This is a genomic window from Sphingobacterium gobiense (assembly GCF_002980575.1).
Taxonomy (GTDB): domain Bacteria; phylum Bacteroidota; class Bacteroidia; order Sphingobacteriales; family Sphingobacteriaceae; genus Sphingobacterium; species Sphingobacterium gobiense.
Genome location: NZ_PVBS01000002.1, coordinates 980,413 through 1,038,083, shown reverse-complemented (window position 1 = coordinate 1,038,083; position 57,671 = coordinate 980,413). Strand labels below are relative to the sequence as shown.

Here is a 57,671-nt window from a genome sequence, read left to right as displayed (position 1 = left end):
TGGTCTGTCGGCCTTTTGTTACACGACAATTTCATGTACAACAAAAACATGAATTTTAGTAACAATGGTTTTAGGGACATGCCGGTAGGTAATACGTTTTCGGGAATAAATAGGTGGCACTATGAAGACGGCAAGGGCCTAATCGCGCAGTTTGGCATTAAGTATTTAAGCGATGACCGTACAGGAGGCGAAATCGATTTTAATAAAAATAGCGATAAGTTGACTACTGACCGCTATGGATTGGGATTCGATATTGACCGCATAGAAGGTTTTGCTAAGATTGGTTACGTCTTTCCAAGTAACAAACTCCGCAGCATCGGCTTGCAACTCGCCGGATCACATTTCCGTCAGAACAGTTTTTTCGGTTTAACGACGTATGACAATAAACAAAATAGCGGATATGCGAACCTGCTATACCAAGACGTTATAGGCAACGTACAACATAAATACAGAGCCGGAGTCTCGGTATCATATGATAAATACAATGAAAACATCTTGCAACACGATTTTAATCGGACAGAAACCGTCTCGGGGGCATTTCTAGAATATACTTATGCTCCTACGGAGAAGTTCGATGCCGTTCTAGGTCTCCGCCAAGACTATAATAGCATTTACGGCTGGTTTACAACACCGAGAGCAGTACTTCGCTACGCGCCCACTAATACAACTACGTTACGCTTAAGCTCCGGAAGAGGACAACGTACCGCTAACGTTTTTGCGGAAAACCTGGGCATATTTGCATCCAGCCGCGCAATAGACTACGAGAATCTCGCCACCAATAATGGCACTGCCTACGGACTAAAACCGGAAGTATCTTGGAATACTGGGTTTACTTTTGATCAAGATTTCCAATTATTCGGTAGAGAATCGGGTGTATCCCTCGAGCTTTTCCATAACAATTTCACCAATCAGGTGGTGATAGACTGGGAGAACCCGAGAACAGTATCATTCTACAATTTGGACGGCAAATCCTACTCCAATAGTTTACAAGCTGAATTTAGGTTTATGCCAGCACAACACTTCGAAACAAAGATGGCATATAGGTTATTAGATGTACAAACAGATTATAGAAACGGGCGTCTACAAAAACCATTGACAGCCAAGCATAGAGGATTCGTCAACATGGCTTACAATTTACACAGTGGATGGAGTTTTGACTACACGTTAAACATGGTTGGCAAAAAACGTCTGCCGTCTACTGTCGATAATCCGATTGAATATCAATTGGCAGCTTATTCCGACGCCTACGTTACCATGAATGCGCAAATTAGCAAAAGCTTCGGGGCAGACAAAAACTTTACCGTATATCTCGGTGGAGAAAATTTAACAAACTTTTATCAGAAGAATCCGATTTTAGCGTTTGAAGAGCCATTTGGAAGCCATTTTGACACGAACTTGTTATGGGGTCCGATAACAGGTCGGATGTTTTACACAGGGGTACGATATACTATTAAATAATATATTATAGGGGCAACTTTTTTGCCCCTATAATTTTTTCATCTCTTGATATAGCCGTGCCGTCGGTAATCCCACCACATTGTCATATGAGCCGGTAATTGTTTTTATCCCCGTATATCCAAGCCATTCTTGAATACCATATGAGCCAGCTTTATCAAAAGGGTTATAGTTTTTAATATAATAGTCGATTTCTTCTTCGGATAAGGGATAGAATTCAACGGCGGTTGTCTCTACAAAGCTTTTTACACAGCCCTGGTATTGCAATGCTACGGCGGTAAACACTTCGTGGCGGTCTCCTTGTAATTTACGCAGCATCTGAAATGCTTCTTTTTTTTCACGGGGTTTTCCCAAGATTTCGTCTTTGTATACGACAACCGTATCTGCCGTAATAACCAATGTGTCGTAAAATGTATCACTATCAAAACCTAGCATTTTATGAATAGCAATATGCTCTACTATTTCGTGAGGCGATTGCTGTGCATCAAAATGCTCATCTGTTTCCTTGACAATAACCTGAAAATCAAAACCCATCTTTTGCAGGAGTTCTTTCCGGCGAGGTGATTGCGAACCTAGGACTATAGGTATATCTTTGAACTTCTGGATTAACATCTAAATACTTTTTATATTATCGTTGTCATACCATTTATTTTGCAATTTTAAGATTTTTTCAATTACGTCTCGAACGCAACCTCCGCCGCCAAGCTTTGGAGAGACATAATGTGCTACAGCTTTTATTTCCTCCGCCGCGTCTTGCGGACACATCGCCAATCCTACTAGTTTCAAGCAATCCAGATCCGGCATGTCGTCTCCCATAAAACCTACTTCCGCTAACGCGACATCGTAACGCCGAATAATTTCTTGCATTAATGTCAATTTATCTACTACACCTAAATAAACATCTTCTACGCCAAGGCCGCGAAGACGGTGCATAACACCCTGAGACTTTCCTCCACTTATAACAGCGATACGAAGTCCGTGTTTTATTGCCAGTTGAATAGCATAGCCATCTTTAACGGAGAACCGTCTCAGTTGCTCACCTTGTTCGGTAACAAGTACAGATCCGTCTGTAAGCACGCCATCGACATCTAAAAAAAGAACCTTGATGTGGACAAAACGTTGTAAAATCATAAAGTAACTAATCGATAAAAGTCAAAATTTTATTTAAATACGCCATATCATCAAATATTTGTCACATATTGATTGCAAACACAACTAACCTCGGAATACGCTTGACAAATATCAATTTTCGACGTACTTTTGTATCGTAATCAATAAGCAAGAGCGCTATAAATGATTACAGCATAAAATTGTCTTTTCATAATTTAGGTTTATAATTGGTTAGTAGCAAACCCTGGCGCCCATCGCCAGGGTTTTGTTTTAGAAACAACTTTGATGTTATCCTTTCGTCTACGATTTTCCTTTGTCGTCCGATGTAGGTTTGGAAATAGACGAGCGCATATCTGTATCAGCCTGTATATTCTGCATTTTATAGTAATCCATTATACCCAGATTTCCACTACGAAAAGCTTCCGCCATAGCTAATGGAACCTGCGACTCAGCTTCTATTACTTTTGCTTTCGCTTCCTGTGTTTTGGCACGCATTTCCTGCTCGGTAGCCACCGCCATAGCACGACGTTCCTCCGCCCTTGCGTTTGCCACTTTCAGATCGGCTTCAGCTTGATCTATTTGTAATTTGGCCCCTACGTTATCACCGATATCAATATCTGCGATATCGATAGACAATATCTCGAATGCCGTTCCAGAATCCAAGCCTTTAGAAAGCACTGTTTTTGAAATCCGGTCCGGATTTTCCAAAGTCTCTTTGTGGTTGATTGAAGAGCCAATTGTGGTTACAATACCCTCTCCTACCCGAGCTAATATTGTCTCTTCACCAGCCCCCCCTACGAGTTGGTTGATATTTGCTCGTACCGTTACCCTTGCTTTCGCGATGAGCTGTATACCGTCCTTTGCGACCGCAGCAACGGGCGGTGTATTGATGACCTGTGGATTCACAGATAGTTGTACCGCATCAAAGACATCCCGACCAGCAAGGTCGATGGCGGTAGCCAACTTAAAATCAAGCGGTATATTAGCTTTATCCGCTGAAATAAGCGCCTTAATTACTTTGTTTACATTCCCTCCAGCGAGATAATGTGTCTCAATCTCGTTTGTAGAAATACGCAACCCAGCTTTTGTTGACGTTATCATCGCATTGGTCACCAGCGACGGTGGCACTTTCCGTAGGCGCATTAACACCAGATTCAAAAGACTGATTCGCACATTGGAAAGTTGAGCCGTGAACCAAAGGTTTACCGGCAATAGATACAGGAGGAGGAAAAAGGCTATAACTCCCCCAACCACAATTAAAATTAAACTAATTTCAGAACCCATAGGATATTCATTTTTAAGTAACTTCTTAAAGATATCATTTTATTTTATATTTTTGTTCAAAGAGCATACGTTAAACTATTTTAATTTACATAAAATGAGAAAATTATTTGTTTTTCCAGCGATTGCTATCGCATTGTCGTTCGCGGCATGTGGCGGTTCTGAAAATAAAAACAATTCAGCGACAACAGAAGAAACGGCTACAACCAGCTCGGAAGGTGCCGCAACAGAAACCGTTCCCGGTATCGAAAACGTAGAATTATCGAATAAAATTGTCGTAGAAGGTAACGACCAAATGAAGTTTGATAAAGAGCTGTTACGGGTGAAAGCCGGCGAAGAAGTTGAATTGACGCTAAAAAACGTAGGTGAATTGCCTAAGGAATCGATGGGGCATAATTTCGTGATACTGGCTTCAGGAGTGGACGTAGCGACATTTGGCTCAGAGGCCGTTGCTGCTGCTGACAATGACTATATTCCTAAAACGTCATTAAGCTCTGTCGTTGCACACACGAAATTACTAGGACCGGGTGAAGAGGACAAAATCACGTTTACATTAGAAAAGGGCGTATACACATTTATCTGTAGTTTTCCCGGACACTTCGGGGTAATGCAGGGTAAAATCGTTGCCGAATAATATTTTGAAATTTAATAGCTTTACCATAGCGGGCACTTACTATCGTAAGTGCTTTTTTATTTACGTATTAAATACAATTAAATTTATTTAAATCGTTAACTTTGAGACCGAAACTACAATACTTTTTTTTATGCAATACGACGTAATCGTTATAGGAAGCGGTCCCGGTGGATATGTAAGCGCCATTCGCTGTGCTCAACTTGGACTTAAAACGGCTGTAATCGAAAAATATAGCACTTTTGGTGGTACCTGTCTGAATGTAGGGTGTATTCCATCCAAAGCATTGTTAGATAGCTCAGAGCATTATCACAATGCGGCGCACAATTTTGAAACACACGGCATCGGATTAAGCAACCTAAAATTAGATGTGAAAAAGATGATGGAACGTAAAAATGAGGTCATTTCACAAAATACGGCTGGTATTACGTTTCTTTTTAAGAAAAACAAAATAGACACTTATGAAGGTGTTGGCTCCTTCATCGATAAAAACACCGTTAAGGTAACCAAAAACGACAATAGTTCGGAAGAACTAAAAGCAAAAAATGTAATCATAGCCACAGGTTCAAAACCTACGGCACTTCCTTTTTTGCCAGTCGACAAAAAACGAATTATCACTTCCACGGAAGCTTTAAATCTCGCTGAGGTACCCAAACACCTCATCGTCATCGGTGGTGGTGTAATTGGTTTAGAGCTGGGATCTGTTTACGCACGCCTTGGCGCAAAAGTATCGGTTGTCGAATATGAGAAATCCATTATCGGCACCATGGATGGAGGTCTAGGAAAAGAATTACAGCGTGTATTAAAGAAAAATCTAGGCATGGAATTTTTCTTAGGACATAAAGTTACAGGCGCGTCTGCAAAAGGCAAAAAAGTGACTGTAACTGCTGAAAACCCAAAGGGCGAGACTATTTCCATAGAAGGGGATTATTGTATTGTCGCAGTAGGAAGAACGGCCTATACAGAAGGTTTGGGATTGGAGAATATCGGTATTCAAACCGAAGAACGAGGAAACAAGATCTCGGTTAATGAGCATTTGGAAACTTCGGTAAAAGGTGTTTATGCAATCGGCGATGTCGTAAAAGGGGCAATGCTTGCCCACAAAGCAGAAGATGAAGGCGTCTACGTAGCAGAGCATATCGTAGGTCAGAAACCACATATCGACTATAATCTAATACCCGGTGTAGTATATACGTGGCCAGAAGTGGCTTCCGTGGGAAAAACAGAAGAACAACTGAAAGAAGCCGGTTTAAAATACAAAAGTGGCTCGTTTTCTTTTAAAGCATCCGGACGTGCTAAAGCTTCTGGAGACACTGATGGTTTCATCAAGGTTTTGGCAGATGCTGAAACCGATGAGATATTGGGCGTACACATGATCGGTCCACGCGCGGCTGATATGATTGCAGAGGCTGTTGTAGCAATGGAATACAGAGCATCAGCTGAAGATATCGGCAGAATATGCCATGCCCATCCAACATTCACCGAAGCGATAAAAGAAGCTGCATTAGCCGCAACGGCAAACAGAGCAATTCACGCTTAAATCATAAAAGGCAAGATAAATTATCTTGCCTTTTATTTTTTGGACAATAAAATGCAAAACACAAACCTTTATGAATTTTCACACCCGAAAATGGATAAAACCAGAGGATTTAAATCCTAACGGATCTTTATTTGGTGGCACCCTACTGCGTTGGATTGACGAAGAAGCCGTCATCTACGCGATTGTGCAACTTGGTAACCCAAAGGTCGTCACAAAATACATCTCGGAAATTAATTTTGTAAGCTCCGCTCAGCAAGGAGATATTATAGAAATGGGCATTGAAGCTACCCATTTCGGACGAACATCCATCACGATGCGCTGCGAGGTAAGAAATAAAATTACGCGCAAAACCATTCTATCGATTGATAAATTAGTGTTCGTCAATTTGGACGAAAACGGCATCCCCGTCCCACATCATAAGACCGAAATTACATATGCTTATATGGGTATTGAGAAAACCGGAAAATAAATCCACTATGTATTAGGAGAAGTGATTAACTTCTTTACATCTCGTTCAATCCAAAAGGATACAATCGGTATTAACGATGCAAGAAAGTATTTTATTACGCGGCTAAACGACCACTTATATTCGTTCCAGCACATAATTAGTAGGATAATAAAAAGCACGACAAGAAAACCATGAATAGAGCCCGCCACACGAACGGCCTCCGGAATATTTGCTAGATATTTTAAAGGCATAGCAACAAAAAAGAGAACAACAGTGGAGACAGCTTCCCACAACGCAATCTGTTGAAAAATCCGTAGCATAATGATCGATTAAAAGTTTCTGCAAACTTACGGTCTAAAGTCCAATAGCGCCGCATTTTAATTATCTATTGACCAAAGTTTGACATGGAAGTCAAAAACGTCTCGTGCTACCTCATCGTTAAACACGAAAAACGGTATCTAATACCGATAACTTCATCACCTTAAAAACATTTATACAGATGAAAAAAAATATGTATTTTTGGAACGTTCGCTATGCGCACAAGTCTTTTACTACAAACATTTAAATTATATGCATACTTGGAATATACCATGTACAATGCATACGCTTAAAAATAATACACATTATGAACTACGACATCATAGTAATCGGTAGTGGTCCAGGAGGATATGTCGCTGCTATCCGCGCCTCTCAATTAGGCTTTAAAACAGCAATTGTAGAACGTGAAGCGCTCGGCGGTATCTGTTTAAACTGGGGTTGTATTCCGACCAAAGCTTTATTGAAAAGTGCACAAGTATTCGAGTATTTAAATCATGCCGAAGAATACGGAATCAAAGTTCAAGGCGGCGAAGCAGACTTCTCTGCCATTGTAAAGAGAAGCCGTGGCGTTGCTGACGGCATGAGCAAAGGTATTCAGTTCTTGATGAAGAAGAATAAAATTGATGTCATCATGGGTACTGCTAAGATTAAAAAGGGTGGCAAGGTGGAAGTAAAGGGTGCCGACGGTTCAACAAAGGAGTACAACGCTAAACATACTATATTGGCAACAGGTGCGCGATCCCGCGAGTTACCTAACCTGCCCCAAGATGGTAAGAAAATCATCGGATACCGTCAAGCAATGAATCTTCCTAAACAACCCAAATCACTTGTTGTTGTTGGCTCAGGCGCTATCGGCGTTGAATTTGCTTATTTTTACAACGCTATCGGCACAAAAGTGACCATCGTAGAATTCATGGACAGAATTGTTCCTGTGGAAGATGAAGAGGTTTCCAAGCAATTGGAAAAATCATTAAAAAAAGCAGGCATCGATATCATGACTAAATCCGAAGTACAATCAGTGGATACCAAAGGTGATCTATCGAAAGTTTCCATTAAAACGGCAAAAGGCACGGAAACAATTGAAGCGGAGGTTGTTCTTTCTGCTGTTGGTATCAGTCCAAATATCGAAAATTTAGGACTAGAAGAGACAGGTGTAAAAACGGATAAAGGTCGCATAATAGTAGACGATTTTTACAAGACAAATATTGATGGCGTATATGCTATCGGTGATATCGTAAAAGGTCAAGCCTTAGCACATGTCGCTTCTGCAGAAGGAATAACTTGTGTGGAAAAAATCAAGGGTCTACACGTTGATCCTATTGATTACAATAATATTCCGGGGTGTACGTACTGTTCACCGGAGGTAGCTTCTGTAGGCTATACTGAAAAAGCAGCTAAAGAAGCTGGTTATGAGCTAAAAGTCGGCAAATTCCCATTCTCAGCTTCGGGTAAAGCTTCTGCAGCCGGAGCCAAAGATGGATTTGTTAAATTGATTTTTGACGCTAAATATGGTGAACTTCTTGGAGCTCACATGATCGGTGCCAATGTTACGGAAATGATTGCAGAAGTTGTCGTTGCCAGAAAACTGGAAACCACAGGACACGAAATGATTAAGGCCGTTCATCCACACCCGACCATGAGTGAAGCCATTATGGAAGCTGCTGCAGCGGCTTATGATGAGGTCATTCATTTATAACAGCATAAGAAGCAACTTGGCGTATTCAAGTTGCTTCTTTATTTTAACACCAGTTTTGATTCAAAAACCACCGTTTCTGGCGCTACTTGATCGTCCGATCCAATATGCTTAAATAAAATTTCCGCAGCTTTGCGTGCCTGTTGGTCGGGATATTGTTCTATACTTCCCATGGGTGGATTCTCCATGTATTTCCATAAGGGATAATTGGCGTAGCTGATAAAAAACACGTCTTTCTTTTGCACTAATCCTTTCTGACGAACGTATTTGATCACGTCCAATGTGACAAAATCGTTAAATGAAACGATTGCGGACGGACGCTGGGGTAACGTCAGCAATTTGTCTATCGCCTCAACATTCCCTTGTTCAGTTAAATCTGTGTGAATTACATAGCGCTCGTTATATACTAAACGTTCACTTTCCAACCCATTTTGATAGGCTGCAGCTCGCTCCTGTGACGCCAGTAAATTCGCTGGTCCATTAATTAACGCAATATTCTGATGTCCTATCGAAGCAAATGCTTGAATGGCTTCACGCATACCCGTGGCTAGATCACTGTATACTTTATTGACGCCTTCAATTTTTGGAACGCAATCGAAAAAAACAATTGGAATTTCCGCATCATTTAACATTTCGACAAAACTCAGATCCTCTGTGTTTTTCCCTAAAGACATTAAGATACCGTCTACTCGATGTTTTTTAAATGTCTGCAGTATCTTTAGCTCACGCGCGGCATCGTCATGAGATTGCCCCATAAGCACTGTATAATCGTGTTCCCCTGCTACCTTTTCAATTTCGCTGATAGCAGAGGAAAAAAAAGGTTCCGAAAGACTCGGAAGGATGACACCAATCGTGAACGTACGGCGCTGTTTAAAAAAAATAGCTGTCTGATTAGGTTCATAGTTCAGTTCTTCGGCAACTTTTTTCACGCGCATCGTAGTTACTAACCCAATACTTGGATGGTCGTTTAATGCCCGCGAAACGGTGGACGGCGATATCTTCAATCTACGCGCAATTTCCTTTATCGTTGCCGGTTTTTTCTTCATACTGTGTTCTTTTTTATTGGTAAAGTCATCCATCAAAACTCGAATCCTTTGCGGTAACGACTTGAATTTCTTCTGCCGATACCTGATACTCCCCCATCACATAATCAATAGGATTGATATTTCGAAATTCCAATTCGCGTATAAAAAACACTTTTAGCGAAGGCAGAAATACGGACAGCTCTTGCCAATCGATGTGTTTAAGTTTATTTAGTTGCTCTACCGGGTTTCCATTTGTCAGGATCCCCACATTTTTTTCCTTTTCGAATAAAGATAATAATAATGTTTTAATATCGTCGTTTAAAAAAAGTTTCAATGGTAAATGAGCATTAGCCTTCAGCCTTTCGAAATTTTCATAATACCCTTCATTTAATCCAAAATGTATTATCGTATTCTGCAGTACAGCCCTCTCTCCCACTGTTTCCAAAGCTTCTTTCATAAAGCGTACGATATCCGCTGCTAAAGCCCGTCCTTCCGTATATTCCACAAAATTGGAGAACAAATAATATACCTGTAGTAGGTAATCCCGTTTGGGATACAACACGTCGTCGATTTCAAAAACGTAAACAGACTTATCTAAAGAAAAACCACTGTTATTCATCATCTAAACTAAACACAGAATCGGCTCTTCACCAGAATCAGACAACATGCCCACACCCGAAAAATAGCCATCACATAATTGTTCATCAGTCAACATATCTTTTCCAGCTTTCATCACATGAACCACTCCAGATGGGTTTTCAAGCATGAAACAATCTGCTAGATTTCGAGGTATTAGTACCGTTATTCCGTACTCGTCCAATAATATCCCAGCTTCGTTCAATGGCTGCAATTCCATTTTACCCAAGGGGAGTATCGTCTGATACCCGTTATCCAAACACAGTTTTAACATTTCATGTGCAAATATTGGATTTGCTCCTGTAGGAATACGATGATAGTGCTGCTTTAATAATATATCTGGAAATGGTTCCGAACTGGCGTAAGCTATCTCATAACGAGAAGACAGTAGCCTGCCCATACGCTGCGCAAAAGGTTGTGTACCGTATGTGATTAAAATAGTATCCATCATTTATCAAGAATCTCTCCATCACGCATGTGAACCGTCCTGTCCGAGATATTGGCTAATTCTTCATTATGCGTGACAATGATAAAGGTTTGATCAAGCGAGGCGCGCAGCTCAAAAAACAACTGATGCAAAGAAGCCGCATTCTCCGAATCGAGATTGCCCGACGGCTCATCTGCTAAAATTAAAGAAGGATTGTTGATCAAAGCTCGTGCTACCGAAACCCGTTGTTGTTCTCCTCCCGACATCTCAGATGGCTTATGTTGAGCCCGATGTTGAACCCCTAATCGTTTCAAAAGTTCCATACCTCGTACTTCCGCCTCTTTTTTTCCTACATTGTTGATAAATGCCGGAATACAAACATTTTCGAGCGCAGTAAATTCGGGCAATAGATGATGAAATTGGAAGACAAAACCGATATGCTTATTTCGAAATAAACTCATCTTCTTTTCATTCAGTTCACTTATGTTGGTGCCGTTAATGACAATCCGCCCACTATCTGGCCTGTCCAATGTACCGATAATATGCAACAGTGTACTTTTACCTGCCCCTGATGCTCCTACTATGGAAACAATCTCTCCCGTGTCCACCGATAGGTCTACACCGCGCAAAATCGGCAACTTTCCGAAAGACTTATATATTTGGTTTGCCTCCAATATCATAATGCGAAGGTAAGAAACCCCCATGATTTTCGAAAATTACACCGAATTATATTTAAATCATGGCAGCTTCACCGGCTGCTGTAGACAATCTTTGTTAATGAAAAAAGGAAGAAAAGATTACTTGCCCTTTCCATTTAAAAACCATATTTTTACCACAAATTTTTTAAGATGAACATTCACGAATATCAAGCAAAAGAAATACTTAAAAGTTTTGGCGTAAGAGTTCAAGAAGGAATCCTTGCAGAAACTCCGGAGCAGGCTGTCGAAGCGGCGCAAACATTAAAACAAGATTTTAATTCGGATTGGGTGGTTGTAAAAGCACAAATCCACGCGGGTGGTCGCGGTAAAGGTGGCGGCGTGAAACTGGCTAAAAATCATGACGAGGTATCGCAGCGTGCGACAGACATTATTGGCATGCAGTTGGTTACGCCGCAAACGGGCCCAGAAGGAAAAAAAGTAAGTAAAATTTTGGTTGCACAGGATGTATATTACCCTGGAGAGAGTGAAGTCAAAGAATTTTATGTTTCCGTTTTATTAGACCGAGCAACAGGACGCAATATCATCATGTATTCTACCGAAGGAGGTATGGATATTGAAGAGGTAGCAGAAAAAACGCCTCACTTGATCTTCAAAGAAGAAATAGATCCTAAAGCAGGCCTGCAAGGTTTCCAAGCACGTAAAATTGCTTTCAATCTCGGTCTTTCTGGTGCCGCACACAAGGAAATGGTGAAATTTATCGCTGCTTTGTATAAGGCATATGATGCTATAGACGCATCGTTATTTGAAATCAACCCTGTATTAAAGACATCTGATGACAAAATCCTAGCAGTTGATGCAAAAGTCAATTTTGACGAAAACGCACTATACCGTCATGCGGACTACGCCGCTTTGCGTGACTTAGCAGAAGAAGATCCTACGGAAGTAGAGGCAGGAAAATCCAACTTAAACTATGTAAAGCTGGATGGCAATGTGGGTTGTATGGTAAATGGTGCCGGCTTAGCTATGGCTACTATGGACATCATTAAAATCGCTGGTGGTGAACCTGCGAATTTCTTAGATGTGGGAGGTACAGCAAACGCAGAAACGGTAAAAGCTGGTTTCAATATAATTTTGAAAGACCCGAACGTAAAAGCTATTTTGATTAATATCTTCGGTGGTATCGTTCGTTGCGACCGTGTAGCACAAGGGGTAATCGATGCATACCAAGAAATCGGAAATATTCCAGTGCCGATCATTGTTCGCCTTCAGGGTACAAACGCCGCGGAAGCAAAGAAATTAATTGATGATTCCGGCTTACAGGTTTATTCTGCCATCTTGTTGAAAGAAGCAGCAGAATTAGTAACGAAAGTATTAAAAGGATAATAAGCAGTGTTGTTATGAAAAACCGGTTTCCTTTTGAAAACCGGTTTTTTTGTAAAAGATTTTTTTGTAAAAGATTTTTTTTGCTTCTTTTTTTACCTCAAAAAAAGAAGCAAAAAAAATCGTCGCTGGGAATCTTTGCATAGGGAGCAAGTGCAAAGGCAGATTCCTACAGATGCAAAGTTCCAAGGCGACATGAAGTGTTAATGGGGATCGTGCAATGCGTAGCTAAAAGCGATCAATAGTAGGAAATGTCTATCGCGGTGTAAAAACGGCCTTGTATTTTTTCGCGGCCAGCTTTACGCAGACTATTCCGTTAAAAACAAAATAATGTTTGAGCGTAGCGAGTTTTATTTTGTTTAGGAAGAGGCAAGTAAAGGTAGCGAAAACATACTCAGCCTTGATTTTTTTGCTTCGTTTTTTTATCAAGAAAAAAATGAAGAGAATCTTTTCATCAAGAAAAAATGAAGAGAACCTTTTTATCAAGAAAAAAGGAGAATGAATAAAATGGGTAAAAAAATGGAACATACACGTATAAAAGACTTATTAAAATCAGAAGAATTCGATAAAGAAGTCATCGTAAAAGGTTGGGTGCGGACTTTCCGCAACAACCAATTTATAGCTATCAACGACGGTTCGTCCGTAAACAATATCCAAGCTGTTGTAGATTTTGAGCATACAGAAGAGGCCTTATTGAAAAGAATAACAACAGGGGCGGCAGTACGCGTAAAAGGACAACTTGTGGAATCGCTGGGAAAGGGCCAACGCGTAGAAATCAAAGTTAATGAGCTGACTATCCTGGGGGATTCGGATCCGGAAAAATATCCGTTGCAACCGAAAAAACACAGCTTAGAATTTTTACGGGAAATAGCACATCTACGTTTCCGTACAGGTACATTTAATGCCATTTTTAAGATCCGTAACGCATTGGCATTTGCTGTACATAAATTCTTCAACGAGCGGGATTTTATATACATGCATACGCCCATTGTTACCGGATCTGACGCGGAGGGCGCTGGCGAAATGTTCCAGGTCACGACTTTGGATTTAAACAATCCTCCTCGCACAGAATCGGGCGAAATAGACTTTAAAGAAGATTTCTTCGGTAAACCGACAAACTTGACCGTATCGGGCCAATTGGAAGGAGAGCTTGCGGCGATGGCACTAGGCAACATCTATACGTTTGGCCCAACCTTTCGAGCAGAAAACTCCAATACAACACGACATCTGGCTGAGTTTTGGATGATAGAACCAGAAATGGCTTTCTATGAACTAGACGATAACATGGATCTTGCTGAAGACTTGTTAAAATACGTCATCAAATATGCCTTAGACACCTGTCCGGAAGAAATTGAACTACTGAACAACCGATTATTGGAGGAAGAGAAATCAAAACCTCAGAACGAACGTTCTGAAATGGGACTGATTGAAAAATTAAATTTCGTTATCGAAAACGATTTTGAACGCGTCACTTATACAGAGGCGATTGAAATCCTCAAAAGAAGTAAACCCAATCAGAAAAAGCAGTTCAAATACCTTATCGATGAGTGGGGCGCAGATCTACAGTCAGAACACGAGCGTTATTTGGTAGAAAAGCACTATAAGAAACCGGTTATCCTAACGGATTATCCACGCGAAATCAAATCGTTCTACATGAAGCAGAACGAACCAGATGCACAAGGTCGCCATACGGTACGTGCAATGGATATCCTATTTCCAGGAATCGGTGAAATGGTAGGTGGCTCACAGCGGGAAGAAAATCTGGACAAGCTGCTCACCCGTATGGCCGAAGTTGGCATCCCAGAGAAAGAAATGGATTGGTTCCTAGACACGCGTCGTTTTGGATCTGCACCACATGCTGGTTTTGGCGTAGGTTTTGAACGTCTTGTGCTATTTGTAACTGGAATGACGAATATCCGAGATGTCATTCCATTTCCGAGAACACCCAAAAATGCAGAATTTTAACAAAATACAGGTTAGAGGCGCAACCTTTTGCGTCTCTATGTTGTTATTATGGTATGTTAGTCAGAATATACGAAGAAAACCCCAATCCAAAATTTATCGAACAGGCGGTAGATATCCTTAGAAAAGGCGGGGTCATTATATATCCTACGGATACCGTATACGGTATAGGCTGTGATATCACGAACCAGAAAGCTATCGAACGCGTCTGTAAAATAAGAGGACTTAAACCAGAAAAGTCTAACCTATCTTTTATATGCTATGATTTGACCGACATTTCACAATATACTAAACCCTTTGATACCGCCGTGTTTCGCGTGTTAAAAAAAGCACTACCCGGCCCGTTTACGTTTATTTTTAATGCCAGCGGCCAAGTCCCCAAACTGCTAAGCACCAAAAAGAAAACAGTGGGTATCCGTATCCCTGACAACAATATTGTTAGAGAAATTGTTAAAGAGTTAGGTAATCCGATCGTTACCTCTTCCATTCGTGATGAAGATGATATCATCGAATATTCCACGGACCCGGAGCTCATTCATGAGAAATATGAGGAGCTGGTCGACCTCGTAATTGACGGCGGATATGGCGACAATATAGCATCTACTGTAGTTGACGTAACATCAGGTGAATTTGAGGTTGTGAGAGAAGGAAAAGGTGTTCTCGAAGCGTATCTATAAAATGAAAAACTCTTCCACAACCACGTGCCCTACATATTCATTCACACGCCCGATAATTTGACGGCGCATCAAGGCCAACTCATTTTTAATCACTGCTGATTCTACCTTAACAAAGAGTTTTTTATCGCGAATATAAATCTGCTGCGTGCGATTCGCAATGGCCTTTCCGATAATATCTGGCCATGCATTGACTATCGACGACTCATCGTATTTGGAGCGTAGGCGATACGTTTCAATCCATTTTTCGATAACCTCTTTAATGCCTACGTCGTCTTTTGTTGGAATTTCATCCAGCTTCTTCTTGTACATCTATAGTTCCCCCTTTCACCTCAAAAATACGAATTGGCTGCGCTATTTCATCGAAAATCTCTTTTATTCTTTCTGCGTCCGTATCTGTAATGAAAATCTGTCCAAACTCGTCTTCTGAAACAAGCTGCATTAGTTTTTTCGTGCGGTTGTCGTCCAACTTGTCAAAAATATCATCCAACAACAGTATTGGCTTGCATGTCTTGTTATTTCTAAGGAAACTATATTGCGCTAATTTAAGGGCAATTAAAAATGACTTTTGTTGACCTTGTGAACCGAATTTCTTTAATACCATATTGTCATGAATGGTAAATAAAAGGTCATCTTTATGTATTCCTTGCGAAGTTCGCTCTAATACACGGTCTTTATCCAAACTATCGCGTAGCAGCGTTGCAAAATCTGTCCCCATCAATGGAGACTCGTAAACTAATGAAACCTCCTCTGCTCCTTCTGTTAAGAACGCATAGTACCGTTCAAATTCGGGAAGAAAATCGGCCATAAACTGTATTCGTTTTGCGAATATCCGCTCGCCTACTTCGGCTAGCTGGAGGTTCAGGATATCCAATAATCCAAGATCCAATATCCCTTTTTCCTTCACCTGTTTAAGCAATACATTGCGCTGCAAAAGAACTTTGTTGTATTGAATAAGAATATCTAAATAATGATTATCGGTTTGGGAAATAACATTATCCATGAATTTACGACGTTCCTCACTTCCTTCCGTCACGATAACAGCATCATTAGGGGAAATCATGACCAATGGGAATAAACCGATATGATCTGCAAGACGTTGATAATCCTTTTTATTACGCTTAAATTGCTTTTTCTGATTTCTCTTTAAGCTGCAAGAAATAATATCGGGTACCTGATTGCGCTCGAACTCACCTTGCACCATGAACCAGTCAAAGCCTTTTTTTATATGCTGGGAGTCTATCGGATTGAAATAAGACTTACATAAAGCGAGATAATGGATAGCATCAAGTAAATTGGTTTTTCCTGCTCCATTTGCGCCAGCGAAAGCATTTATCTGTGGCAAAAATTCCAAAGATGATTCCGTATAATTCTTAAAATTGAAAACAGCGAGTTGCTTCAACCACATTTTGTAAAATCAAAAATAAAAGAGTGGGATAGCAAACCGATCATTTAATCTCTTCGAAATCGATAAATTCCCCAGCAGTCTGTGTACCTTTCTTTAATTTAGCTTCATCTTGTGGCACGTAATCTACACGTACCTCTCCCTCATTTTTAGGTGGTGTTTGTTGCTTAAATTGTTCGAAGGGATTTCCTCCGGTAGTATAAGAATATGTCCCGTTCCCCCCTCCTGCAGACTGTTGCTGTTGCGCTTTATTCATTAGACGTTCCATTATTTTACGCAACGCAAAAGGCATCAGCAAGCGGAACAAGTATTTCAATCCATAAAAGACCAGCAAAATTATAGCGAGTATTTTAAGTAATTCCATGCTTTTCTAACGTTTTCCTCAAATTTACTAATTTAATTCCTTTTCCACCGTCAACAGAATGTCAGCATCAAAACCCTTAACAAAATTTAAGTATTTAACCTTCGTTTCGCTTCCACAACCGCGCGAGCTAGTTCTTCGGCTTTGTGTGAACCAATAATATAGGTCAAGCCTTCTTTATCCGTCAACCAAACAGCATCTTTCCCACCAGAATAAAAACGGATTTTCCCTCCTTTATGCAAATTATAAACCGGATTATTAAAAATAAACGTGCTATACGGTTTTAATTCTATTTTCGCTATATTGTATAGATCAATTTTAACTAGCTTAGACGACCACAGACCACTCAGAATCAAAAACTTCCCTTCTACTGTTGTTTTATAATGCACCATGTAAATCATGATGACCGAGATTACAATAACACTTGTCCCCACGATGAAGAACAATTGTCGCGACGGCAGATTTTCTATATTTAAATAATACGCCACAAAACAAAACAAAGCCAAAATCATCCGCACACTAATCCACGTAGCATCCCGTCCTAAATATTGCTTTTCCTGAAAAAGATAATGTCCGTTCATAGCTTTTATTTACAAACTAAAGTAAAGACTTTTTTTGTACTTTTCATTATCTTGTACCGATTATCTGCACGATAATTGACGATCCATAGCACATCACCATTTCCGTTGATTAAGATAGGAATCGTATTCTTCTCGTATCGTCCAATTTTCTTCTGGATAAAGTAGTCACTTACTTTTTTACGTTTGCCCTCCATACCCAGCGGGTAAAAATAATCACCCTCTTCCCACAAACGTAATATCAAAGGAAACTGTAATTTTTCAAAATCCACCTGTAGAACATTTTCTGCTCGGCGTAGTGACGTATCCTCTTCTATCGAAGCTTCGAACTGCCTATCAACAAAAGAAAATACGACAGTGTCCACATGGATTTCAATAAGCGGAGAGTCCTGTTTTCCCTTTTGTACTTTCAGCCAGATATCTTCCCTATCCAATAACAGCTCATATTGCGCGGAGCAAAATATTTTACCTGGTTCTCCATTCCAATGTTTCCGCATATCCGCTAAAACATTCTTGGAAAAACCGTACGGCTTGAACAGTTCAAATAATAAAGGAAGTCGATGAAGATGGGGTTCCAATTTTGATTTGCTAATTCGGACTAAACTACCTACGGGAATAAATAACGCCTTTCGGATAGGTACAATAAATGATTGGAGCAAATCATACGCTTCCTGAAAATGAACGATATTCTCACACATAATATCATCAAATTCAGGACTAATTTCCCGGAATTTGGGGATAATCTCCAAGCGTACTTTGTTTCGTGCATACTTCGTAGAGAAATTAGACAGATCGTCCCGAAACGGAATCTGTAATTGCTGTACACAATCTGTAATCTCTGCCGATGATAAAAAGAGTAAGGGCCTAATTATGGTTTCTCTTTTGGCAAGAATACCCTGTAAACCTTGTAGCCCTGTTCCTCGTGTCAGATTAAGCAACACCGTTTCAATATGATCATCTTGATGTTGGGCAATGGCAATCCATTGGGCTCCTAGCCGTACACGCAATTCCTCAAACCAAGCATAGCGCAGCTCACGTGCCGCCATTTGGGTGGATAGGCCGTATTGTTCTGCGTAATCATTTGTTTGAAAATGCCGTACAAAAAAAGGTACTTTATGTTGTTCAGCAAATTCTTTTACCAACTGTTCATCCAAGTCAGCATCCACTTCCCGCAAATGGAAATTACAATGGGCTATCACACAAGGATAACCTGCCGTTAAAAAAAGGTGGGCCATCAACATGGAATCCCGCCCGCCACTAACCGCTAGCAGCACTTTATCGTCCACACTAATACCCAGTGTCTCTTGCAGATATCCCTTAAAACGATGAACCAAATCCATAGCTCAAAGTTAAGTTTTTCTTTATACTTTTTTTTCCGCAAAAAAAGTATACAAAAAAACTCGTCGCTTCAGATATTTGAGAAAAAGGGATCGTGCTAAGGATGGGTGTCTACAAACCTCAAATATCTGATGCGACCTAAAAAGTTAAAGGAGGGTTCATGCAATTGTATTATCCCATTCTTAAACGCTAATGTCGCATCCGAACTATTCTCGATGCGGGATAAGTGCGGGGCATTGGGACGCATCAAATGTTTTACAACTGCACAAATTCATGCTTAGTACTATCCCAAATGTAAAACATTCGAAGCGACGAGCTTTTTGGTTCTTTTTCGCGGGGAAAAAGAACATGAAAATTCTACTTTAACAAATTTTTGCTATTTAAATACCTATTTTTGCTCCTGTGAAATACTGTTTTGCGCTTATCTTAAACCTCGTGTGGCTCACCTCGTTGTTTGCCCAGGAAGAGTTGCGTTTAATCTCTTCGAGGTACAGTACGATTATCGATCAACAGGGGTTCAGCAGTATTCAGCCTGTTTATGCGCACAAGGGAAATACGTTATCCGCTGATAGTGGCATTATCTACGAGGACGAGGTTGGTCGGCAATTCTTTGAAGCGTTTGGAAATGTAGTTATTACCCAACCGTCCGGGACAATTATCTATTCCGATCGCCTGCACTATGATGCCTCCCCACAAATTGCAACGTTAACGAATAATGTTCGCATGGTCGATGCGAATTCGGTATTGACAACCAATCATCTCATCTATAAAATGCGTGACAAAATAGGCAACTACACCGGAGGTGGAAGAATTATTTCCAAAGGTGATACCATTACCTCCCGAAATGCCTACTACTTCGAAAACACGCAAGATGCCTATTTTCGCAATAAAGTCGTGGTGCGCACGCCCGATGTTAAGATCTATACCGATACGATGCGTTACAATTCCGATCAACGCATGACCTATTTCTTTGGACCGACAAACATCAAAGGAAATAGCGGAGAGAATCTATACACCGAAAAAGGTAATTACAATACAGAAAAAGGTATCGCCAACTTCAACAAAAACAACTTATATACCGAAGGAACACGTTTTTTAAAGGGCGATAGTCTTTACTATGATCGTGCTAGGGGTGTAGGAAAAGCATATCGGAACGTCGTATTTGTCGATACCCTGGATAAATTCTATGCCTACGGTGGCTACGGTCTATATGATCAAGCGGATGAGTCTATTACCATGACAGACAAGCCCTTGATCACGATGGTGGTGGAGAACGATTCTACCAGTTCTGTACCTGCCGATAGTTCGGAAATGGCTTCGGTAGATTCCCTTGAATCCGATCTAATGGAAACGAAGGAGGACACTGTAATCGTGCAAATCGAAGAGGACGATATCGTTGCCGACAAAGAAATTATCACCGCAACAGATTCTACACAAACAACACTGCCCCGGGACACAGCTAAGGTAGATTCGGTGTATATGACGGCCGACACCCTCTATTCCCGCATGATTATGCTACGCGATTACAAGGCGCTAGACTTTAAGCTAGATCGGAGTGGCGGAGAAATAGAGACCGATGAGGATATTGATTACGGAGACGAGGACGACTACGGATCCGAGGATAGTGGCATAGAAACGGATAATCTAACACAACTTTCCGACGCTGTTAAAACAGCAATCGATAGCGTCTCCATAGATAGCATTTCTGCCGAGGGGGCAATAGACAGTATACCTATCGATAGCGCATCGATTAACCGGCTGAAAACGGACAGCGTGGAGACCGTCGTGGCAAAAAAAGTTGAGGAGAAGTTAGCCATAGCGAAGCCGGCGGACATCAAGAAAGCAACACTGGTTGATTCCACCAAAAAAGCGGCTATCAAGGAGACAGCGCGGGCAGATATCGCGCGAAGCATGGCGCAGGATTCGATATTACGACAGCAAGCCACCATGCCCGAAGAAGCAACCGCAGACAGCCTCATCAATCAGGCGATAGCTAGCGCACAGACCCCGGATACAACCTTCAGAGATACCACGAATGAAGCTTATCTAGACACCGCCCGAACACGGATTGTTAAAGCTTACTATAATGTCCGGATGTTCAAATCTGATTTGCAGGCGGTTGCCGATTCGGTATACTATGGCATGGCAGATTCCATGTTCCGTTTTATGGGACGCCCCATGATATGGGCCGAAGGATCACAGATTTCTTCGGATACGATTTACATGCAGATCCAAAACCAGCGAATGGATAATGCATTGTTGATCAACAATGCATTTATGGTCAACGCCGTATTGGATACAGTGAAGTTCAATCAACTTAAAGGCCGTAAGATTACAGCTTTCTTTGCTAATAATTCTATTGACCGGATGTATGTAGACGGAAATGCGGAGAATTTAAGCTTTGCCACGAACGACAAAACCCATCGGATAACGGAGATGTTCCATGACCGCGGCGCCCGTATCAAAATCAAGATGGAGGGTAAAAAAATCATTGACTACATCACGATACGGAAAGTAGATCAAAAGCTTTATCCTTTTAAGCAGGTGACGCAGGAAAACGAAGTCTTACCAGGATTCATCTGGCGACCACAGGACAGGCCAAAATCGAAAGAAGACATGATGAACCGGAAGCGGGAGGTCGAAAAACCAGCAGCTTCTACTGAAAACGCTGCGGATGAAAACTCCTTTGAAAATACCGATGATATGGTAGAAAGTGTGGAAGAAAAGGTAACTCCGGAAGAGGAAGACGAAGTACCGGCTCTTCAAGAGGAGGAAGCTCCGATAACTACAGGAGAAAAAGAAGCTTCTAAAGCCGCAGCAAATGAAAAAAAGGTGGCGGAGAAGGAAGTCGAGCCTGCGGAACCGACGAAGGAAGAAAATGCACCTGACACCGAATAACAATCATGACAATCGTGAGCGCACACATTCGTTCAACACGATATGAGCTACCTCAATATCATGATGAGGAACTTCTTGGCCTCATTGAGCCCCCTCTTTATTCTGACGAAGGACCTCTTTTCCTTGTTGAGGTTCCTCAATACGTTGCTGAGGGACCTCAACATCACATCGAGGGACGTCAATGACAGCAAGAGGGACCTCGACGTTTATATGTCCTCCGTGTCGGAGCTTATGAGGGGCATCAACATGACGTTGAAGGACGACAATAAGGCTTTGCCGTTGCTCAAAGCGTTATTGAGGTATGACACCATCGTGTTGAGGGGGGAATAGGTTACATAGAGGTACCGATATAACATGTAGAGGTACTGATACATCGTGTCGAGGGGGCTCTAGCCGGTGTCGAGGGACAACAAAAGATGTAAGCCGGCCCTCGATGCTTCCTTGAGGGCTGTAGAGCACACATATCGCTACCTCGACACGCACATGAGGGGCATCGTTAGATCAATGAGGTACCGCAACGGGTTGTTGAGGTGCCTCATCTCCTAGTCAACATTATCTTCTTTCAAGAAAGCAGCTAACTTTCCTACCGCAATCGCCCGATGACTAATTTGATTTTTCTCTTCGGCTGTCATTTCCGCAAACGTTCTGTCATACCCTTGGGGGATAAAAATAGGGTCGTAACCAAAACCTCCCGCCCCCCGACGTTCCGGAATGATATCTCCTTCGATAACACCTTCAAAGAAATGTTGTTGTTTATTTAGAAAAAGGGAAATGACCGTTCGAAAACGGGCAGTTCGGCTCGGGTTATCGCCTAATTTGGCTAGCACCAAATCGATGTTTTTTTCCATATCACGTGAACCGGAATAACGTGCGGAATAGACACCAGGTTCTTTATTGAGCGCATCTATCTCCAATCCCGAGTCGTCTCCGAAACAATCCAAACTATACTTACGGAAAAGATAGTCTGTTTTCTGTTTGGCATTCTCTTCAAAGGTCACGCCGGTTTCTGGAATATCGTCCGAACAACCGATATCCGCTAAAGATTTTATAGTAAATATATCCCCAACAATCGCTTGAACTTCTTCAAGCTTATGGGTATTATTCGTTGCAAATACTAACTCCATGTTTACGATACAATAAATGTCTTGAATTCATTCCAGAACAGCCTTTTCTTGTGCACATCTGCAAACATTTCCTCAAAACTAAACGTATTGAACACTGTTGCAATCTTGCCCTTCATGTACGCGTTGTGCGCAATTTCGGGCAGTTTGAGTGAGATAGGTTCTACGCCAAGCAAGGTAATTTTAGTCGGTTGAAAAAATTGCATGATCCGCTTAAAATCATTGGGATTGTGCGAATTCGCTAAGTTAACGACCGCCACATTTTCAAACGACAGATTAAGCGCGCCCAAGGTTTTTAAGAAAGCCTCTTCCGCCTGCGGTGAAAAATACGGGTAGTCAGGGTAACGTAAGATAAATAATACACCCGTAGATTTATCACCTTGATAAATAAATTCCTCCGTCTCTCTTGTCGTTGCTTCTTCAGATACATTTTCAATCGGAGACGACAAGCTTCCCTCCTGCTCCCCTTTTCCAAACAGCGTTTCTGACATAAGAGTTTGCAAGGCTACCGGGTTATTTGTTCTTAGATGGCTCATAAGGAGAGGAAGGGAAGAAAGATTAATGTCCTAAAATATAAGAGAAAATCAATGGCGCAACAATAGTAGCATCAGACTCTACCACAAACTTCGGCGTGTCTATATCCAATTTACCCCAAGTAATTTTCTCATTAGGTACAGCACCCGAATACGAACCGTAAGAAGTCGTGGAATCCGAAATCTGGCAGAAATAAGACCAAAAAGGTACATCTTCCCATTCCAGGTCCTGGTACATCATTGGCACTACGCAAATAGGAAAATCACCCGATATACCGCCGCCAATTTGAAAGAATCCCACACCTTTTCCACTCGAATTTTCGCGATACCACTCTGTTAAATAGATCATATATTCAATACCCGACTTTACTGTGCTGGCCTTCAAGTTACCTTTAATCACATTCGAAGCAAAGATATTTCCAGTTGTCGAATCTTCCCATCCTGGACATACAATAGGGAGGTTTTTCTCTGCCGCTGCCACAATCCAAGAGTTCTTGGGATCAATTTCGTAGTATTGTTCCAATACACCCGAATTCACTACTTGGTATAGAAACTCATGGGGTAGATAGCGTTCACCTTTCCCTTCTGCAGTATGCCAAACATCTTCCAAATGCTTCTGTAAACGACGGAAAGCTTCCTCTTCCGGAATACAGGTATCCGTTACCCGGTTGTAATGCTGGTCTAGCAATTCACGTTCCTGTTCGGGTGTTAAATCACGATAATTCGGCACGCGTTTATAATGTGAATGGGCCACCAGATTCATCACATCTTCTTCTAAGTTCGCACCAGTACAAGAAATGATGTGGACTTTGTCCTGACGAATCATTTCCGCCAATGAAATCCCCAACTCAGCTGTGCTCATAGCACCGCCCAACGAGATCAACATCTTTCCACCCTCCAATAGGTGTGTCTCGTATCCTTTAGCCGCATCTACCATGGCAGCTGCATTGAAGTGCAGGTAGTTTTTCTCAATAAATTGCGAAATAGGCCCTTTTTGTGTACTCATAGTCTCTAATTTTCTATTCTATGAACAAAGGTACGGATTACTTCTTCTTCAACAAACGACTAAAAACAATACCAAAAAAAATCAATATAAATACCAAAATAGATACGATAATAATCTCTTGTCTACCTATTGTCCATGTAAGTATATGCATATCCAAAGATATCAATTTACAACATCAACATAGCTTTCAAAAACCTATTTTTAAAATCCAACCATAGATTGTATATTTGTTTAGGTTACAAATTCTCGGAAGATATGCCGTATAAAGAACGTGAAATAAATAAGCTCTACTATACTATGGGTGAAGTGACGGCCATGTTTGGTGTGAACGCGTCACAGATACGTTTTTATGAACGGGAGTTTGATATTATACAACCAAAGAAAAATAAAAAGGGAAATCGGCTTTTCACACAAGACGACATCGCCAACCTAAAGATCATATTCAATCTTGTCAAAGACAAAGGTTACACGTTACAAGGCGCGAGAGATTATATCCGTTCCAATAAAAACGAAGTAAAAGAGAACCAACGCGTTATTGATTCGCTGGAACGATTAAAGAAATTCTTAGTCGAGGTTAGGGATAGCCTGTAAGCAGCTGCTATTATCGTATTCCCAATTCAATCACTTCCAGGTTCTCTATCTTATCACTGTTAATATCGAAACGCATTAACGTACGAACCTTCTGCCATCCTTGTTTACCTGCGGCACCGGGATTGAGATGCAACAAACCCAATTTAGGATCAAATTGCACCTTTAAGATATGGGAATGTCCACAGATAAAAAGCTTTGGTGGATGAATGACGATTTCAGGTTTCATCTGCATCGCGTAACGTCCCGGATAGCCTCCGATATGTGTCATCCATACATCTACCTGTTCACAATAAAAACGTTGATGCTCTGGACATACTGCACGTACATCCTTTCCATCAATATTACCCCACACGCCCTTGAAAGGCTTAAAAGCCGCTAGGGAATCTATTATAGCCACTGACCCGAAATCCCCGGCATGCCAGATCTCATCACATAGGTCAAAATATTTGAAAACAGCGTCATCTAGAAAACCATGGGTATCCGATATCAGTCCAATCTTTGTCATGTCAGAACGCTAAAAAATAAGGTTTCAATAATGCGCTATATTGAGCAGAATAAGTTCCTTTTTCCGCATAAATAGCAAAATCGTGTATCTCTAAAGGTACTACTTTCTTCCCAATACCCCATATTTTCCTCATCGGCAACTCCCCCGAAAAAGAAGATATCCTCATTTCGTGCTGCACATGCAATTGATAGTCAGAAAGTATGGGAGCAATTTCTTCGTCTGCCAACACAGTCGGAATAATCAACCTAAATTGTCCATTATCAGTTAGATAATATGACACGAATGACAACAATCGCTTAAAAAATAATATATCCGTGTGTTTCGCTAGGCGTTTTCGCGCATCTGGATTATGTAATGAATTCGTATAAAAAGGTGGATTAGACACAATCAAATCATATAGGTATTGCGGCTGCATCTCAGCAAACGAACCGGGAAACGCCTGCAAGCGCTTCGCAAAATCTGAATTTTGAAAGTTTATTTTAGCTTGCTGATAAGCATTCTCATCAATTTCGACCGCATCCACATGAGCACGGGGGTGGCTTTGCGCCAGCATAAGGGCAATCACACCAGTGCCTGTGCCAATATCCAATATGCGCTCCGCTTCCGGGAAACAAGTTGCCCCGCCTAACAGCACACCATCCGTGTTGATTTTCATCGCACAATTACCCTGATCTACCTCAAACTGTTTAAAACGAAAAATGGAACGCATACGCAAAGGTAATCCTTTGTTTCCACTTTTGTCCGCAAAAGTGGAGCAAAACTCGCCGCTTCGAATGTTTTACATTGGGGATAGTACTAAGAATGAATTTGTACAGTTGTAAAACATTTGATGCGTCCCAATGCCCCGCACTTATCCCGCATCGAGAATAGTTCGGATGCGGCATTTTAATATCAAGGGTAGGACAGTACAATCGCACCATCCTCCTTAACCTTTGAGGTCGCATCTGGATATTTGAGGTTTGTAGAACTATCCTTTTTGCACTACAAACCTCTCAAATATCCAAAGCGACGATTTATGAATTCGTGTTCATTTTAGTATTCATGAGCTCACTACGTTCGGTTTTTTGTTACTTTTTTTGAGGGAAAAAAGTAGAATTTATTTACCTTGTTGGCGATTTGTTGCACCATGGCTAAATTTTTAACATTTCTTCTGTTTATACAGCTTTCTTCCCTTCCCATGCATAGTTATGGGGAAGAACACCATATATCCAGAAGATGGCAGGATTGCGAACAGGTAACAAAAGTAGCCTTGGACAAACTGGTTGACATTTTCCATAAAAATGATTTTGAACGACTAGAGCCGGTTCTAAATACCATCCAAAGCACATGCGGCGAAAACGAGTTTACACAACGCCTTCGTATCCTCCGCTTTTTGATCGAGAAAAAAACAACAGGAAACATCATCGCTGATTATTTAGCAAAAAACTATCAGGAGGTATTGGTGATGCGCTGGGACTATTCTATTGAAGAAAAGTTTGCACAAATATACCAAAACAACAAAGCCGATTTTGATTTCGTTCCGCTAAGACACCCTATTGACTCGCTCATTAAACTGAAAGCGCTGGCATTGTTAAATTCGCAATCTTACAACTTGACCGAACAAGAAGAAAAAATTGCGCTTTTGTTTTCCGATCATATCGAAGAATTTTATCAGGCCCATGGTGGATCCGCTCCCCAATCAGGCAGTAAAAATAAACCAGAGCCCACGTCTGACAGTTATTACGGTAAATACCGTCATGGTGTGAGCGTTTATGCTGGAGCAGAATTCCCATTAACAGGATCTGATCCTGTCTTTAAAACAAGTCCCACACTGGGCGTCTTCTTTTCTTCTAGGCTCTCCAACCCTTTTTTATTTGAGGCAGGAGTAAAGGTACGCATCAACAGCAACGACAGGGAGGTAGAATATAGGTTATACGATGAGGTAGAAGTTATTCGATCAATGGCAAGTCTTGGCATCGGGGGGACCATAGGCTATAAGATTTTCGACAACGACAAGGTTATTGTAGCCCCTAAAGCGGGTCTATTCTGGGAAATGGCAACGACAGGGCTTTCAGAAGTCAATGAAGGCTACTACGATGATGGTTATGACTATTACGAAACAAGATCTGTTCGTCATTTCTATATCAATACGATGCGTAGCAGCTTGGCGCTATCCGCTATGCGACATCTTGCAGGAAAAACCTATATTGGATTGGAAGCAGCTTATCATTTCGTTCCGTACAACTGGGACAGCAATCTCCTCACTTCGGCACAACCAAATTACGGAAGCTTGCAATTATTTTTCAGATTCTAGACAAACCTTCAATATACCGCGGTCGCATTAAGGTTCGGAGACACAATTGCACCACCCCACCCTTAACATTAAAATGCCGCATCCGAACTATTCTCGATGCGGGATAAGTGCGGGGCATTGGGACGCATCAAATGTTTTACAACTGTACAAACTAATTCTTAGTACTATCCCGAATGTAAAACATTCGAAGCGGCGAGGTTTATGAACAAGTGTTTGTTTTTTGTGTTCATGAGCTCCCGTTGGTCGGTTTTGCCAACTTTTTTACGGAAAAAAAGTTGAAGATTAATTCTTTAATAACCGCTGTATTTCATCCAATTTCATCAGCGCCTCCACCGGAGTCAAGGTATTTACATCCAGATTATTCAACATATCCCTTATTTTTTCCAAAACAGGATCATCGATGGCAAACATCTGTAATTGATAAGCCTGCTTTTGTATTTTGCGCATGCTATCTTTAATCTGTTCTCCCCCTGTACGCTCTTGCTCCAAGCGCTTCAGAATTTCATTGGCGCGTCCGATTAACTTCGGCGGCATCCCGGCTAATTTCGCGACGTGGATACCAAAGCTATGCTCCGATCCACCTGGGATAAGTTTCCGCAGGAAAATCACCTTATTATTCATCTCCTTGACGCTCACGTTAAAATTCTTGATACGCGACATAGAATTTGTGAGCTCATTAAGTTCGTGGTAATGGGTTGCAAAGAGTGTCTTGGCACGTGCAACAGGATGATTATGGAGAAACTCCGCAATGGCCCATGCGATGGATATTCCGTCGTACGTGCTTGTTCCCCGTCCAATTTCATCCAGTAATATCAACGATCGATCAGACAGGTTATTCATAATACTAGCGGTTTCATTCATTTCCACCATGAACGTAGATTCGCCGGAAGAAAGGTTATCCGACGCACCAACCCGTGTGAAGATCTTATCCACTAAACCGATGGAAGCTTCTTTTGCGGGCACGAAACAACCTATTTGTGCCATTAATACCAGGAGACCTGTTTGACGCAATAATGCTGACTTACCAGCCATATTGGGCCCCGTAATGATGATGATTTGTTGCGTTTCGGGATCCAACAACGTGTCATTTGTAATATAATCTTCGCCTATTGGCAGATGCTTTTCAATAACAGGATGCCGGCCTCCTTTAATATCAAGTACTTTTCCTTCAGTAAGCACCGGTTTAACGTAATAATTTTTCTCGGCGATCAACGCAAAATTCAACAACACATCCAATTTTGCAATTAGTTGTGCATTCCTTTGAATGGGTTTGATATAGGCAACGATATCGAGCAAGAGTTCTGCATAAATTCGATTCTCAATAGCCTGTATTTTCTCCTCTGCTCCTAATATCTGCTCTTCATATTCTTTTAACTCTTCTGTAATATAACGCTCGGCGTTTACGAGTGTCTGTTTGCGGACCCATGATGTCGGCACCTTGTCTTTGTGTGTGTTCGTCACCTCTAAATAATAGCCAAACACATTGTTGAACGCTATCTTCAAAGAAGGTATGCCGGTAGCTTCTGACTCCCGACGTTGAATCTCCAAAAGATAATCTTTTCCGCCAAAAGCAACCTTACGCAGCTTATCTAGTTCTTCATTTACGCCATCTGCAATCACATTTCCCTTGTTTAGTGCTACCGGAGGCTCAGTCTGCAAGGTTTGTTCCATTTTATCCCGGATAACCTCGCAAACCTCCAGTTGTTCCGAAATGATACGCAATGCGTCGGAGGCTTCTTGATTCGTCAAGGCTTTGAGCTTTTCTACGACATATAAAGCCCGCTTTAACTGTGTTATTTCACGAGGGTTCGCCTTCTGTAGACCAATTTTGGAAATCAAACGCTCCAAGTCACCGACCTGCTTTATTTCCTTTATCAGTTCATCCCTTAGTTCGCGGTCGTTATAAAAATACGCCACCACGTTTAACCGTTCGTTTATCGATTTCAAGTCTTTCAACGGCATCACCATCCAACGTTTCAACAAGCGCGCTCCCATCGGTGAGGCCGTTTCATCAAGTATATCAACTAGCGTCGCAGCATTTTCATTGGCAGAACCAATAAGTTCTAAATTACGTATTGTGAAACGATCCAACCACATATGGTTGTCCTCCTCGATACGAGAAATATTTGATATATGTTGTAGATTGCGGTGTTCAGTTTCATTGAGATAGTGCAAGGCAACGCCGGCAGATAAAATACCTAGCGGCATCCGGTCAATACCGAACCCTTTCATGGATTTAACCTCAAAATGTTTTAACAAAGTCTCCGTCGCGTAATCCCCAGTATAAGGCCATTCATCTAATGTATAGGTGTAGTATCGGCTACCAAATTGCTCCGAAAAATCTTTATATTGTTTTTTAGGGAGGATAATTTCAGTCGGTTTAAATCCCTGTAAAAGTTTATCTATATAGTTAGCACTGCCTTGAGCTACAAGAAACTCCCCCGTGGATATATCCAGAAAAGCGACTCCATACTGTCCTTTATCATTAAAAATCGATGCCAAATAATTATTGGCTTTTTGCTGTACGATGTTATCGTTGTAGGATACACCGGGAGTTACGAGTTCTGTGACACCACGCTTGACAATAGTTTTAGTTTGTTTGGGGTCTTCCAGTTGATCACAAATAGCAACACGCTGTCCAGCCCGCACCAATTTTGGTAAATAAGTTTCTAAAGAATGATGCGGAAAACCGGCTAGCGCTGTTTCCGATTCCGTTCCATTTCCTCGCTTGGTCAATACAATACCCAAGATTCCCGCTGCTTTAACAGCGTCTTCTCCGAAAGTTTCGTAAAAATCACCTACACGAAACAGCAATAACGCCCCAGGATATTTCGCCTTAATTGTATTATACTGCTGCATTAAAGGTGTCTGCTTCTTCGCCTTTGCCAATGGTTTTATGATTTTTAATGAACCGTAAAAATAAGGGAAATGAAGTGATTTGACAAGGTGAATGCTATTTTGAAAAAAATCTTCTAGTTTTGTTTATCGAACCAGCAAAAAAATGGCAATAAAACGGTCATCGACAAAAAAAAATACCAAGAAAAAAACACCTCGCAAAACGTGGCGCACATCGATCAAAAAATGGTCGATACGTCTTATTATTGGCTTTTTTGGCCTGACTATTACCTGGGTCATACTACTTACCTTCATCAACCCTCCTCTCACCTATCTCCAGTTAAAACGCGCTTTTGAACGAAAAGCCGTTGGGAAAGAATGGAAGATAGACAAAAAATGGCTTAGCTATGAGGATATATCGGGTAATCTCAAGCGCGCTGCTATCGCGGGCGAAGATGCTTATTTCCTGACGCATAGCGGCTTCGACACAAAAGCCATTCAGAAAGCAATGGAAAGAAACCAAGCAGGAAAACCGTTGAGAGGCGGCAGTACCATCAGCCAACAAGTTGCTAAAAATGTGTTTCTATGGCCAGAGCGTTCTTGGCTGCGAAAGGGGCTGGAAGCTTATTTCACGGTGCTTATAGAAGCTTTTTGGAGTAAAAAGCGCATTCTAGAAGTGTATCTGAATGTCATTGAAATGGGCCAAGGGGTATATGGAGCAGAAGCAGCAGCACATTATTATTTTCATAAATCTGCGAAAAGCTTAACCAGAAAAGAAGCCGCATTGATTATTGCCATTCTGCCGAGTCCGCAAAAGTGGGATGCTAAACGCCCATCAGCTTATATTAACCGACGGGCAAATAGCATTGTAAGGTATATGAATCATTATAGTATTCCGGAATAGTATGTGTTTTATAGGTTTTTATTCGGCCGAGCGCCCATCTTAAACTGCAAGTGTCCGCCGTTTATGATATCATTATGCTTAATTGTGAAGCCTTTTAACGGTTCACCATTAAGCAGTACTTCCTGAACATATATATGCTTACTACCTTGATTAATAGCTTCAACACGGAAAACCTTTCCATTTTCCAAGTGTATAGAAGCCGACTCGACGATTGGCGCACCCAACCAATATTCATCCGATGCGGGGGCAACAGGATAAAAACCCAAACTGCTGAATAAATACCAGGCACTCATTTGTCCACAATCATCGTTACCTCCTAATCCATCATAACCATTATGGTACTGATCCTGGAGAATTTTCCGAACCCATTCATGTGTTTTCCATCTTTCTCCCGTGAGTTGATATAAATATACAACATGATGTGCGGGTTCATTTCCATGTACGTAATTACCAATAATACCTTCTCGGGTGATATCTTCCGTGTGTTCAAAGAATTTATCCGGTAAGTACATAGTAAACAAAGAATCCAAATAAGCTGACAAGCGTTTCTTTCCGCCAAGCAGTTCCATTAGCCCCTGTGGGTTATGTGGAACATACAGACTATAGTTCCAGGTATTGCCTTCGATAAACCCTTGTCCGTGTGTTTCCAGCGCATCAAACTTCTCCCGGAATTTACCCGTTGTATCTTTCGGGCGCATAAAACCAATGGAGGAATCAAACACATTTCGCCAATTTTCGGCACGTGCTGAAAAGGTTGCATATATATCCTCTTGGCCTAGGTATTTAGCCAGTTGTGCTATGCACCAGTCGTCATACGCATACTCCAACGTGTTGGAAACAGAAGTACCATTCTTTTCATCGGGAACATACCCCAGATCAATATATTCTCCTATTCCTTCATAGCGACGGAAGTTAGCCGTAGCTACACAAGCATCCAGCGCTTTATTGGCATCTCCTGTATAAGCCCCTTTTATAATTGCGTCCGCAATAACAGACACGCTATGATAGCCGCTCATACACCAATTTTCATTCGCATAATGGCTCCAAATAGGTAGTATCCCTAGTACGTTCTGTTCATAATGTGCCATCATCGACTGCACCATGTCTGCATTTCTGGATGGATTAACTAAATTCAAGTAAGGATGAAAAGCCCTGAACGTATCCCATAGTGAAAATGATGTATAGTTGGTAAATCCTTCGGCCCGGTGTATCTGATGGTCAATTCCCCGATAGTCTCCATTCACATCCATATATGTTGTCGGCATTAATGCCGCGTGGTACATGGCCGTATAGAAGTTGATATAATCTTCCCGCGTAGGCATCTTGACTTCGATGCGGCGAAGTTCCTTTTCCCACCGTTCTTGCCCGGCATATTTTATTTTATCAAAGTCCCAATGTGGAACTTCTTCCTCCATATTAACCAGCGCGTTATCCATACTAACCGGAGACAACGCAAACTTCACATGTAGCTGTTCGCCAGCTTCCACGTCAAAATCAAAATGCATCCGAAGCTTACTTCCGGCAAGATCAGCAAAATTATCAGTCTGATCAAACTTCCGCCAAAATCCTTTATATACCTGATCTTTTTCAAAGTTTCGGCTACCGTAGTTCTTGAAAGGTTTAGAGAAACGCATGGCAAAATAAACAACCCGGGTTCGAGCCCAGCCATTTGTCTGTCTATAGCCGACAACGGTGCTATCGTTTAATACCCGCGCTACACTCCAAACAGTCTTCCCATCATAATTATAGATGCCGTGCATGAGGTCCAAAATGATATGACTTTCCGCAGGTTTTGAAAATGTATACCGATGGAAGCCCACACGGCTACTGCTCGTTAGTTCCGCTGTAATGTCGTGCGCGTCCAGTTTAACTTTATAGTAATTTGCAGCAGCATATTCGTTATCGTGGCTATACCGTGAACGGTACCCCATATCTGGTGCATCAGCTGTTCCTGGATTCAGCTGGAGTTCACCACTGGTTGGCATCAGCAGAAAATCACCCAAATCAGCATGTCCTGTGCCACTAAAATGTGTATGACTGAAGCCGACTATCGTGGGGTCATCATACTGATATCCTGCGCAGTATTTATAAACATCCGCATTGTACCGACCGTTTACAGCGTAGGGAATCGTGTCAGTATCTGGGCTCAATTGCACAGCACCGAATGGCACGGTGGCTCCGGGGAAAGTATGCCCCATCTTGGCCGTACCGATCATGGGGTCTACATAATCCACTAACCGCGCTGACTGTCCTTGCGCAGAAGTAGTAAACGGCACGAAAAAACCACAGATTATACTCACGCAACTTATTATGTTAGGAAAAATTCTCATTGTCTGTTCGTTCTATTCTGCCGCTATTTCCCAAGTAAGCGAATAAGGTAAATCGTCCTGTGTTATCCCCCTATTTCTATTCGGTTGGGCACTCATGTCAAACTCCATCTTGGCTCCCTCCAGCAGATCTTCATGCGAAAGGAAGTTTTTAGTATAATGTTTGCCGTTTAACGACATCCTGCCAATATATCGTTTATCCTGGCTGTTTCCTTTTGCAACAATAAAAACAGTCTTTCCATTTGCCAGACTGATCTTGGCTTTCTCAAACAGCGGAGCACCTATAATATATTGATTTGTCGCTGGACAAACGGGATAGAACCCTAAGGCAGAAAACACATACCAGGCAGAGGTCTGTCCATTATCCTCATCGCCACAATATCCGTCAGGATAGGGCTTATACATCCGATCTAACGTTTCTCGAACCCAATACTGTGTTTTCCAAGGCTCCCCGGCATAATTGTACAGATAAGTCATATGTTGTATCGGCTGGTTACCATGCGCATATTGCCCCATATTTGCCACTTGCATCTCCCGAATCTCATGGATAACGCCGCCGTAGTAACTTTCATCGAAGATCGGAGGAAGGATAAATACAGAATCAAGTTTATTAACGAATGCCTTATGACCACCCATTAACCTTGCAAGCCCCTCGATATCGTGGAATACCGACCAAGAGTAATGCCAACTATTTCCTTCGGTAAAAGCATCCCCCCATTTAAATGGGCTGAAGGGTGCCTGAAAGGCCCCATCTTTATTCTTTCCTCTCATTAACCCGGTAGACGAATCAAACAGATGGCGATAATTTTGACTACGCTTACGATACAAATCTAAGTCTGCCTTTGGTTTCTTCAACTTTTTTGCTAGCTGATAAATTGCAAAATCGTCGTAAGCGTACTCCAACGTACGCGCCGCATTTTCATTAATTCCCACATCATAAGGCACATAACCCAAATCAACATAATAGGGAGCCCCTGCCCTGCCTACGGCTGTCATGGGCCCTTCGTTATTTGCGCCTTTTAACAAGGCTTCGTATAAAGTCTCGATATCATATCCGCGAAGCCCTTTAATGTAGGCATCCGCAACAACCGAAGCTGAATTATTCCCGACCATGATATTGGCATATCCGGGACTACTCCATTCCGGTAACCAGCCACCTTCTTTGTATGCATTGGCTAAGCCTTCCTGCATCTCTACATTGATCTCCGGATAGACCAGATTTAAGAAAGGATAAAGTGCTCTGAAAGTATCCCAAAATCCGGTTCCACCAAACATCCGACCTGGCAATACCTCGCCGTTATACGGGCTCCAATGGATGATTTCGTTCTTTTCGTTAATCTCATATAATTTATTAGGGAATAGCACAGTTCTATAAAGACAGGAGTAAAATGTCTTAAGCTGATCATGGCTACCCCCAGAAACTTTGACGCGGCTCAATGTGCTATGCCACAATTCCTTTGCCTGCTGTTTCACCTGCGTAAAATCCCTATTTCCTATTTCGCGGTCGAGGTTAATCTCCGCCTGTTCATAGCTGATGAAGGAAGAGGCAACCCGCATATTCACGGTTTCTCCACGCTTGGTCTTAAATCCAACGATAGCTCCAGTATGATTACCTTTCGCTTCGACGAAAGCTGTTTGTTGAAAGACACTGTCCTTCCATATTTTCGTAAACTCGATGTCCTTATCAAAATAGATCACAAAATAATTCTTGAAATTTTTGTACTTGCCTCGGCTGTAGCGACTGGAATAACCTGTGACTTTATTCTCTTCGGGAAAAACCTTTATTTCGCTCCCCCTATCAAATGCGTCAATGCTTACAAACGAACTATCACTTTCAGAAAAAGTAAAACGAAACATCGCCGCCCGTTCGGTAGGGGTAATCTCCGTTGTGACGTCCGCATCCGCTAGATATACGCTGTAATAATAAGGCGTGGCAGTCTCCGACTTATGCGAGAACCAGCTGGCACGCCGATCTTGGTCGATAACAGGTTTATGGCTCCCCGGCATAACCGAAAACTGTCCGTAATCGTTCATCCAAGGAGAGGGTTGATGTGTTTGTTTAAAGCCGCGGATTTTATCTGCAGCATAAGTATACATCCAACCGTCTCCCATTTTACCGGTCTGCGGGCTCCAAAAATTCATCCCCCAAGGCACGGCTATCGCCGGGTAAGTATTCCCATTGGAAAAAGAAACTTTTGAGTCTGTCCCCATTAAGGTATTTACCCACTCTTCGGGACGTTCAACATTCTGAATTTTCTGCCCGTATAGTTTAACAGAACAGATCAGCCATAGCGCGAACAAAAAAAATTTTCTCATATCAGGTGGTCTTTTATTATTCTAAATTACTATTTTAAATTGGAAGTGCTGTACATTCTCCACAATTGATCCAGTGTTTTACCCGTATTCTCCATCCAGATATTCTCCGTATATTTTTTATCCCGTAGCGCTGTATCTAATTTCTTGACCAGCCCTCTTTTTTGCTTAGATTCTATCCAGTCCAAAAAGCGCGCAGCAATACGGTAGCTATTCGTGTAATGATGTTCTTCCTTAAAATCGGTAAGCCGCCAATTTGCTGCATCGTTATCCACACCGTATTTATATCGCACGTAATCGGCAATACCTTCCACCAACCATCCCGGTCCACTACCACCGGGATAATCCTGCACGATATGCATAACCTCATGCGTTACAATATCAATATCATGCGGGTTCTTTACAAACCATGCTGGATTAAAACGTACAATACCGCCAGCCGTCGCAGCGATACCTTTATAATCAGGATCGATCACAAACGTGATTTCTTTTCTCGTATTTCGATTGTATTTCTTCGCCAATTTTGGATAATTGACGAAATGAACGTCGATTAACCGCTTTTTTAGTTTGAGATCGAAATCTTTATCCTTGTTAATCCAGATCAAGGTAAATCCCTTTTTTTTAATCGTATCCACTTCGACTGCAACCTTGCGATCATCGTCGGTATGACGCCAGTTGTTTTGGGCATGTAATACACCAATGCTTATCATAAAAAAAAGCACGGCAATCCACTTTACTATCCGTTTGTTTCCCATAAGATCTTTTCTGTTTAAAGATGTCTCAGACACCATCATCTACCCCCAAAACTATGCGCAGATGATATACCAAATTGTTAAGTGAATGTTAACGCAAGAAGAAAATGACCAATCTTTATCTCCATTAACCCGTCATTAACAAATCGTGACCGCTCTACGCATAACTTCGTCCATACGATTAAACTTAAAAGCAATTTTTGGAAACGCTCGTAAACATTACTACGGTCGCCATCTATGTGCACGCCTCATCATAAACGCAAAAAAGAAGTTGTGCATCACAATCGATTAGGGCCCGTATAAACTGATAACTAAATATATACTCTATGAGAATAGCTAAACTTAAACAAGAAAAGGTCCACCTTCTGACCAGAAAGTTTGTTCTACTACTGTGTGTTACCGTGTATTTTGGGACGGGTGTTCAGGCACAACAAACAGTCGTTGAAGGAACTGTCAGGGATGCGAAAACAAAAGATGCTTTGGCGGGAGCCACTATCCAATTGAAGGGAGAAAGTACTAGTGTACAGACAGACCAATCAGGAAACTTTAAAATCAATGCGGCAGCTTCCGATATTCTGATCATCTCTTATATGGGATACAAAAGCAAGGAGAGAAGTATCGACAGTCAGCTTTCCATTGACATTTTATTGGAATCTCAATTTACGGAAGTCGAAGAAGTTGTGATTCAGGTGGGATACGGAAACCTAAAGCAACGTGAGGTAACTTCTGCTGTCGCCCACGTAGACTCTTCCCAATTTAGACAAAGTGGCGCCCGTAACCCATTAGATTTAATACAGGGAAAAGTTGCCGGTATGCAGGTTACCAGAACGAGTGGATCAAATCCCAATTCCAGTCCTAATGTACAATTACGTGGCGTTGTTTCGGTCGCCGGTTCAGCAAGCCCTTTATATGTCATTGACGGTATCCCCGGTGGAAACATGGACCTTCTTCAGCAGGACGACATCTTGTCTATTGATGTTTTAAAGGATGGCTCTGGAGCCGCCATTTATGGTTCAAGCGCCAACGCCGGAGTTATCCTCGTTACAACAAAAAAAGGGAAGGCCGGCCCTGCACAGTTTTCTTACAACAACTATATCCGTAAAGAGTACTTGCAAAGAAGACCTGACGTTTTATCCGCGCGCGAATTCAGAGAAAAAATCGCTTCGGGGGAGCTCCCTGAAAGCGTAGCCGACCGAGGTTACAACACCGATTTCTATGATATGATCATCAATCATAACAATATTTCTCATAACCATAACTTGGCAATGAGTGGTGGAACTGCCGAAACAAACTACAGGGCAAGCGCTAATTATAGAAACCTCGAAGGCATTGGGCTGGAGAATGGCAGGCAGGAGTTTGGCGCTAGGTTAAATATCAATCAACGTGGCCTTAACGATAGACTAAATATCATGATGAATCTTGCTACAAACTTCAACAATGCAAATTTGCTCGGGGGCGGTGGATGGGAAAGTGAGGCGTTTAAAAATCCTACATTCTCTAATTTTAATGATGATGGATCGTATTACTTCGACCTCCAAAGCACGAACCAATACGCCCGCCTTATGCAGGAGACAAGTCGCAGGAAACAACAGACGACATCAGCGGACTTTAAAGCCGACCTAGATATCCTGCCCGGATTAAAGGGATCAGTATTCGGATCTTATCAACGGAACGCATACAACGACAGCCAATACGCTCCTCAAAATAGCGAAAGTTCGCTCGAGAACACCGATTATCCAGGGGGCGCTTATGCAGCAAAAAGCGACTTTCTTTCACAAGCTTATGCTTTCGAACCGACGCTTCAGTTCAGCAAACAACTGGGAACGCAGCACAATTTTACAGCTATCGGCGGATACAGTTACCGGTACTATATTGAAGAAGGAATGAATGCTTCCAATCGAGGCTTTATCAATGATCTCTTCCATGAAGATAATCTAGGCCAGGGGGAAGCACTCATCGATGGCAGAGCTACCATGGGTAGCTTTAAAAATGATAACACGCTAATAGCGTTCTTTGGTAGGGTTAACTATTCCTTTGCAGACAAATACATACTTCAGGCAATTGTGCGCAGGGAAGGATCAAGCCGTTTTGGTGCGAATAATAAATGGGGAACTTTTCCTGCCATATCAGCAGGCTGGAACATGTCTGAGGAAAGCTTCATGGAAAATGTTTCTTTTGTCAATTACCTAAAATTGCGATTAGGATATGGTGTAACAGGTAATTCAGGTTTTTCAAACAATGCCTCTCGTGTAACGCTAGGCGGTGGAGGCCGATACCTATACCCCGATGGTCAATATAGAGAAACATACGGTCCAACAAGAAACCCGAACCCCAATTTACGTTGGGAAACCAAACACGAGGTAAACCTAGGTGTGGATTTTACACTTTTTACGCACCGATTATCCGGCAGTTTGGATCTGTTCCAAAGGAAAACAGTAGATCTATTGGATACTTATGACTCTCCTCAACCACCATTCATACAATCATCCATTTACACGAACGTAGGAACGATATCTTCAAAAGGGATAGAGTTAGCTTTCAATTACAAAGCCATTACAAAAGAGCATTTCAATTGGGATATAGATGTGGCAGCTAGCACAACGCGAAATGTTTTAGATACCTATTCCAATGATGTATATATACGGGAGTATAAGGATTTCGGAAGTATTGGCGGTGCGGGGGATTTGGGAAATGCCTTCATTACTTATGAGGGTGAAAAAGTGGGTGAATTTTGGGGAAAACGCTTCGCAGGTTTTACAGACGAAGGAAAATGGTTATTTTATAATAGGGATGGAGAAGCTGTCCGTAACGATCAGATAAATTACTCGAAAGATAGGGACATGACCGACCTCGCCCCTATAGGTAATGCTGTTCCAAAGTACTATTTATCCTTGAACAACAGTTTTAATTATAAACGCTTTGATTTTCGTGTATTTATGCGCGGAAAATTCGGATACGATATATTAAACACCACTGCTTTGACTTACGGAAACAAAGTCTGGACAGGCAATCTCCTAAGAGATGCGTTTACAAAATATGATGAAATTGATGACACTTACATGTATTCTGACTACTATATAGAAAACGGTAGTCATTGGAAACTTGATGAAATAACTGTTGGCTATACCTTTAATATACCTTCAACAACAATTAAAAATCTCCGTGTTTATTTAACTGGACAAAACTTAGCAACCATTACAAGTTACTCTGGTAGCGATCCTGATTTTATTTCTGATACGGGACTAGGAAACGCAGATGCAAACGGCCGGTCACTGGGGATAGACAGCCGAGGTGCTTATCCCAGTACACGCTCGTTCTTGTTTGGGATCAATTTTGGCTTTTAGCCATAACCCCTGGCGAACTATCGAACTACCTATTTAAATTAATTAATACACGAAGCTCTTGAACACCTCGTTATTAAACGTCAGTAAATCAATTGGTAGCTTCATCACTATTAAAAATTTTATACGAATGAAAAAATTTATCATAAAAACATACATCATTGCCGGTCTTTTCGGGGCAACCGCTTGTACAGATTTGACTGAAAATGCATATGATCAACTGCTCACAGATAACTTCTACAACAATAGAAACGAAGTCATATCGGCAGTTTTGCGTCCTTACACACACGCAAACGCGTGGATAACACCGTCTGGACAGGATGGTTGGTGGCGGCCCGCAGAACTTTCAGCTGACCAACTAGCTTGGCCTACTAAAGGCCGGCACGGGGAAGATGGAGGAAAATGGAAGCGACTACATTACCATACGTGGACCGTTGATGAGGGTGGACTCGCAAACGCGTGGCGATTAATGTATTGGGGTATGGGACTATGCAATGATCCAATTGCAAATATTGCGGACCGCGCAAGTGCTGACATGGGTATTACAGACGAGGAAAAAGCTTCCTTTATCGCAGAACTTAAATTGCTACGTGCATTCCACTACCTTAAAATAATGGATTTATTCGGAAACATTCCCGTTGTCACGGTAGTCGGTGAACCCCAGCAACCAGAAACAGTAGATCGGGAGGAGGTTTTCCATTTTATAGAGTCGGAGATTTTAGAAAACATCGAGCTTGTACCCGAACTCTCTTCCGCCATGCTTGGAAGAATGTCCAAAGCCGGAGGTTATGCTATGCTTGTAGAGCTATACCTTAATGCGGAGGTTTGGACAGGTACGCCAAGGTGGGACGATTGTATCGCCGCTGCGGACCATCTTATAAATGGACAAGGTGGCGCTCAAAATGGTGTAATGGAGCTAGACCCCAATATTGAAGATCAGTTTGGCACCACCAATCATTTGTCAAAGGAAGTTATTTTTTCTATTGCTTATGACTATTCCAGAGCTAATTTCCAACCGTCATGGACTGGCGAATTCTATCATTTTCAACAACGTGAAATTTATGGCGGCGGTCGAAACGGGAACAATGGTGTCGTTGTGATTCCAGGAGTGTATCAAAAATATGCAGATGGAGATTTACGAAAATCTTCTTGGCTTCTAGCCGGGGATCAACTAAATTTTGCTACCGGCGAACCTGTTCTTGGATCAGAAGAATATAATGGGAGACCTCTCGTATTCGTAGACGAAATAAGGCGGATATCGGCAGGGGGTACATCCTCTACCATGAGCGATGGTGAGGAAAATTCCGGTATCCGCTTTAATAAATATAAATTGGGCAATCAGTTGGAAGGGGTCGACGGGACGCCTATCGATGAAAACTATAACAATACGGATTGGAATGTATACCGTCTGACATGGGTATATTTTGCCAAAGCTGAAGCCCTTATGCGCAAAAACAATGGTAAAGCTACGCAGGAAGCCGTTGAATTAATTAATCTGTGCAAAAAAAGAGCCTTTACGGAGGCTGACTGGCAAGCTTATGCATACACAACGAGTAGCCTGACATTAGAAGAACTACTCGAGGAAAGAGGAAGAGAATTTATTTTCGAAGGTTTTCGAAGAAACGATCTCATACGCTTTGATAAGTTTCATAACACGACCTGGTGGGATCACAACACAAGTGATGCTTACCGCACGTTATTTCCTATACCACAACAACAACGAGATATGAATCCCAATCTTCAGCAAAACCCGGGGTATCCAGGATAGCAGCGATGAAACGATAGCGATACTTCCTATGTTTGTAGTTAACAAATGTAGGAATATCCTATCCAGTTTAAAAAGATCGCGCTTTCATAATGAACCCCACCTTAAACACAGTTTCTAATTCCACAGATTCAGAGAATCGAAGAATCTTGCGTATCCGACTGATAAACACGTCCAAGCTACGTCCCAAGAAATAGTCGTCATTGCCCCATATTTGTGTCAAAATATCCGACCTCTTCAGTACCGTATTCTCGTGTGCCAACAGAAATTCCCACAACTCGAATTCCCGCGTAGTAAGTCGATACTGTTTTTGTGCACCAATAGTCAAGCGCATCGTGTTACGATTCAGCGTCACGTCGCCCAGTCTAAGTTCTTCATGCTTTGCGTCGCCGCTATTCCTGTTTAAAATATTATGGATACGCCATACCAGTTCTTCAGCATCAAAGGGTTTCGTTATATAATCAGCAGCCCCCAGCTTTAATCCTCTTAAACGGGTCTGACGTTGGCTTCTAGCTGTCAGGAATAAAAAATCCACCGATGATTTTATCCTCCGTATATTTTCAATCAATTCAAACCCATCCATTCCCGGCAACTGTATATCAACAATCAGCAGATCAAAATCCTCCGCTTTACAGCTTTCTATGGCTCCAAAACTACTCGGTACCAACCGTGTCGTAAAGCCTACCGCATTTAGATAGTTTTTCACCTCCTGACCCAAATCTTGATTATCTTCTATCAATAAAAGCTTCCCTTTCATCCTCAAATAGGTCTTAAAACCAAATTTTACATGATTGCTAGCCAACGGCTTTAGCTAAACGGAGCCGTCTAAATCTCCAGTTAGTTTCTACCAAAACTAGCGCTCATCCCCCCGTAAACTTGTTAACGAGGTGTTAACAACAAAAAGAGAACCAATATGAGGAGAAAATAGAACTATTTCGTTATTTATAAAGTTTCTTTTGGAATCATTATGGTAATTACCGTGCCTCCGTCGTCCTTATTTTTTAAATCGAGTTTCCAATGATGTACGCGTATCATTTGATCTACATAATAGAGTCCCAGCCCAAGCCCCCCTTTTTCTTTACCTTGTTTACCTTGATAAAATTTTTCAAAAACACGGTATCGCTCCCCATTGTCTATGCCTACGCCGTTATCGGAAATTTCGACATATACTTGCTTTGCTTCGGTAAATAATCGGACGACGACTTCCTTTTCCCGGTTATTATTGTGTTTAATACCGTTTTCTATTAGGTTATTAATAGCTGTAGTCAACAAAAACAGATCATAGTGCGCAAAAACCTCCTCTTTCTGCGTCTTAAAATCAAGGAACACATGCGGAGTATTTACATATTTGAGTTGGAGATTATAAACTATAATGTCCATATCCTCTGTTAAATTTCGATGTTCAAGGCATATCTGATTCGGATTAAACATGGATATCCCTATCGCCCGGTCAACCAAGTGATCGATGCGCTGCGATTGTCTTTCAATAACCTCTATGCTCTGAGACACACGCTTATTATGAAGTCCTTGCGTTTCCCGAACCAAATTTTTTACGGAAACGGCTATAGAAGCTATAGGTGTTTTAAATTCGTGGGTAATACTATTCAAGAAATCTTGTGAGATCTCATTTAGCTTTTTCTGCTTCTGCCAATTGCGAAATGTACGTATGTACGTAACAGCTATCATCAACACACTAATCGCTGTAAGCGCCAACAGTGGAAAGATCTTTTTAAAAACCTCGTATCCATGGGCTAGATTTAAACCATAAAGGGTAAATTTAACACGATAGCTATATGCCGAAGAAGAGCTTACAGAAACCGAGCTTATGATATTATTGGAAGCTACATACGTGCTGTCACCGTCAATAAGTGCAGGCAACGGTCTATCTTGCGCAACCAGACTAAAATAATTTCTGCCATCCATTGATACAGCTAAATCATCAAGCGTTAAAGCATAGCCATACATTTCGCGGTCCAAATGCAACGGCTCTAGAATAGCACTTAATAAAGAATCTATATTCGATTTTGTACGCAATTCGGCAACCACATGGCGATGGATTGCCCGCAAAGAATCGGTTAACACAATACGGCTGCTGCTATCCGCCCGATACAACGACTGCAAAATTTCCTTAGACAGGTAGCGGTCGATCACTTCCTGTCCGCCAGGGTATAACTTATCGTTGATGATGGCTTGTTCATACGCGTCCTTTACGCCCCTTTTCTCTGCTTTCGAATATTCCCTATTTTCAATTTCGTAAGAACTGGACAAGAGTTTATATTGCAGACAAAGCAACACGAAAAAACAGACTGTCGCTAATACCCGCAGTATGCGGTCACGTTCCATTTTATTAAGAAACCGTTTTTTCATCTCATCCACCTTGCCCCTACGAGATTGTATTTATACCATAAAGGGCGAGCATCTAAAAACCTTCCGAAATCAGGGATTAATGTCCCGAAGATACCGTTGCTGTCTTAGCGCTACCATCCAAACCTTTTCTAAAACAGTAATATCCAAAGTACACCAGATATAGATAACAGACAGCAGGGAGCAGAAAAGATTCGTTAAGCCCAATATAATCGGCTATTGCTCCTTGCCCCAACGGCACCAAAGCGCCTCCTAATATCGACATAACCAACAGCGAAGATCCTTGGCTGGTATATTCTTTCAATCCCGAAATCGCTAACGTAAATATATTTGACCACATGACCGAGTTGAACAATCCAATAGCCACTAATGACCATAATGCTACCTCTCCTGGACCAAAAACAGTCAGTAAGATTAGCAATACATTCATCATAGCAAAAAACAGCAACGTTCTTGATGCAATAAACCTCCCCACATAAAACAGCAATAGGTTACCTAACACCAACAATCCGAACACCCAAGCTTGTTGCAATGGTAAATCGACAATACCGAAAATAAGCGCAGTAATGACGCAGGCAACGAACAGCATATACACGATTTTCTTTGTTAGTGAGATCGCGCTATTAAAGGAAATAGCCCCAAGAAAACGACCTATCATTGCGCCACCCCAATATAAAGAAAGGTAATTTTTGGCCACAACTTCAGACATACCTCCTACCTCGGGTAAGTTTAAAAAGTTAATTAGGAAACTTCCGATAGCCACTTCTGCACCTACATAGCAAAAAATTCCTATGGCGCCCAGCCTCAGTTGCGGAAACCGAAGGGCGCCGAGTCCAAGGGCGGAAGTATCATCGTTTTTGAACACAGGCAGCTTGACAAGTTTCACTAGAATAAAAAGCAATAAGAACACGACGCCGAAAAATAAATAGGGAAACTTTGTTTCTGACCCCGTTATTTCTGTGCCGTCAGCAAACAATTCAAATATCAAATATCCCCCTAAAATTGGTGCAATAGTAGTCCCTAACGAATTAAACCCCTGAACCAGATTCAGCCTACCTGATGCCGTGTGCTGCTCACCCAAAAGAGCTACAAATGGATTCGCCGTAATCTGTAATAAGGTAAAACCGATCCCCAGAATAAAAAAAGCGGAAAGAAACAAACCATACTGTACAAAAGCGGCCGCTGGATAAAACAAAAAACAACCAATAGCCGACACAAGTAGTCCCAATAGGATACCGTTTTTATAGCCAATACGGTTTATAGGATCCGATTTAAAATAAGAAATCAAAAAATAGATCAAAGATCCGATAAAATAGGCTCCAAAGAAACAAAACTGAACAAGCATAGCCTGTAAATAGGATAACCGAAACAATTCTTTTAAATGTGGAATCAATATGTCGTTCATACACGTAATAAATCCCCACATAAAAAATAGTGAAGTGAGTGTTGCCAACGCTAAACGATTGGTGGTTTGCTTTCTTTCCATATACAGAGATTGATTATTCCTATAATAAATGCTGTAAAGATAGTCTTTTTTAAAAAGGGATGATATTGGTTAACAACTTGTTAACATTAACCCTCGGTATCTTCCCACCAGTCCGACTTCAAATCATCAATTTCGCGACGGTCTCTCTTGGTGGGTCGTCCTGTACCCCTGTCGCGTTTTAAAACCGGCGCATGGAACGTGGATTTAAACGCATAGGTATCCTCCACTGGCGTCTGGTCTTCATAAAACTGAACAGCTGTTTTAGCATCTACCCGTCTTTCCAATAACCCGGTTACTTGAATCACTTTGCGTTCGATACCTTTTTGAACAGCATAAATCTCCCCTACTTTCACCATATAGGAGGGTTTTACATTCTGTCCATTGAGTTTCACACGCCCCGCTTTACATGCCTCGGTAGCTAGGCTTCTCGTCTTGAATATACGAATCGCCCATAGATATTTATCGATTCGTAGTTTTTCCGTTTCTGCTGCCATTTAGCAAAAGTAAGATTTTTCGAGCAAGGTTTAATAATTTGCTATTCGGTGTTCGGGAATCAAAGCATTTTATATAAGTTTGTATTCAACCTTTCATTTTATAACATTATAATTAAATGGATTTACACAAATTGCAAAAATTAATTGAGGACGCTTGGGAAAACAGGCAATTATTAGAATATAAAGAACATTATGAAGCTGTCAAAGTCGTGATTGACAAGCTTGACAAAGGAGAAATACGCGTGGCTGAACCCATTGGAAGCCGCTGGCATGTAAATGATTGGATCAAAAAAGCCGTTATTCTTTACTTCCCTATTCAGGAAATGAAAGAAATAAGCAACAAACCTTTCGTTTACCATGATAAAATGGAACTAAAAACCAACTACAAAGCACTTGGCGTGCGTGTTGTCCCTGGAGCAAGTGCACGTTACGGCGCGTATTTATCAAAAGGTGTTATTATGATGCCTTCTTATGTCAACATCGGTGCATATGTAGATGAAGGAACAATGGTCGATACCTGGGCTACCGTTGGCTCTTGTGCCCAAATTGGTAAAAACGTCCATTTAAGTGGTGGCGTAGGTATTGGCGGTGTTCTCGAACCCATCCAAGCAGCACCTGTCATCATTGAGGACAATGTGTTTGTAGGTTCCCGGGCAATTGTCGTCGAAGGTGTACATGTGGAAACGGAGGCTGTTTTAGGTGCAAACGTCGTATTGACAGCATCTACAAAAATCATTGACGTATCCGGTCCCGAGCCAGTGGAATACAAAGGTCACGTTCCGGCACGTTCTGTGGTTATACCGGGTTCTTACACCAAGAAGTTTGCCGCTGGCGAATACCAAGTACCCTGTGCGTTAATTATCGGCCAACGTAAAGAATCGACAGACAAAAAAACTTCTTTGAATGACGCACTACGCGATCATAACGTCGCTGTTTGATGGGATACGATGCGGTACATAAAGAAGATTTAAACAAAGCCCTTGAAACGTTGAAAAACGGAGGGCTTATTCTTTATCCTACGGATACGATTTGGGGCATAGGATGCGATGCCGCAAACGCAGAAGCCGTAGAAAAAGTCTTTGCGTTGAAAGGGCGCGAGCAGCACAAAAGCTTAATTATACTGCTACACAGCGACAATCAACTTGCTAGTTATGTAAATGACATACCGGAGGTGGCTTACGAATTGATCGAATATGCCGAAAAGCCGCTGACAATTGTGTATTCGAACGCAAAAAACCTAGCTCCAAATGTTGTTGCTCCTGATGGCAGTATTGGTATCCGCATTGTACAACATCCTTTCTGCGAGCAATTATTGAAACGATTTCGTAAACCTATCGTGTCTACATCTGCAAATATCAGCGGAGAGATTTCTCCTACTTGTTTTGAAGAAATTTCCGAGCAGATCAAGACGGGAGTGGATTATATCGTAGCTTACGGTCAGGATGAAAAAGGGGACGGCAAATCCTCTACTGTAATGAAGCTAGACCCTAGCGGTAAATTCGAATTCTTACGGAAATGACAGCTACACAATCTATTAACGTCAACGGTCGGTTGATAACATTTGAGAAACCGCTCATTATGGGGATTCTAAATGTAACGCCCGACTCGTTTTACGATGGTGGAAGACATAACAGCGTGGAACAAGCTCTAGTAAAAGCAGAGCAACTTATTATAGCGGGAGCAGATATAATCGATATTGGGGCTTACTCCTCCCGGCCGGGAGCATCTCCTGTTTCTTCGCAGGAGGAATTAGATAGAGTCGCACCCGTTATTCGCGAATTATCTAATAGACAGCCTAATATTATACTATCCATTGACACTTTTCGCGCGGACGTTGCGGAAGCTTGTATAGCCGCCGGCGCACATATGATCAATGATATTTCAGGCGGTACGCTTGATAAAGACATGTTTGCTACAGTAGCCCGGTTACAGGTTCCGTACATTTTGATGCACATGCGCGGCACACCGCAAACGATGCAAACGTTAACGGATTACGACGATGTAGTAGAAGATGTGGCAACAGCGTTGGGAGAAAAGATTGCAACATTGCGTGCTTTAGGCGTCAAAGATATTATTCTTGATCCCGGCTTTGGATTCGCAAAAACCGTGGAACAAAACCATGAACTACTACATCGTGTAGACGAACTGCACTACTTTGGGCTTCCGCTATTAGGAGGCGTATCACGCAAGTCGATGATATATAAAAAGCTTAACGTCACCGCAGAGGAGGCATTAGTAGGTACGATCGCGTTAAACACCATATTGCTTACAAAAGGTGTCCAATTACTTCGTGTACATGACGTAATTGAAGCGAAGCAGCTAATTGAATTATTGTTTTAGACATTACCAGATTTTATTTTGAGAAAGATACGAGATATTACTACCATAGGTTTTGCTTTATTTGCCATGTTTTTTGGAGCGGGGAACTTACTATTGCCTCCTTATATTGGCCTACAAATAGGTAATCACGTTTGGGTGACTATCTTAGCATTTGGACTCACCGGCATCTTCCTCCCTTTTCTCGGTATCTTATCTGTCACCAATTCCGGCAATGATTTCAACGATTTAGGCCATCGTATTAACAAGAACCTCACGGCTATCTTAGGGGCGGTTATCATGATCTGTATCGGACCATTGATCGCCACACCACGAACCGCCGCGACCACGTATGAAGTGGGAGTCCTACCTTTCTTTCCAGAAAGCAATCCCATTTGGACCTCCCTTATTTTCTTCTGTATCGTTTGGCTTTTGGCGATTATTCCTTCCAAAGTCGTAGATATCGTCGGAAGCGTTTTAACACCTATTCTATTGGTTATCCTGACTGTATTGGTCTTATTAGGACTTACAAACCCGCTGGCACCTCTCGAAGAAACCGCGTTATCCGGCTCGACTTCTTTTACGCTTGGTTTTGTTGAAGGTTACCAAACCCTCGATGTACTCGCGTCGGTGATTTTCGCCGGAATCATTATCTCGGCAACCCGCGCCAAAGGCTACAATAGCGTGGCAGAGAAAAATAAAATCGTTATTGCCGCAGGTGTACTCGCAGCTATTTGTCTATTTTCTATCTATGGCGGACTCATTTACCTCGGTGCAACTTCAGGAATAGAAAATAACGATATCAGCAGATCGGCCTTGCTCTTACACATTGCAAACAGTCACCTAGGTCAGTATGGTACCGTCGCCATTGCCATCAGTATTGGACTGGCTTGTCTCACGACAGCTATCGCATTAACTACGGGTGTTGGAATCTTTTTCACCAAATTAACAAACGGAAAGCTGAGCTACAAGCTATTGGTCACTTTGACGTGCATTATCGCAGGAATTTTATCCGTTACTGGTGTAGACAATATTATCCAGTTTGCTTATCCCCCACTAGCTTTCGTCTACCCCATTGTCATCACGCTGGTCTTATATATTGTTATATTTGGGCGGTTCGTCAAATCTAAACTACCGTATGCGCTAGCATTAATTGCTTCTACTATCATCGCGACGTTGAATGTCATGAAAATAGTAGACATCTTACATGCCGATATCTTGGCGTGGCTTACCTATATCCCCTTCTTTGCTTATGAGCTTGGCTGGGTAATGCCCTCGCTTGTCTTTTTTGTCGTTGGGGTTCTCATAGACTGGTTCAAAACCCCTACCGTACCGAACTCCCAGGCTTAACTGCGGATGTCGGGTTTACGAAGTCCAATCTGCCATCGGTATCTTCTACCATTAAAATCATCCCTTGGGATGTGATGCCTTTGATAACCCTTGGTTCAAGATTCACAAGAATCGACACCTGCTTACCAACAATATCTTCTGGTTTGAAGTACTCCGCGATTCCGGAAACTACTGTTCGCTGATCGATACCCGTATCGATTTTCAGCTTCAACAGTTTCTTCGTTTTAGCAACTTTTTCCGCTTCCAATACCGTGCCCACACGGATATCCATTTTTAAGAAGTCGTCATAGCTAATGTTCGCTTTTGCCGGTTGAGCTGGGGTTGCTACAGCCGTATTTTTGGCTTTCGCTTCCTGCAGTTTCTGCAACTGAAAATCCACTTCCTCGTCGGTAATCTTTTCGAACAGCAGCTGAGCCTCGCCGAGTATATGCGCTGTGGGAATAAGATCCGGTTGCCCAGCATGCGCCCAATTTTGTGATTCCAGCTTTAACATGGCGAATAACTTACGTGCTGTTTTCGGTAGAAACGGTTGCGCCAGTACGGCTAAATTTGCAACAATCTGCGCTGCCACATATAAAACGGTTTTCACGCGAGCAGGATTTTCCTTGTATACTTTCCATGGTTCTTCATCAGCTAGGTATTTATTACCCAAACGTGCTGCATTCATGAAGTGGCTCAATGCTTCTCGGAAACGGTATTGTTCGATCGACTGCGCGATGAGCTGGGGATAGGTCCCAAGCTCTTTCAACACGGCCTGATCTCCTTCTGTTAACGGTTCTTCCAACGAAACCTTTCCCTCAAAATACTTATGCGACAAAACCATGACCCGGTTCACAAAGTTACCTAAAATAGCAACTAGCTCATTATTTACCCGTGCTTGAAAGTCTTTCCAGGTGAACTCGCTATCGGATGTTTCTGGCAGAATCGATGTCAGCACATATCGCAACTCGTCTTGTTTTTCAGGGAATTCCGCCAAATATTCATGTAACCATACAGCATGGTTTCGCGAAGTAGATAACTTATCGCCTTCTAAGTTTAAAAATTCATTTGCAGGAACATTTTCGGGCAGTATATATTCACCATGCGCATGCAATATCGCGGGAAAAGTAATACAGTGAAACACAATATTATCCTTTCCGATAAAGTGAATCAAAGTAGAGTCATCTGACGCATCAGCTTGTTTCTTCCAATATTTTTCCCAATCTCGTCCGTTATCAATGGCCCATTGTTTCGTAGCTGAAATATATCCGATAGGTGCATCCAGCCAAACATATAACTTTTTTCCTTGTGCTTCGCTAAGTGGAACATCAACTCCCCAATCTAAATCGCGTGTCATCGAACGCGGCTGCAAACCCAATTTCAACCACGATTGGCATTGTCCAAAAACATTCGATTTTAGCACGTCCTTTTTTCCCTCAATCAGCCATTTTTCCAACCAAGGTTGATATTTATCCAACGGAAGGTACCAATGCTTCGTTTCCCTCAATACGGGAGGGTTGCCGCTTAATGTGGATTTAGGGTTTATGAGGTCTGTCGGATTTAGTGACGTGCCACATTTTTCACATTGATCGCCGTAAGCTCCTTCATTATGACAATGCGGACATGTACCTACAATATAGCGATCGGCTAAGAATTGCTGGAACTCCTCGTCAAAATACTGTTCAGAAAACTTTTCTATAAACTCGCCTTTTTCATATAGATTCATGAAAAACTCTTGCGACAGCTCGTGATGCACCTGCTCCGACGTACGATGGTATATATCGAATTCGATGCCAAACTCGATAAAGCTTTCCTTAATTTGTTGATTGTACTTATCAATAATTTCCCGAGGCGTTACCCCTTCTTTCTTTGCTTTTATAGTGATAGCCGCTCCATGCTCGTCCGAGCCGCAAACAAACACAACATCTTTATTATTCAGACGTAGAAAGCGAGCAAAAATATCGGCTGGAACATAAGCACCAGCTAAATGTCCGATATGTAAAGGGCCGTTGGCGTAAGGCAAAGCCGAAGTAATAGTAAAACGATTTTTAGTGAGAATACTCAACGTATAACGATTTTTAAGTTGACAATAGCATTGAAAAAAAACAAATACTTGTTTCTTTGACAAAGATAACTCAAATTGCGCGTATAATAATAAAGGTTTGATATGAAAACGCCAGAATTTCTTAAAGAAGGAGACAAAGTTGCTATCGTTTGCCCAGCGAGCTATATAAAAGGTAACATCGATATAGCGCTAAAAATCTTTAGTGATTGGGGACTTCAAGTAGAAGTTGGCACCAGTGTGACGACTAGGTTCCATCAGTTTGCGGGAACGGACGAGGTGCGAAGACAAGACTTACAAGCGGCGCTCGACGACCCAGAAATAAAGGCTGTTTTCGCCGCTCGTGGAGGATATGGTACCGTTCGGATTATAGATCAGCTAGACTTTAGGAAGTTCAAAAGGCATCCAAAGTGGATTGTTGGCTTCAGTGACATTACGGTGCTACACGCTCATCTCCATCATCAGATCGGCATATGTAGTATCCACGGTCAAATGCCAAAATCATTCGATGATAGTACCAAAGAAGCACTAACTTCGTTAAAGTGTGCGCTTTTTGGACACGATATGGATGTACGATATACCCAATATACATTTCCCAACCGCTCAGGAGAAGGTTCCGGCCAATTGATAGGAGGAAATCTCGCCATTCTCCACAGTATGCTAGCCTCTCCTTCTGACGGCCTCTATGATAATAAAATTCTTTTTATCGAGGACGTTGGCGAACAACACTATAATATCGACCGGATGTTATGGACCCTTAAAAGAGCAAATAAACTTGCAAGGCTAAACGGCTTAATTGTGGGAAGCTTTACGTCATTAAAAGACAGCCGCCCTTCCTTCGGACAACGGTTCGAAGAAATAATCATGGATAAAGTTGTCGAATATGATTTCCCCGTTTGCTTTGATTTTCCTGCTGGCCATATCGACAACAACCACAGTCTTATTTTTGGGAAAGAAATAACATTGAAAATAAATCAAGAAAGAACTTGGTTAAGGTACAGTTAAAAATAAGTTGGGCTCGTGCTAAAAAACAAACACAAACCACAAAAAAAACGAAGAAAATTTTATAATCAACCCTATAAAACAGATTTATATTTCGATTTTCACATTTATACATTTACATTAAATCGTTGATAACGCTAGGTCCTATTTCGCTGAAGTTCGCCTTTCAGTGCGCAAATGATAAAAATTAATCTATTTTGTTCATTTTTTCGCGAAAATTATCTCCTCTCTTTTTTCTCTAGATATTCTCCATACCTTAGTTCCGTAAAACTAAATAATGATTATTATGGTGATGGTAGACACCTCTTCTTCAAATGTTTATCTTAATCAAGATGCAAAAACCTTAGTCCAGCAGACGTTAGCGCGTGGACAAGGTAAACTTAATGACACAGGCGCATTATGTATTCAAACAGGAAAATTCACAGGTCGCTCACCCAAGGACCGTTTTATCGTCCGTGATGAGATAACCTCCGATACGGTTGACTGGGGCGGAATCAACATTCCTATCGCTACCGAAGTCTTTGACAAGCTTCTGCGTAAGATGAATACCTTTATTCGAGGCCGCGAAATTTGGATGCGTCACTGTTACGCAGGCGCAGATCCCTCCTATCGGCTCAGCGTCACCGTAATCAATACGACGCCTTGGGCAAATCTGTTCTGTCATCATCTTTTCTTGCGACCGTCAGAGAGCGAGTTGGACGACTACAAACCAGAATGGGTTGTCTTTCAAGTACCGGAATTTCTAGCAGACCCCGATACCGATGGCACACGACAAGAAAACTTTACGATTATTAATTTTGCCAAAAAAATGATCCTGATCGGCGGGTCCGCCTACACCGGTGAAATGAAGAAAGGTATATTTTCTGTGTTAAACTTCCTGCTACCGCACCAATACGGTGTACTTCCGATGCACTGCTCTGCAAATGAAGGTGAGCGGGACGACATTGCGTTATTTTTTGGTTTGAGCGGCACAGGCAAGACAACATTATCGGCCGATGCGAGCCGTAAATTAATCGGCGATGATGAACACGGTTGGACAGATCGCGCCGTATTTAATTTCGAAGGAGGCTGCTATGCCAAATGTATCGACCTAAGCCCCGATAAAGAGCCACAGATATATGCAGCGATAAAACATCCTGCACTCTTAGAAAATGTAAGCTTTAAAGATGGGACTTCCACTGTGGATTACAGCAATGCCGATCTTACCGAAAATACGCGGGCAGCATATCCTATTTATCATATAAAAAATGCCAAGAAACAAGCTATAGGAAACACGCCCAAGAACATCTTTTTTCTGACTTGTGATGCTTTCGGCGTCCTACCACCTATTTCAAAACTGACGCCTGCGCAAGCGATGTATCACTTTCTATCTGGATATACGGCTAAGGTTGCTGGGACCGAAGTCGGCATCCGCGAACCACAACCTACGTTTTCTGCATGCTTTGGAAAAGTTTTCCTGCCACTCCACCCAACGGTTTATGCGGAACTAATGGGCAAAAAATTAAAGGAAAATCCAGAAGTTAGGGTTTGGTTGGTTAACACAGGCTGGACGGGAGGAGCCTATCCAGAAGGCAAGAGAATCGGTTTACAGTATACCCGTGCAATGGTACAGGCAGCCATTCAGGAAGAATTTGCACATCAAACGTTTAGGCACCATCCGTATTTTGGTATCCTTATACCTGAAGCTTGCCCTGGTGTCCCTACGGAAATTCTTAATCCAAGAAATACATGGAAAGACAAGGCAGCATATGATCGGCAAGCCCAAAGTCTAGCCGAACTTTTTATTCAAAATTTCGATCAGTATAGCGCGGAAGCAAGTGAAGAAATCAAAAATGCCGCTCCGAAATTAATACAAGTAGCGCTGTAAAATCATTGGGGCAACCGTAACGGATTGCCCCAATAAAATAAAATCTGATGATCGTTCTATAAAAAAACCTTACCGTGCCAGCTATATTTCATCGGCACTTCCCATTTCATATCTAGTTCCTGCACCGAGGTTATCATATTATTGAAAACAACGACCCTGTCGTGATCAATCTCGTCCGTGGCCAACAATTCTCTGAAATTCTCCTGTGAAACCACTTGAATAGGTGCATTAGTCTCCCTGCGATAGGCAAGCTGCAACCGATCAAATAAAGAAATGCCGAGTTCTTGTTCTATCTTTTTCAGGAGATGAACTGACTTATCAATGGAGCATCCAGTAACCATCGCTTTTTCTTCATCCACCTTTAATATGATGAACAAACTATAACGGATCTCATAGGAACCGGCAAGTTGACTACCATGCGCAGTCCATTGCTGTACAAATTCTTCTAGGATTTGTTCGATCTTCTGCACCTCTTCGGCTTCGAAAAAACGGTTGCTTTGGTATATCCAAACTCTTTGCATAACTATTGTAAGTTAGATTAACTATAGTATGGCGAAATCATTAAATAGACGATTACACCTGTTACCGCCACGTATAACCACATAGGATAAGTAATACGTGCTAAACGCTTATGTCGCTCGTACGCGCCAGCAATACCACGTACAAAAGTAAAGAGCACAAAGGGAATAATAATCACCGACAAGACAATGTGGGTAATCAAAATAAAGAAGTATATGTAGCGTATAGTACCTTCGCCACCATAAGACGTAGATTCGGAGGTCATGTGATAGGCTACATACATAACTAGAAAAGCGGCTGAGCAAGCCATGCACGCTTTAATCAAGTTTTCATGCAATCTTTGATTACCTCGTTTAATAGCAGTTACGGCTACAACCAACAATATAGCCGTCAATCCGTTAATCGTCGCATAAATAGGCGGTAAAAAAGTCAACGGTTCAACATCGACCCCCATCCTCCGTAGGTTAACACCAAACAAAGCCGCCACCACCAAGGGGATTACGATAGACAGCGTCACAATCCACTTCTTATACTTTTTCTCTTCTGCTGTAATCATGCGTATTTATCTTATTTTTTCTATTTTTAGTGGTTTATTCCGAATTTCCTCCACCGCAAGCAATTTTATCTCGTCTTCCAAGCGATCTATTTCTCCTTTCAGACTGATATCGTAAAAACCTCGAATACGGCTTTTAGAGTCCAACAGCACTAACTGGTTGCTGATCAAAAAACGAGTCGAGTCAGCTGGATCAGGCATGGCATCGATTAATAATTGCTCCTGCGCATAACCAAAGATATCGACCGTAGGATTACTTACTAAGTTCCAATGCTTCACTTCCATATTCCTATATCGATCAACAAAGGACTCCAGATCAGCTCGGGTATCCGTACTGTCTACCGAAATAGAGAAGAACTTTACCATCGGATTTTCTTGGAAATGTGCTGCTAACATATCCACATGGTCAAGCATCAAACGTGAAAAAGCAGCATCTCGAGTGTAAAAGAGATGAGCGACACTAATACAAGTATCACCCGCAGGAAAAGCGATATTTGCACCAGCCGCGTCTTCAAAATAAATACGGTTTGCGGTATGAAAAATCGTATCTGCATATTCCCTACCCCAGTTACGCTTCATTTCTCCACTCAATTCCTTATCTCCGAAAACAGGTAGTGACGCATATTCATTAAAGCCAAATCTATTGACGGCTATATATAAAAATCCTGGCACAAGTAAGATTAATGCCAGGATAATTATTGTTGATCTATTTCTTTGAGTGCGCTTACTCATTCAGCCTTCTCCTCATTTAACTAGTTATTGGGAAATAATGGATGTTCCTGTAAATGATACAATAGATAATCACCCTCAATTAACATTAGTACGATAAAATATACGATGAAGATAAAGCCAATACTCACACATACGATAAAACCTGATTTTTCAAATTTTAAGTGCATGAAATAGGCGACAATATAATATGCTTTTAGCAACGTCAATGCGATATAGATAACATTGACAAACATTCCTTTTTGAAGCACACCCCAATGGTGTACAAAACCTAAGGCAATTAAAAATTCGAGTGCTGTTAAGGCCAAAAGTATAAAAAACACTTTCCAAATTCCCTTTTTATCCATGCCACCATGGTCATGGTGGTTGTGGGCAGCAGCTATATTTTCGTTATGATTAGACATATCCTTGTTAAATATTTAGTTTTTAAATCGATTAAATCAAATAGAAGAACGTAAACACGAATACCCATACCAAATCCACAAAGTGCCAATAAAGACCTACCTTTTCTACCATAAGGTACGTGCCTCTTCTTTCGAATGTGTTATTCAGCGTCATGCTCAAAATGATGATGTTCAGTAAAATTCCAATAGATACGTGGAATCCGTGAAAACCTGTAATCGTGAAAAAGAGATTAGAGAACTGTAAGGCTGCCGTATAGGATATATCCCTTGTAAAATAAGGCGCCAATGCTTCCGCTACCGCTTCGCCTTCTAAACCTGTGGCTGGATTCCTTCCAAACCAAAAACCCTGGTGATGTAAGTGCGTCCACTCAATAGCTTGACAACCAACAAAGGCCAAACCACCCAAAATCGTCCACAACATCCATTTCACAACCTCATCTT

General features: G+C 41.7%; 53 protein-coding genes (2 of these 53 only partly in view). 21 read left to right on the top strand and 32 right to left on the bottom strand.

Annotated elements, in window-relative coordinates; all coding sequences use genetic code 11:
• A protein-coding gene (locus tag C5749_RS13050) for a TonB-dependent receptor domain-containing protein (protein ID WP_105726602.1) crosses the window boundary here: on the top strand, window positions 1–1,458 show its 3' portion. It extends 1,107 nt beyond the left edge of the window; the window shows 1,458 of its 2,565 coding nt (coding positions 1,108–2,565); the start codon falls outside the window, past its left edge; its stop codon occupies window positions 1,456–1,458.
• Window positions 1,459–1,485: 27 nt separating this feature from the next.
• Here the strand turns inward: C5749_RS13050 and C5749_RS13045 are convergent, their stop codons facing one another.
• From C5749_RS13045 to floA, 3 genes are all read right to left on the bottom strand, one after another.
• Window positions 1,486–2,067 carry a Maf family protein gene (locus tag C5749_RS13045; RefSeq protein WP_105726601.1) on the bottom strand — a complete coding sequence of 194 codons (582 nt, stop codon included), beginning with the start codon at window positions 2,065–2,067 and terminating at the stop codon, window positions 1,486–1,488.
• Window positions 2,068–2,586 carry a KdsC family phosphatase gene (locus C5749_RS13040; RefSeq protein WP_105726600.1) on the bottom strand — a complete coding sequence of 173 codons (519 nt, stop codon included), beginning with the start codon at window positions 2,584–2,586 and terminating at the stop codon, window positions 2,068–2,070. It lies immediately after the preceding gene.
• Between the two features lie 279 nt (window positions 2,587–2,865).
• On the bottom strand, window positions 2,866–3,849 hold the full coding sequence (gene floA, locus C5749_RS13035) for a flotillin-like protein FloA (protein WP_105726599.1): 984 nt from the start codon (window positions 3,847–3,849) through the stop codon (window positions 2,866–2,868).
• Window positions 3,850–3,943: 94 nt separating this feature from the next.
• Between floA and C5749_RS13030 the strand changes: the two genes are divergently transcribed.
• The 3 genes from C5749_RS13030 (at window position 3,944) to C5749_RS13020 (ending at window position 6,486) form a co-directional block, all read left to right on the top strand.
• Window positions 3,944–4,480 (top strand): plastocyanin/azurin family copper-binding protein, encoded by a 537-nt coding sequence (locus tag C5749_RS13030; RefSeq protein ID WP_105727049.1) that lies wholly within the window; start codon window positions 3,944–3,946, stop codon window positions 4,478–4,480.
• Window positions 4,481–4,610: 130 nt separating this feature from the next.
• Window positions 4,611–6,017: a dihydrolipoyl dehydrogenase gene (gene lpdA / locus C5749_RS13025; protein WP_105726598.1), complete on the top strand. Its 1,407-nt coding sequence runs from the start codon at window positions 4,611–4,613 to the stop codon at window positions 6,015–6,017.
• Between the two features lie 70 nt (window positions 6,018–6,087).
• Complete coding sequence (locus C5749_RS13020; protein ID WP_105726597.1) at window positions 6,088–6,486, top strand: acyl-CoA thioesterase; 399 nt, start codon at window positions 6,088–6,090, stop codon at window positions 6,484–6,486.
• A 5-nt stretch (window positions 6,487–6,491) separates the two neighbouring features.
• On the opposite strand, the gene C5749_RS13015 is transcribed toward C5749_RS13020, so the two are convergent.
• Window positions 6,492–6,785: a DUF3817 domain-containing protein gene (locus C5749_RS13015; RefSeq protein WP_105726596.1), complete on the bottom strand. Its 294-nt coding sequence runs from the start codon at window positions 6,783–6,785 to the stop codon at window positions 6,492–6,494.
• 305 nt (window positions 6,786–7,090) lie between these two features.
• Between C5749_RS13015 and lpdA (C5749_RS13010) the strand changes: the two genes are divergently transcribed.
• Window positions 7,091–8,479, top strand: coding sequence for a dihydrolipoyl dehydrogenase (gene lpdA, locus C5749_RS13010; RefSeq protein WP_105726595.1), 1,389 nt, complete (start codon window positions 7,091–7,093; stop codon window positions 8,477–8,479).
• Window positions 8,480–8,517: 38 nt separating this feature from the next.
• Here lpdA (C5749_RS13010) and C5749_RS13005 read toward each other — a convergent pair whose 3' ends face one another.
• From C5749_RS13005 to C5749_RS12990, 4 genes are read right to left on the bottom strand one after another with little or no spacing between them, the layout of a single operon-like run.
• Window positions 8,518–9,522 (bottom strand): LacI family DNA-binding transcriptional regulator, encoded by a 1,005-nt coding sequence (locus tag C5749_RS13005; protein WP_105727048.1) that lies wholly within the window; start codon window positions 9,520–9,522, stop codon window positions 8,518–8,520.
• A 25-nt stretch (window positions 9,523–9,547) separates the two neighbouring features.
• Window positions 9,548–10,123, bottom strand: a complete 576-nt coding sequence (locus tag C5749_RS13000; RefSeq protein WP_105726594.1) for an HAD family hydrolase — start codon at window positions 10,121–10,123, stop codon at window positions 9,548–9,550.
• Window positions 10,124–10,588, bottom strand: coding sequence for a hypothetical protein (locus C5749_RS12995; RefSeq protein ID WP_105726593.1), 465 nt, complete (start codon window positions 10,586–10,588; stop codon window positions 10,124–10,126).
• The gene (locus C5749_RS12990; protein WP_105727047.1) at window positions 10,585–11,244 is read right to left on the bottom strand and encodes an ABC transporter ATP-binding protein; all 660 of its coding nucleotides are present in this window, start codon (window positions 11,242–11,244) and stop codon (window positions 10,585–10,587) included. Before C5749_RS12990 ends, C5749_RS12995 begins: the two co-directional genes overlap by 4 nt.
• A gap of 168 nt (window positions 11,245–11,412) precedes the next feature.
• Here C5749_RS12990 and sucC point away from each other — a divergent pair, with 168 nt between their 5' ends.
• The 3 genes from sucC to C5749_RS12970 all read left to right on the top strand — a co-directional run bounded on the left by sucC (window position 11,413) and on the right by C5749_RS12970 (window position 15,242).
• Window positions 11,413–12,606 (top strand): ADP-forming succinate--CoA ligase subunit beta, encoded by a 1,194-nt coding sequence (gene sucC, locus C5749_RS12985; RefSeq protein WP_105726592.1) that lies wholly within the window; start codon window positions 11,413–11,415, stop codon window positions 12,604–12,606.
• Window positions 12,607–13,122: 516 nt separating this feature from the next.
• Window positions 13,123–14,568, top strand: a complete 1,446-nt coding sequence (gene asnS / locus C5749_RS12975) for an asparagine--tRNA ligase (RefSeq protein WP_105727046.1) — start codon at window positions 13,123–13,125, stop codon at window positions 14,566–14,568.
• Window positions 14,569–14,621: 53 nt separating this feature from the next.
• Window positions 14,622–15,242 (top strand): L-threonylcarbamoyladenylate synthase, encoded by a 621-nt coding sequence (locus C5749_RS12970; RefSeq protein ID WP_105726590.1) that lies wholly within the window; start codon window positions 14,622–14,624, stop codon window positions 15,240–15,242.
• On the opposite strand, the gene C5749_RS12965 is transcribed toward C5749_RS12970, so the two are convergent.
• From C5749_RS12965 to tilS, 5 genes are all read right to left on the bottom strand, one after another.
• A complete protein-coding gene (locus tag C5749_RS12965) occupies window positions 15,237–15,551 on the bottom strand; it encodes a DciA family protein (RefSeq protein WP_105726589.1) in 315 nt (104 codons plus the stop codon). The two genes, C5749_RS12970 and C5749_RS12965, sit on opposite strands and share 6 nt — an antisense overlap.
• On the bottom strand, window positions 15,529–16,647 hold the full coding sequence (recF, locus tag C5749_RS12960; RefSeq protein WP_105726588.1) for a DNA replication/repair protein RecF: 1,119 nt from the start codon (window positions 16,645–16,647) through the stop codon (window positions 15,529–15,531). Before recF ends, C5749_RS12965 begins: the two co-directional genes overlap by 23 nt.
• A 40-nt stretch (window positions 16,648–16,687) precedes the next feature.
• Entirely contained in the window at window positions 16,688–17,008 is a 321-nt protein-coding gene (locus tag C5749_RS12955; RefSeq protein WP_105726587.1) for a DUF4834 family protein, read from the bottom strand.
• 86 nt (window positions 17,009–17,094) lie between these two features.
• Window positions 17,095–17,586 (bottom strand): hypothetical protein, encoded by a 492-nt coding sequence (locus C5749_RS12950; protein WP_105726586.1) that lies wholly within the window; start codon window positions 17,584–17,586, stop codon window positions 17,095–17,097.
• A gap of 5 nt (window positions 17,587–17,591) precedes the next feature.
• Window positions 17,592–18,923, bottom strand: a complete 1,332-nt coding sequence (tilS, locus tag C5749_RS12945) for a tRNA lysidine(34) synthetase TilS (RefSeq protein WP_105726585.1) — start codon at window positions 18,921–18,923, stop codon at window positions 17,592–17,594.
• A gap of 400 nt (window positions 18,924–19,323) precedes the next feature.
• On the opposite strand from tilS, the gene C5749_RS12940 reads away from it, so the two are divergent.
• Window positions 19,324–21,819 carry an OstA-like protein gene (locus C5749_RS12940; protein ID WP_245893775.1) on the top strand — a complete coding sequence of 832 codons (2,496 nt, stop codon included), beginning with the start codon at window positions 19,324–19,326 and terminating at the stop codon, window positions 21,817–21,819.
• A gap of 42 nt (window positions 21,820–21,861) precedes the next feature.
• Entirely contained in the window at window positions 21,862–22,149 is a 288-nt protein-coding gene (locus tag C5749_RS12935) for a hypothetical protein (RefSeq protein WP_146113752.1), read from the top strand.
• 212 nt (window positions 22,150–22,361) lie between these two features.
• On the opposite strand, the gene rdgB is transcribed toward C5749_RS12935, so the two are convergent.
• The 3 genes from rdgB to C5749_RS12920 form a co-directional block, all read right to left on the bottom strand.
• Entirely contained in the window at window positions 22,362–22,943 is a 582-nt protein-coding gene (rdgB, locus tag C5749_RS12930) for an RdgB/HAM1 family non-canonical purine NTP pyrophosphatase (protein ID WP_105726583.1), read from the bottom strand.
• 2 nt (window positions 22,944–22,945) lie between these two features.
• The gene (locus C5749_RS12925) at window positions 22,946–23,431 is read right to left on the bottom strand and encodes a hypothetical protein (protein ID WP_245893773.1); all 486 of its coding nucleotides are present in this window, start codon (window positions 23,429–23,431) and stop codon (window positions 22,946–22,948) included.
• Between the two features lie 67 nt (window positions 23,432–23,498).
• Window positions 23,499–24,479, bottom strand: a complete 981-nt coding sequence (locus C5749_RS12920; protein WP_105726581.1) for a deoxyhypusine synthase family protein — start codon at window positions 24,477–24,479, stop codon at window positions 23,499–23,501.
• 255 nt (window positions 24,480–24,734) lie between these two features.
• On the opposite strand from C5749_RS12920, the gene C5749_RS12910 reads away from it, so the two are divergent.
• A complete protein-coding gene (locus C5749_RS12910; RefSeq protein WP_105714930.1) occupies window positions 24,735–25,070 on the top strand; it encodes a MerR family transcriptional regulator in 336 nt (111 codons plus the stop codon).
• A gap of 10 nt (window positions 25,071–25,080) precedes the next feature.
• Here C5749_RS12910 and C5749_RS12905 read toward each other — a convergent pair whose 3' ends face one another.
• Entirely contained in the window at window positions 25,081–25,575 is a 495-nt protein-coding gene (locus C5749_RS12905; RefSeq protein WP_105726579.1) for a metallophosphoesterase family protein, read from the bottom strand.
• 1 nt (window position 25,576) lies between these two features.
• Window positions 25,577–26,284, bottom strand: coding sequence for a tRNA1(Val) (adenine(37)-N6)-methyltransferase (locus C5749_RS12900; RefSeq protein WP_105726578.1), 708 nt, complete (start codon window positions 26,282–26,284; stop codon window positions 25,577–25,579).
• 417 nt (window positions 26,285–26,701) lie between these two features.
• On the opposite strand from C5749_RS12900, the gene C5749_RS12895 reads away from it, so the two are divergent.
• Window positions 26,702–27,868 (top strand): hypothetical protein, encoded by a 1,167-nt coding sequence (locus C5749_RS12895; RefSeq protein WP_105726577.1) that lies wholly within the window; start codon window positions 26,702–26,704, stop codon window positions 27,866–27,868.
• Window positions 27,869–28,150: 282 nt separating this feature from the next.
• Here the strand turns inward: C5749_RS12895 and mutS are convergent, their stop codons facing one another.
• Complete coding sequence (gene mutS, locus C5749_RS12890; RefSeq protein ID WP_105726576.1) at window positions 28,151–30,757, bottom strand: DNA mismatch repair protein MutS; 2,607 nt, start codon at window positions 30,755–30,757, stop codon at window positions 28,151–28,153.
• A gap of 112 nt (window positions 30,758–30,869) precedes the next feature.
• On the opposite strand from mutS, the gene mtgA reads away from it, so the two are divergent.
• The gene (mtgA, locus tag C5749_RS12885; protein WP_105726575.1) at window positions 30,870–31,607 is read left to right on the top strand and encodes a monofunctional biosynthetic peptidoglycan transglycosylase; all 738 of its coding nucleotides are present in this window, start codon (window positions 30,870–30,872) and stop codon (window positions 31,605–31,607) included.
• Between the two features lie 8 nt (window positions 31,608–31,615).
• Here the strand turns inward: mtgA and C5749_RS12880 are convergent, their stop codons facing one another.
• Genes C5749_RS12880 through C5749_RS12870 form a run of 3 tightly spaced genes read right to left on the bottom strand, consistent with a single transcriptional unit; the run spans window position 31,616 to window position 37,002 of the window.
• The gene (locus C5749_RS12880; protein ID WP_105726574.1) at window positions 31,616–33,937 is read right to left on the bottom strand and encodes a GH92 family glycosyl hydrolase; all 2,322 of its coding nucleotides are present in this window, start codon (window positions 33,935–33,937) and stop codon (window positions 31,616–31,618) included.
• A 12-nt stretch (window positions 33,938–33,949) separates the two neighbouring features.
• Window positions 33,950–36,250 (bottom strand): GH92 family glycosyl hydrolase, encoded by a 2,301-nt coding sequence (locus C5749_RS12875; RefSeq protein WP_105726573.1) that lies wholly within the window; start codon window positions 36,248–36,250, stop codon window positions 33,950–33,952.
• Window positions 36,251–36,279: 29 nt separating this feature from the next.
• Window positions 36,280–37,002 (bottom strand): basic secretory protein-like protein, encoded by a 723-nt coding sequence (locus C5749_RS12870; RefSeq protein WP_105727044.1) that lies wholly within the window; start codon window positions 37,000–37,002, stop codon window positions 36,280–36,282.
• A gap of 323 nt (window positions 37,003–37,325) precedes the next feature.
• On the opposite strand from C5749_RS12870, the gene C5749_RS12865 reads away from it, so the two are divergent.
• Together C5749_RS12865 and C5749_RS12860 are read left to right on the top strand one after the other, a co-directional pair.
• Complete coding sequence (locus C5749_RS12865) at window positions 37,326–40,343, top strand: SusC/RagA family TonB-linked outer membrane protein (RefSeq protein WP_105726572.1); 3,018 nt, start codon at window positions 37,326–37,328, stop codon at window positions 40,341–40,343.
• A gap of 127 nt (window positions 40,344–40,470) precedes the next feature.
• Window positions 40,471–42,108, top strand: coding sequence for a RagB/SusD family nutrient uptake outer membrane protein (locus C5749_RS12860; protein ID WP_105726571.1), 1,638 nt, complete (start codon window positions 40,471–40,473; stop codon window positions 42,106–42,108).
• 67 nt (window positions 42,109–42,175) lie between these two features.
• Here the strand turns inward: C5749_RS12860 and C5749_RS12855 are convergent, their stop codons facing one another.
• From C5749_RS12855 to C5749_RS12840, 4 genes are all read right to left on the bottom strand, one after another.
• Window positions 42,176–42,862 (bottom strand): response regulator transcription factor, encoded by a 687-nt coding sequence (locus tag C5749_RS12855; RefSeq protein WP_105726570.1) that lies wholly within the window; start codon window positions 42,860–42,862, stop codon window positions 42,176–42,178.
• A gap of 185 nt (window positions 42,863–43,047) precedes the next feature.
• Window positions 43,048–44,448 (bottom strand): sensor histidine kinase, encoded by a 1,401-nt coding sequence (locus tag C5749_RS12850; RefSeq protein ID WP_181151410.1) that lies wholly within the window; start codon window positions 44,446–44,448, stop codon window positions 43,048–43,050.
• Between the two features lie 100 nt (window positions 44,449–44,548).
• Window positions 44,549–45,955 (bottom strand): sugar MFS transporter, encoded by a 1,407-nt coding sequence (locus tag C5749_RS12845; RefSeq protein WP_105726568.1) that lies wholly within the window; start codon window positions 45,953–45,955, stop codon window positions 44,549–44,551.
• An 86-nt stretch (window positions 45,956–46,041) separates the two neighbouring features.
• Window positions 46,042–46,449, bottom strand: coding sequence for an RNA-binding S4 domain-containing protein (locus tag C5749_RS12840; RefSeq protein ID WP_105726567.1), 408 nt, complete (start codon window positions 46,447–46,449; stop codon window positions 46,042–46,044).
• 116 nt (window positions 46,450–46,565) lie between these two features.
• Between C5749_RS12840 and C5749_RS12835 the strand changes: the two genes are divergently transcribed.
• From C5749_RS12835 to brnQ, 4 genes are read left to right on the top strand one after another with little or no spacing between them, the layout of a single operon-like run.
• Window positions 46,566–47,387: a 2,3,4,5-tetrahydropyridine-2,6-dicarboxylate N-succinyltransferase gene (locus C5749_RS12835; RefSeq protein ID WP_105726566.1), complete on the top strand. Its 822-nt coding sequence runs from the start codon at window positions 46,566–46,568 to the stop codon at window positions 47,385–47,387.
• Complete coding sequence (locus tag C5749_RS12830; RefSeq protein WP_105726565.1) at window positions 47,387–47,968, top strand: L-threonylcarbamoyladenylate synthase; 582 nt, start codon at window positions 47,387–47,389, stop codon at window positions 47,966–47,968. Before C5749_RS12835 ends, C5749_RS12830 begins: the two co-directional genes overlap by 1 nt.
• Complete coding sequence (gene folP / locus C5749_RS12825) at window positions 47,965–48,789, top strand: dihydropteroate synthase (RefSeq protein WP_105726564.1); 825 nt, start codon at window positions 47,965–47,967, stop codon at window positions 48,787–48,789. The genes C5749_RS12830 and folP overlap by 4 nt, the downstream gene beginning before the upstream one ends.
• Window positions 48,790–48,807: 18 nt before the next feature.
• The gene (brnQ, locus tag C5749_RS12820; protein WP_105726563.1) at window positions 48,808–50,115 is read left to right on the top strand and encodes a branched-chain amino acid transport system II carrier protein; all 1,308 of its coding nucleotides are present in this window, start codon (window positions 48,808–48,810) and stop codon (window positions 50,113–50,115) included.
• Here brnQ and metG read toward each other — a convergent pair.
• Window positions 50,090–52,159 carry a methionine--tRNA ligase gene (gene metG / locus C5749_RS12815; RefSeq protein WP_105727043.1) on the bottom strand — a complete coding sequence of 690 codons (2,070 nt, stop codon included), beginning with the start codon at window positions 52,157–52,159 and terminating at the stop codon, window positions 50,090–50,092. The two genes, brnQ and metG, sit on opposite strands and share 26 nt — an antisense overlap.
• 102 nt (window positions 52,160–52,261) lie before the next feature.
• Here metG and C5749_RS12810 point away from each other — a divergent pair, with 102 nt between their 5' ends.
• A complete protein-coding gene (locus C5749_RS12810) occupies window positions 52,262–53,161 on the top strand; it encodes a S66 peptidase family protein (protein WP_105726562.1) in 900 nt (299 codons plus the stop codon).
• A gap of 283 nt (window positions 53,162–53,444) precedes the next feature.
• The gene (gene pckA / locus C5749_RS12805; protein ID WP_245893772.1) at window positions 53,445–55,025 is read left to right on the top strand and encodes a phosphoenolpyruvate carboxykinase (ATP); all 1,581 of its coding nucleotides are present in this window, start codon (window positions 53,445–53,447) and stop codon (window positions 55,023–55,025) included.
• Between the two features lie 56 nt (window positions 55,026–55,081).
• On the opposite strand, the gene C5749_RS12800 is transcribed toward pckA, so the two are convergent.
• From C5749_RS12800 to C5749_RS12780, 5 genes are all read right to left on the bottom strand, one after another.
• Window positions 55,082–55,546: an ABC transporter ATPase gene (locus C5749_RS12800; RefSeq protein WP_105726560.1), complete on the bottom strand. Its 465-nt coding sequence runs from the start codon at window positions 55,544–55,546 to the stop codon at window positions 55,082–55,084.
• A 17-nt stretch (window positions 55,547–55,563) separates the two neighbouring features.
• Window positions 55,564–56,100, bottom strand: coding sequence for a DUF420 domain-containing protein (locus C5749_RS12795; RefSeq protein ID WP_105726559.1), 537 nt, complete (start codon window positions 56,098–56,100; stop codon window positions 55,564–55,566).
• A 6-nt stretch (window positions 56,101–56,106) separates the two neighbouring features.
• Window positions 56,107–56,769: an SCO family protein gene (locus tag C5749_RS12790; protein WP_245893770.1), complete on the bottom strand. Its 663-nt coding sequence runs from the start codon at window positions 56,767–56,769 to the stop codon at window positions 56,107–56,109.
• Window positions 56,770–56,849: 80 nt separating this feature from the next.
• Window positions 56,850–57,230: a cytochrome C oxidase subunit IV family protein gene (locus C5749_RS12785; protein ID WP_105726557.1), complete on the bottom strand. Its 381-nt coding sequence runs from the start codon at window positions 57,228–57,230 to the stop codon at window positions 56,850–56,852.
• A gap of 31 nt (window positions 57,231–57,261) precedes the next feature.
• Window positions 57,262–57,671, bottom strand: partial view of a cytochrome c oxidase subunit 3 gene (locus C5749_RS12780; RefSeq protein ID WP_105726556.1) — the 3' portion only. The gene runs 328 nt beyond the window's last position; only the last 410 of its 738 coding nucleotides appear in the window; its start codon lies off the right edge, out of view; its stop codon occupies window positions 57,262–57,264.

Bases quoted from the DNA above. Each gene is read 5' to 3' on its own strand.
- C5749_RS13045 (WP_105726601.1), bottom strand. From the start codon at position 2,067: ATGTTAATCCAGAAGTTCAAAGATATACCTATAGTCCTAGGTTCGCAA.
- C5749_RS13040 (WP_105726600.1), bottom strand. From the start codon at position 2,586: ATGATTTTACAACGTTTTGTCCACATCAAGGTTCTTTTTTTAGATGTC.
- floA (WP_105726599.1), bottom strand. From the start codon at position 3,849: ATGGGTTCTGAAATTAGTTTAATTTTAATTGTGGTTGGGGGAGTTATA.
- C5749_RS13030 (WP_105727049.1), top strand. From the start codon at position 3,944: ATGAGAAAATTATTTGTTTTTCCAGCGATTGCTATCGCATTGTCGTTC.
- lpdA (WP_105726598.1), top strand. From the start codon at position 4,611: ATGCAATACGACGTAATCGTTATAGGAAGCGGTCCCGGTGGATATGTA.
- C5749_RS13020 (WP_105726597.1), top strand. From the start codon at position 6,088: ATGAATTTTCACACCCGAAAATGGATAAAACCAGAGGATTTAAATCCT.
- C5749_RS13015 (WP_105726596.1), bottom strand. From the start codon at position 6,785: ATGCTACGGATTTTTCAACAGATTGCGTTGTGGGAAGCTGTCTCCACT.
- lpdA (WP_105726595.1), top strand. From the start codon at position 7,091: ATGAACTACGACATCATAGTAATCGGTAGTGGTCCAGGAGGATATGTC.
- C5749_RS13005 (WP_105727048.1), bottom strand. From the start codon at position 9,522: ATGAAGAAAAAACCGGCAACGATAAAGGAAATTGCGCGTAGATTGAAG.
- C5749_RS13000 (WP_105726594.1), bottom strand. From the start codon at position 10,123: ATGATGAATAACAGTGGTTTTTCTTTAGATAAGTCTGTTTACGTTTTT.
- C5749_RS12995 (WP_105726593.1), bottom strand. From the start codon at position 10,588: ATGATGGATACTATTTTAATCACATACGGTACACAACCTTTTGCGCAG.
- C5749_RS12990 (WP_105727047.1), bottom strand. From the start codon at position 11,244: ATGATATTGGAGGCAAACCAAATATATAAGTCTTTCGGAAAGTTGCCG.
- sucC (WP_105726592.1), top strand. From the start codon at position 11,413: ATGAACATTCACGAATATCAAGCAAAAGAAATACTTAAAAGTTTTGGC.
- asnS (WP_105727046.1), top strand. From the start codon at position 13,123: ATGGAACATACACGTATAAAAGACTTATTAAAATCAGAAGAATTCGAT.
- C5749_RS12970 (WP_105726590.1), top strand. From the start codon at position 14,622: ATGTTAGTCAGAATATACGAAGAAAACCCCAATCCAAAATTTATCGAA.
- C5749_RS12965 (WP_105726589.1), bottom strand. From the start codon at position 15,551: ATGTACAAGAAGAAGCTGGATGAAATTCCAACAAAAGACGACGTAGGC.
- recF (WP_105726588.1), bottom strand. From the start codon at position 16,647: ATGTGGTTGAAGCAACTCGCTGTTTTCAATTTTAAGAATTATACGGAA.
- C5749_RS12955 (WP_105726587.1), bottom strand. From the start codon at position 17,008: ATGGAATTACTTAAAATACTCGCTATAATTTTGCTGGTCTTTTATGGA.
- C5749_RS12950 (WP_105726586.1), bottom strand. From the start codon at position 17,586: ATGAACGGACATTATCTTTTTCAGGAAAAGCAATATTTAGGACGGGAT.
- tilS (WP_105726585.1), bottom strand. From the start codon at position 18,923: ATGGATTTGGTTCATCGTTTTAAGGGATATCTGCAAGAGACACTGGGT.
- C5749_RS12935 (WP_146113752.1), top strand. From the start codon at position 21,862: ATGAGCTACCTCAATATCATGATGAGGAACTTCTTGGCCTCATTGAGC.
- rdgB (WP_105726583.1), bottom strand. From the start codon at position 22,943: ATGGAGTTAGTATTTGCAACGAATAATACCCATAAGCTTGAAGAAGTT.
- C5749_RS12925 (WP_245893773.1), bottom strand. From the start codon at position 23,431: ATGTCAGAAACGCTGTTTGGAAAAGGGGAGCAGGAGGGAAGCTTGTCG.
- C5749_RS12920 (WP_105726581.1), bottom strand. From the start codon at position 24,479: ATGAGTACACAAAAAGGGCCTATTTCGCAATTTATTGAGAAAAACTAC.
- C5749_RS12910 (WP_105714930.1), top strand. From the start codon at position 24,735: ATGCCGTATAAAGAACGTGAAATAAATAAGCTCTACTATACTATGGGT.
- C5749_RS12905 (WP_105726579.1), bottom strand. From the start codon at position 25,575: ATGACAAAGATTGGACTGATATCGGATACCCATGGTTTTCTAGATGAC.
- C5749_RS12900 (WP_105726578.1), bottom strand. From the start codon at position 26,284: ATGCGTTCCATTTTTCGTTTTAAACAGTTTGAGGTAGATCAGGGTAAT.
- C5749_RS12895 (WP_105726577.1), top strand. From the start codon at position 26,702: ATGGCTAAATTTTTAACATTTCTTCTGTTTATACAGCTTTCTTCCCTT.
- mtgA (WP_105726575.1), top strand. From the start codon at position 30,870: ATGGCAATAAAACGGTCATCGACAAAAAAAAATACCAAGAAAAAAACA.
- C5749_RS12880 (WP_105726574.1), bottom strand. From the start codon at position 33,937: ATGAGAATTTTTCCTAACATAATAAGTTGCGTGAGTATAATCTGTGGT.
- C5749_RS12875 (WP_105726573.1), bottom strand. From the start codon at position 36,250: ATGAGAAAATTTTTTTTGTTCGCGCTATGGCTGATCTGTTCTGTTAAA.
- C5749_RS12870 (WP_105727044.1), bottom strand. From the start codon at position 37,002: ATGGGAAACAAACGGATAGTAAAGTGGATTGCCGTGCTTTTTTTTATG.
- C5749_RS12865 (WP_105726572.1), top strand. From the start codon at position 37,326: ATGAGAATAGCTAAACTTAAACAAGAAAAGGTCCACCTTCTGACCAGA.
- C5749_RS12860 (WP_105726571.1), top strand. From the start codon at position 40,471: ATGAAAAAATTTATCATAAAAACATACATCATTGCCGGTCTTTTCGGG.
- C5749_RS12855 (WP_105726570.1), bottom strand. From the start codon at position 42,862: ATGAAAGGGAAGCTTTTATTGATAGAAGATAATCAAGATTTGGGTCAG.
- C5749_RS12850 (WP_181151410.1), bottom strand. From the start codon at position 44,448: ATGGAACGTGACCGCATACTGCGGGTATTAGCGACAGTCTGTTTTTTC.
- C5749_RS12845 (WP_105726568.1), bottom strand. From the start codon at position 45,955: ATGGAAAGAAAGCAAACCACCAATCGTTTAGCGTTGGCAACACTCACT.
- C5749_RS12840 (WP_105726567.1), bottom strand. From the start codon at position 46,449: ATGGCAGCAGAAACGGAAAAACTACGAATCGATAAATATCTATGGGCG.
- C5749_RS12835 (WP_105726566.1), top strand. From the start codon at position 46,566: ATGGATTTACACAAATTGCAAAAATTAATTGAGGACGCTTGGGAAAAC.
- C5749_RS12830 (WP_105726565.1), top strand. From the start codon at position 47,387: ATGGGATACGATGCGGTACATAAAGAAGATTTAAACAAAGCCCTTGAA.
- folP (WP_105726564.1), top strand. From the start codon at position 47,965: ATGACAGCTACACAATCTATTAACGTCAACGGTCGGTTGATAACATTT.
- C5749_RS12810 (WP_105726562.1), top strand. From the start codon at position 52,262: ATGAAAACGCCAGAATTTCTTAAAGAAGGAGACAAAGTTGCTATCGTT.
- pckA (WP_245893772.1), top strand. From the start codon at position 53,445: ATGGTGATGGTAGACACCTCTTCTTCAAATGTTTATCTTAATCAAGAT.
- C5749_RS12800 (WP_105726560.1), bottom strand. From the start codon at position 55,546: ATGCAAAGAGTTTGGATATACCAAAGCAACCGTTTTTTCGAAGCCGAA.
- C5749_RS12795 (WP_105726559.1), bottom strand. From the start codon at position 56,100: ATGATTACAGCAGAAGAGAAAAAGTATAAGAAGTGGATTGTGACGCTG.
- C5749_RS12785 (WP_105726557.1), bottom strand. From the start codon at position 57,230: ATGTCTAATCATAACGAAAATATAGCTGCTGCCCACAACCACCATGAC.